The 57,671-nt window shown below is 29.9% G+C and carries 53 protein-coding genes and 1 other RNA gene (2 of these 54 running past the window's edge); 16 read left to right on the top strand and 38 right to left on the bottom strand.

What is annotated here, in order from left to right:
* The 3 genes in view from dnaA to EGM88_RS00740 are tightly spaced (at most 10 nt apart) and all read left to right on the top strand, a layout consistent with a single transcriptional unit that may run on beyond the window.
* Positions 1-118, top strand: partial view of a chromosomal replication initiator protein DnaA gene (dnaA, locus tag EGM88_RS00750; protein WP_123895968.1) — the final stretch only. 1,310 nt of this gene lie to the left of the window's left edge; the window shows 118 of its 1,428 coding nt (coding positions 1,311-1,428); its start codon lies beyond the left edge, outside the window; its stop codon occupies positions 116-118.
* A 10-nt stretch (positions 119-128) separates the two neighbouring features.
* A complete protein-coding gene (locus EGM88_RS00745; RefSeq protein WP_123895967.1) occupies positions 129-593 on the top strand; it encodes a low molecular weight protein-tyrosine-phosphatase in 465 nt (154 codons plus the stop codon).
* Positions 580-1,296 carry an SAM-dependent methyltransferase gene (locus tag EGM88_RS00740; protein ID WP_123895966.1) on the top strand — a complete coding sequence of 239 codons (717 nt, stop codon included), beginning with the start codon at positions 580-582 and terminating at the stop codon, positions 1,294-1,296. The genes EGM88_RS00745 and EGM88_RS00740 overlap by 14 nt, the downstream gene beginning before the upstream one ends.
* A 72-nt stretch (positions 1,297-1,368) precedes the next feature.
* Here EGM88_RS00740 and EGM88_RS00735 read toward each other — a convergent pair whose 3' ends face one another.
* The 5 genes from EGM88_RS00735 to dapF form a co-directional block, all read right to left on the bottom strand.
* Positions 1,369-1,998 carry a peptidoglycan-binding protein LysM gene (locus EGM88_RS00735; protein WP_123895965.1) on the bottom strand — a complete coding sequence of 210 codons (630 nt, stop codon included), beginning with the start codon at positions 1,996-1,998 and terminating at the stop codon, positions 1,369-1,371.
* A 104-nt stretch (positions 1,999-2,102) separates the two neighbouring features.
* Positions 2,103-3,035 carry a DUF2279 domain-containing protein gene (locus EGM88_RS00730; protein WP_123895964.1) on the bottom strand — a complete coding sequence of 311 codons (933 nt, stop codon included), beginning with the start codon at positions 3,033-3,035 and terminating at the stop codon, positions 2,103-2,105.
* 122 nt (positions 3,036-3,157) lie between these two features.
* Positions 3,158-4,192, bottom strand: coding sequence for an endolytic transglycosylase MltG (mltG, locus tag EGM88_RS00725; RefSeq protein WP_123895963.1), 1,035 nt, complete (start codon positions 4,190-4,192; stop codon positions 3,158-3,160).
* Positions 4,189-4,713, bottom strand: a complete 525-nt coding sequence (locus EGM88_RS00720; protein ID WP_123895962.1) for a GNAT family N-acetyltransferase — start codon at positions 4,711-4,713, stop codon at positions 4,189-4,191. Before EGM88_RS00720 ends, mltG begins: the two co-directional genes overlap by 4 nt.
* On the bottom strand, positions 4,714-5,502 hold the full coding sequence (gene dapF, locus EGM88_RS00715) for a diaminopimelate epimerase (protein ID WP_123895961.1): 789 nt from the start codon (positions 5,500-5,502) through the stop codon (positions 4,714-4,716).
* Positions 5,503-5,651: 149 nt separating this feature from the next.
* On the opposite strand from dapF, the gene EGM88_RS00710 reads away from it, so the two are divergent.
* The 5 genes from EGM88_RS00710 to EGM88_RS00690 all read left to right on the top strand — a co-directional run bounded on the left by EGM88_RS00710 (position 5,652) and on the right by EGM88_RS00690 (position 13,574).
* Entirely contained in the window at positions 5,652-7,094 is a 1,443-nt protein-coding gene (locus tag EGM88_RS00710; protein ID WP_123895960.1) for a S1C family serine protease, read from the top strand.
* 484 nt (positions 7,095-7,578) lie between these two features.
* On the top strand, positions 7,579-8,403 hold the full coding sequence (locus tag EGM88_RS00705) for a PepSY-like domain-containing protein (protein WP_123895959.1): 825 nt from the start codon (positions 7,579-7,581) through the stop codon (positions 8,401-8,403).
* Between the two features lie 143 nt (positions 8,404-8,546).
* On the top strand, positions 8,547-9,992 hold the full coding sequence (locus EGM88_RS00700) for a glyceraldehyde-3-phosphate dehydrogenase (protein ID WP_123895958.1): 1,446 nt from the start codon (positions 8,547-8,549) through the stop codon (positions 9,990-9,992).
* 112 nt (positions 9,993-10,104) lie between these two features.
* Entirely contained in the window at positions 10,105-10,533 is a 429-nt protein-coding gene (locus EGM88_RS00695; protein ID WP_123895957.1) for a GNAT family N-acetyltransferase, read from the top strand.
* Positions 10,534-10,742: 209 nt separating this feature from the next.
* The gene (locus tag EGM88_RS00690) at positions 10,743-13,574 is read left to right on the top strand and encodes a S9 family peptidase (RefSeq protein ID WP_123895956.1); all 2,832 of its coding nucleotides are present in this window, start codon (positions 10,743-10,745) and stop codon (positions 13,572-13,574) included.
* A gap of 97 nt (positions 13,575-13,671) precedes the next feature.
* On the opposite strand, the gene EGM88_RS00685 is transcribed toward EGM88_RS00690, so the two are convergent.
* From EGM88_RS00685 to EGM88_RS00655, 7 genes are all read right to left on the bottom strand, one after another.
* The gene (locus EGM88_RS00685) at positions 13,672-14,673 is read right to left on the bottom strand and encodes a formimidoylglutamase (RefSeq protein WP_123895955.1); all 1,002 of its coding nucleotides are present in this window, start codon (positions 14,671-14,673) and stop codon (positions 13,672-13,674) included.
* 181 nt (positions 14,674-14,854) lie between these two features.
* Complete coding sequence (locus EGM88_RS00680) at positions 14,855-16,306, bottom strand: aminoacyl-histidine dipeptidase (RefSeq protein ID WP_123895954.1); 1,452 nt, start codon at positions 16,304-16,306, stop codon at positions 14,855-14,857.
* A 75-nt stretch (positions 16,307-16,381) separates the two neighbouring features.
* Positions 16,382-17,014, bottom strand: a complete 633-nt coding sequence (locus EGM88_RS00675; protein WP_123895953.1) for an NAD(P)H-dependent oxidoreductase — start codon at positions 17,012-17,014, stop codon at positions 16,382-16,384.
* A gap of 68 nt (positions 17,015-17,082) precedes the next feature.
* A complete protein-coding gene (locus EGM88_RS00670) occupies positions 17,083-18,906 on the bottom strand; it encodes an ABC transporter ATP-binding protein (protein ID WP_123895952.1) in 1,824 nt (607 codons plus the stop codon).
* On the bottom strand, positions 18,906-20,627 hold the full coding sequence (locus EGM88_RS00665) for a phospho-sugar mutase (RefSeq protein ID WP_123895951.1): 1,722 nt from the start codon (positions 20,625-20,627) through the stop codon (positions 18,906-18,908). The genes EGM88_RS00670 and EGM88_RS00665 overlap by 1 nt, the downstream gene beginning before the upstream one ends.
* 209 nt (positions 20,628-20,836) lie before the next feature.
* Entirely contained in the window at positions 20,837-21,793 is a 957-nt protein-coding gene (locus tag EGM88_RS00660) for a glycosyltransferase family 2 protein (protein WP_123895950.1), read from the bottom strand.
* Between the two features lie 22 nt (positions 21,794-21,815).
* Positions 21,816-22,334 carry a DUF4199 domain-containing protein gene (locus EGM88_RS00655; RefSeq protein ID WP_123895949.1) on the bottom strand — a complete coding sequence of 173 codons (519 nt, stop codon included), beginning with the start codon at positions 22,332-22,334 and terminating at the stop codon, positions 21,816-21,818.
* 122 nt (positions 22,335-22,456) lie between these two features.
* Between EGM88_RS00655 and ffs the strand changes: the two genes are divergently transcribed.
* From ffs to fsa, 3 genes are all read left to right on the top strand, one after another.
* Positions 22,457-22,555, top strand: an RNA gene (ffs, locus tag EGM88_RS00650) — signal recognition particle sRNA small type.
* 101 nt (positions 22,556-22,656) lie between these two features.
* Complete coding sequence (locus EGM88_RS00645; protein ID WP_123895948.1) at positions 22,657-23,460, top strand: SDR family oxidoreductase; 804 nt, start codon at positions 22,657-22,659, stop codon at positions 23,458-23,460.
* Positions 23,461-23,670: 210 nt separating this feature from the next.
* Complete coding sequence (gene fsa / locus EGM88_RS00640) at positions 23,671-24,324, top strand: fructose-6-phosphate aldolase (RefSeq protein WP_123895947.1); 654 nt, start codon at positions 23,671-23,673, stop codon at positions 24,322-24,324.
* Positions 24,325-24,398: 74 nt separating this feature from the next.
* Here the strand turns inward: fsa and EGM88_RS00635 are convergent, their stop codons facing one another.
* The 10 genes from EGM88_RS00635 to EGM88_RS00590 form a co-directional block, all read right to left on the bottom strand.
* Positions 24,399-25,526: a lactonase family protein gene (locus EGM88_RS00635; protein WP_123895946.1), complete on the bottom strand. Its 1,128-nt coding sequence runs from the start codon at positions 25,524-25,526 to the stop codon at positions 24,399-24,401.
* A 53-nt stretch (positions 25,527-25,579) separates the two neighbouring features.
* Positions 25,580-26,038 carry a DUF1569 domain-containing protein gene (locus EGM88_RS00630; RefSeq protein ID WP_123895945.1) on the bottom strand — a complete coding sequence of 153 codons (459 nt, stop codon included), beginning with the start codon at positions 26,036-26,038 and terminating at the stop codon, positions 25,580-25,582.
* A 13-nt stretch (positions 26,039-26,051) separates the two neighbouring features.
* Positions 26,052-26,525 carry a hypothetical protein gene (locus tag EGM88_RS00625; protein WP_123895944.1) on the bottom strand — a complete coding sequence of 158 codons (474 nt, stop codon included), beginning with the start codon at positions 26,523-26,525 and terminating at the stop codon, positions 26,052-26,054.
* Between the two features lie 125 nt (positions 26,526-26,650).
* Positions 26,651-28,216, bottom strand: coding sequence for a M28 family metallopeptidase (locus EGM88_RS00620; protein WP_123895943.1), 1,566 nt, complete (start codon positions 28,214-28,216; stop codon positions 26,651-26,653).
* Positions 28,217-28,306: 90 nt separating this feature from the next.
* Complete coding sequence (locus EGM88_RS00615; protein ID WP_123895942.1) at positions 28,307-30,076, bottom strand: DUF2207 domain-containing protein; 1,770 nt, start codon at positions 30,074-30,076, stop codon at positions 28,307-28,309.
* 34 nt (positions 30,077-30,110) lie between these two features.
* Complete coding sequence (locus tag EGM88_RS00610; protein ID WP_123895941.1) at positions 30,111-30,671, bottom strand: LemA family protein; 561 nt, start codon at positions 30,669-30,671, stop codon at positions 30,111-30,113.
* A gap of 291 nt (positions 30,672-30,962) precedes the next feature.
* On the bottom strand, positions 30,963-32,951 hold the full coding sequence (uvrB, locus tag EGM88_RS00605) for an excinuclease ABC subunit UvrB (RefSeq protein WP_123895940.1): 1,989 nt from the start codon (positions 32,949-32,951) through the stop codon (positions 30,963-30,965).
* Between the two features lie 683 nt (positions 32,952-33,634).
* Positions 33,635-34,510 (bottom strand): ABC transporter permease, encoded by an 876-nt coding sequence (locus tag EGM88_RS00600; protein WP_123895939.1) that lies wholly within the window; start codon positions 34,508-34,510, stop codon positions 33,635-33,637.
* A gap of 19 nt (positions 34,511-34,529) precedes the next feature.
* Entirely contained in the window at positions 34,530-35,429 is a 900-nt protein-coding gene (locus tag EGM88_RS00595; protein WP_123895938.1) for an ABC transporter ATP-binding protein, read from the bottom strand.
* Between the two features lie 196 nt (positions 35,430-35,625).
* Positions 35,626-36,135 (bottom strand): IS1096 element passenger TnpR family protein, encoded by a 510-nt coding sequence (locus EGM88_RS00590; protein WP_123895937.1) that lies wholly within the window; start codon positions 36,133-36,135, stop codon positions 35,626-35,628.
* 113 nt (positions 36,136-36,248) lie between these two features.
* Between EGM88_RS00590 and EGM88_RS00585 the strand changes: the two genes are divergently transcribed.
* Both EGM88_RS00585 and EGM88_RS00580 read left to right on the top strand, forming a co-directional pair.
* Positions 36,249-36,665, top strand: a complete 417-nt coding sequence (locus EGM88_RS00585; protein ID WP_203229410.1) for a hotdog fold thioesterase — start codon at positions 36,249-36,251, stop codon at positions 36,663-36,665.
* Between the two features lie 38 nt (positions 36,666-36,703).
* Positions 36,704-37,786, top strand: coding sequence for a chorismate-binding protein (locus tag EGM88_RS00580; RefSeq protein WP_123895936.1), 1,083 nt, complete (start codon positions 36,704-36,706; stop codon positions 37,784-37,786).
* A gap of 49 nt (positions 37,787-37,835) precedes the next feature.
* Here the strand turns inward: EGM88_RS00580 and rnk are convergent, their stop codons facing one another.
* The 7 genes from rnk to EGM88_RS00545 form a co-directional block, all read right to left on the bottom strand.
* Positions 37,836-38,246 (bottom strand): nucleoside diphosphate kinase regulator, encoded by a 411-nt coding sequence (gene rnk, locus EGM88_RS00575; protein WP_123895935.1) that lies wholly within the window; start codon positions 38,244-38,246, stop codon positions 37,836-37,838.
* A 73-nt stretch (positions 38,247-38,319) separates the two neighbouring features.
* Positions 38,320-40,602, bottom strand: a complete 2,283-nt coding sequence (locus tag EGM88_RS00570; RefSeq protein WP_123895934.1) for a TonB-dependent receptor — start codon at positions 40,600-40,602, stop codon at positions 38,320-38,322.
* Positions 40,603-40,645: 43 nt separating this feature from the next.
* Positions 40,646-40,972, bottom strand: a complete 327-nt coding sequence (locus EGM88_RS00565) for a hypothetical protein (protein WP_123895933.1) — start codon at positions 40,970-40,972, stop codon at positions 40,646-40,648.
* A 211-nt stretch (positions 40,973-41,183) separates the two neighbouring features.
* Positions 41,184-42,071, bottom strand: a complete 888-nt coding sequence (locus tag EGM88_RS00560) for a DUF808 domain-containing protein (RefSeq protein WP_123895932.1) — start codon at positions 42,069-42,071, stop codon at positions 41,184-41,186.
* A 37-nt stretch (positions 42,072-42,108) separates the two neighbouring features.
* On the bottom strand, positions 42,109-42,492 hold the full coding sequence (locus EGM88_RS00555; RefSeq protein WP_123895931.1) for a DNA topoisomerase IV: 384 nt from the start codon (positions 42,490-42,492) through the stop codon (positions 42,109-42,111).
* Positions 42,492-43,835 carry an adenylosuccinate lyase gene (gene purB, locus EGM88_RS00550; protein WP_123895930.1) on the bottom strand — a complete coding sequence of 448 codons (1,344 nt, stop codon included), beginning with the start codon at positions 43,833-43,835 and terminating at the stop codon, positions 42,492-42,494. The genes EGM88_RS00555 and purB overlap by 1 nt, the downstream gene beginning before the upstream one ends.
* Before the next feature lie 66 nt (positions 43,836-43,901).
* The gene (locus tag EGM88_RS00545) at positions 43,902-44,498 is read right to left on the bottom strand and encodes a hypothetical protein (protein WP_123895929.1); all 597 of its coding nucleotides are present in this window, start codon (positions 44,496-44,498) and stop codon (positions 43,902-43,904) included.
* 217 nt (positions 44,499-44,715) lie between these two features.
* Between EGM88_RS00545 and EGM88_RS00540 the strand changes: the two genes are divergently transcribed.
* A complete protein-coding gene (locus tag EGM88_RS00540) occupies positions 44,716-45,435 on the top strand; it encodes a toxin-antitoxin system YwqK family antitoxin (protein ID WP_123895928.1) in 720 nt (239 codons plus the stop codon).
* A gap of 61 nt (positions 45,436-45,496) precedes the next feature.
* On the opposite strand, the gene EGM88_RS00535 is transcribed toward EGM88_RS00540, so the two are convergent.
* Positions 45,497-46,477, bottom strand: a complete 981-nt coding sequence (locus tag EGM88_RS00535; protein ID WP_123895927.1) for a fasciclin domain-containing protein — start codon at positions 46,475-46,477, stop codon at positions 45,497-45,499.
* Positions 46,478-46,666: 189 nt separating this feature from the next.
* On the opposite strand from EGM88_RS00535, the gene mnmA reads away from it, so the two are divergent.
* Entirely contained in the window at positions 46,667-47,854 is a 1,188-nt protein-coding gene (gene mnmA / locus EGM88_RS00530; protein ID WP_123895926.1) for a tRNA 2-thiouridine(34) synthase MnmA, read from the top strand.
* 10 nt (positions 47,855-47,864) lie between these two features.
* On the top strand, positions 47,865-48,824 hold the full coding sequence (locus tag EGM88_RS00525) for an NAD(P)H-dependent flavin oxidoreductase (protein ID WP_123895925.1): 960 nt from the start codon (positions 47,865-47,867) through the stop codon (positions 48,822-48,824).
* 46 nt (positions 48,825-48,870) lie between these two features.
* Here EGM88_RS00525 and EGM88_RS00520 read toward each other — a convergent pair whose 3' ends face one another.
* The 8 genes from EGM88_RS00520 to EGM88_RS00485 all read right to left on the bottom strand — a co-directional run.
* On the bottom strand, positions 48,871-49,833 hold the full coding sequence (locus tag EGM88_RS00520; protein WP_123895924.1) for a lytic transglycosylase domain-containing protein: 963 nt from the start codon (positions 49,831-49,833) through the stop codon (positions 48,871-48,873).
* 156 nt (positions 49,834-49,989) lie between these two features.
* The gene (gene rfbC / locus EGM88_RS00515; RefSeq protein WP_123895923.1) at positions 49,990-50,529 is read right to left on the bottom strand and encodes a dTDP-4-dehydrorhamnose 3,5-epimerase; all 540 of its coding nucleotides are present in this window, start codon (positions 50,527-50,529) and stop codon (positions 49,990-49,992) included.
* A gap of 13 nt (positions 50,530-50,542) precedes the next feature.
* Positions 50,543-51,208, bottom strand: a complete 666-nt coding sequence (locus EGM88_RS00510; protein WP_123895922.1) for an alpha/beta hydrolase — start codon at positions 51,206-51,208, stop codon at positions 50,543-50,545.
* Positions 51,196-52,527: a tRNA (N(6)-L-threonylcarbamoyladenosine(37)-C(2))-methylthiotransferase MtaB gene (gene mtaB, locus EGM88_RS00505; protein WP_394336871.1), complete on the bottom strand. Its 1,332-nt coding sequence runs from the start codon at positions 52,525-52,527 to the stop codon at positions 51,196-51,198. Before mtaB ends, EGM88_RS00510 begins: the two co-directional genes overlap by 13 nt.
* A gap of 118 nt (positions 52,528-52,645) precedes the next feature.
* Positions 52,646-53,734 carry a glycoside hydrolase family 16 protein gene (locus tag EGM88_RS00500; protein WP_123895920.1) on the bottom strand — a complete coding sequence of 363 codons (1,089 nt, stop codon included), beginning with the start codon at positions 53,732-53,734 and terminating at the stop codon, positions 52,646-52,648.
* Entirely contained in the window at positions 53,731-55,464 is a 1,734-nt protein-coding gene (locus tag EGM88_RS00495) for a cellulase family glycosylhydrolase (RefSeq protein WP_123895919.1), read from the bottom strand. Before EGM88_RS00495 ends, EGM88_RS00500 begins: the two co-directional genes overlap by 4 nt.
* 17 nt (positions 55,465-55,481) lie before the next feature.
* Positions 55,482-56,951: a glycoside hydrolase family 30 protein gene (locus tag EGM88_RS00490; protein ID WP_238988331.1), complete on the bottom strand. Its 1,470-nt coding sequence runs from the start codon at positions 56,949-56,951 to the stop codon at positions 55,482-55,484.
* 18 nt (positions 56,952-56,969) lie between these two features.
* A protein-coding gene (locus tag EGM88_RS00485; RefSeq protein ID WP_123895918.1) for a glycoside hydrolase family 30 protein crosses the window boundary here: on the bottom strand, positions 56,970-57,671 show its end. It continues 804 nt past the right edge of the window; 702 of the gene's 1,506 nt are visible here — the last part of the coding sequence; its start codon lies beyond the right edge, outside the window — the gene reads right to left on this strand; it ends in the stop codon at positions 56,970-56,972.

The following is a 57,671-nucleotide window of genomic DNA, read 5'->3' as shown; positions in this document are numbered from 1 at the left end:
AGGAAGTAGAGACCATGCCACAGTGTTGCATGCTTGTAAAACTGTTGATAATCTAACCGAAACAGATAAGCAGTTTAGAAAATATGTTGATGACATAACTAAGAAGTTGTCTTTTTAACTTGTAAGAAATGAAACGTATATTAATGGTATGTCTCGGCAATATTTGCCGTTCACCATTGGCTGAAGGTATATTAAAATCTAAAGTTGATTCTCAGAAGTATTTTATAGACTCTGCAGGTACAGGAGGTTACCATATTGGTAAATTGCCAGATAGTCGTTCTATTGCTGTTGCTAAAAAATATAACATAGATATTACAGATCAACGTTGTAGGCAATTTGAACAGTCTGACTTTGATAACTTTGATATGATATATGTTATGGATTCTTTTAACATGCAAGATGTGCTAAGTTTAGCAAGAAATAAGGAGGATAGGGCTAAAGTTAAGCTAATTTTAAATGAAATATTTCCTGGTGAAAATGTTGATGTTCCAGATCCATATCATGACTCAGAACGTGGTTTTGAAAATGTTTATAAAATGCTAGATAAAGCATGCAATGTAATTGTTGAAAGACTTGAAAATGGTGAATACTAAAGGGAAATTGTATTTAATACCTACTACTTTGGGTGATAATGAGCCACTTGAGGTTCTGCCGATGTCAGTCAAAAAAATAATTGAACGTACCAATCATTACATTGTTGAAAATGAAAAATCTGCAAGAAGGTTTATAAAAAAAATTACACCTAGAAAATCACAACCTAATTTAACTCTTTATCTGTTAGATAAATTTACAGATGAGATGGAAATTCAGAATTATTTAGATGTTTGTGAAGAAGGAGTGGATGTTGGTTTGCTTTCAGAAGCAGGTGTACCTGCTGTGGCAGATCCTGGTGCGTCTATTGTAAAATTAGCTCATCATAAGAATATTAAGGTTGTTCCATTGGTGGGGCCATCTTCTATTATTATGGCGTTAATGGCTTCAGGTTTAAATGGGCAAAACTTTGCCTTTAATGGTTATTTACCTATTGATAAGGCAGAACGTAAAAAAAGTATAAAGCAATTAGAAAAATTGTCGTTTACTAAAAATCAATCTCAAATTTTTATAGAAACCCCTTATAGAAATGAAAAAATGATTGAAGATTTGTTGCAAGTATTGTCCAATGAGACAAGATTATGTATTGCAGCTGATATTACACTTGCAACGGAATTTATTAAAACGATGTCTGTGCATGACTGGAAAAAACAAAAAATTAGTTTACATAAAAAGCCAGCAATATTTATTTTGCATAAATTTTAGTTAGATGTTATATAAAAAAATCCTCAGTATAATTACTGAGGATTTTTTTTGTAGGTTACTATCAATTTGATGTTATAACACAGGGTGTCTGTTTGCTTCAATAAAAGAAGTGTCGTATCCAGCAAATTTCTTAATGTAATATTCTATATTAGTTCCATAAGCATCTTCGAATGATACTTGGCCGTAGCTTCGTAAATATGTTTTTACATTACCAGCTCCAGCTAAGTGAGCTGCAGCTAAAATACCAGACTCTGTAATTTTAATTCCATTAATTCTCTTTCCGACAAATCTTTTTATGTCTCTTTGTAAAATCCATTTGTTTACAGAGCATAATGCTAAAAAAGCATTTTCTTGTAATTCAGGATTTTTAAGAAACTCAGCGGTATCGTAAATCTTAAATCTTTTTAGGGTACCTTTGCCAAATTGATATTTGCCTAAGTATCCTAAAGTATTAATTCTATTGTATTTACCTTGAGATTCTTTAAAAGCTAATGCTTCTTTAAAACCAATAAAAGATTTACCGGTACTAGGTGTGTCAAAAAAAAGATCGGGTTCAACTTCTTGCGGGACAGATGCAAAATAATCAGCACTAGGTACATTGTATTTTGCTTGTTTAGCGTCAATTTTATAAGTTTTGGTAAAACTATAGATAGCAAAAATTGATACTATTAATACTAAAATTTTATTTATTTTCTTTTTCATTGTTTATGCATTAAAAGGGGTTAAACGCATTCTCAATTAAGTCGGCAAAGATACGGCAAATATTTTAAAAACAAGAACAGTGTAAGTAGTTAAAAACCAGTGTATTAAAAATACAGTAAATGAAACTTAGTACTGCGTTTAGTGCTAATTTCAAGGGTTGGAGCAGGGATTTTAATAAAATTGATTGTGGAAAATAGCGTTTGTAACAACTTTGAATTTGTATTAATTTTTGATAAATCAACATCTAAACTTAAATACAACTGTCTATGGCGTTGTGGAGGGTTTGTTATATTATTCTCAATAAAATAATTAGTATTGCTTGAGATCATTCCTTCAGCTCCATAACCAATAGCAACATTTAACCATCTAGGGAAATTACTTTCTTTGTTAAAAGACCAAATATTGCCAGATAACCAATAGGTTTGGCCATTATAATCTTTTAACGTTTGTTCTAAAAAATTTTCACCCAATAATTCAGGTCGTTGATTTGCATATTTGGTAGTATGAAATGAATATTTCATTAAAATGCGTTGTTCATCCCACAATAGTTCTTGTCCTATTAATAAGCCTGTTCCTGTAGCATTTGCTAAAATATCAGAAGGTGAAAATCCCCATTCTTTAGAATAACCGTCAAAAATTTCCACAATACTTAAAAAGCCAAATCCTAGAGTTGCACCATACAATAATTTATTTTTTTTAGTTTCTCCAGCCCAATCTAAAGCATTCATCCCTGTTTTTCCAATATAGTAAGCAGACATGGCATGACCTACCTTGTCCATTTGTAACCAATCATTACTATCATTTATTGTATGAAAAGACGAAGAATCGTAATTGGCATACCATAGCTGATGTATTCCAATTAAGGTTAAACTTGCAGTGGCGGCTTCGGTAATATAAATAGTGTTTCTACGCTTGGTGTTTAAACGATCAGATTTTTCCCAAAAAGAAACAGATTGTTGTTGAGCTATGGACGAAAAAGTAAACAACACTATTATAGAAGTAACTATTGTATGTTTAAATAGGTTTGTTATAAACATTTGAAGGTCAGTTGTTTTAAGTGTTTACTTTTGATTTATTTAAATCTTATACCGCTGAGTTTTATTTAAATATACCTATTATTTAAACTACAAACATAATAGTATACTTATGCATTTAAAGTTTATCTATTTACACCTTGTCTGTTAAGCCATTGCTGGTATATTCTAGCATTTGCATTGTGTTGAGCCAAGGTTCTGGCAAATTTATGAGACCCAATATCAGTAGTACTTGCACACATGTAATAGTATTCATGCTTTTTATAATTTAGTACAGCATCAATTGATGAAATATCTGGCATGGCAATTGGTGCTGGGGGTAAGCCTGTATATTTATATGTGTTGTAAGGTGAATCAATTAAAAGATCAGCATTTAAAACACGTTTTACCTCATAGTCTTGACCATGCTTTTGCTTTAAAGAAAAAATCACTGTTGGGTCTGCTTGTAAAGCCCATCCATCTTTTAATCTATTTAAGTAAAGTCCAGCAACAATTGGTCTTTCACTAACCTTTGATGTTTCTTTTTGTACGATTGATGCTAATGTAATAACATCATTCTTAGTCAAATTTAATTTCTTAGCTTTTGAAACTCGGTCTTCATTCCAAAATCTATCATATTCTTTTAACATTCTATCTCTAAAACGCTCTGCAGAAGTGTTCCAATAAAATTCATAAGAATTGGGAATAAAAATACCTAATACAGTAGCTTTAGTTAAATTGTTTTTTGTTAGAAATTCTTGATCTGTTAATGCCGTTAAAATTTGAATTGAATCAGGTTCTAGTTGGTTGGCTATTCTACCAGCCAATTTTTCAAGAGTGTCTTGGTTGTTAAAAGTTAGTGTTAATGGAGTCTGTTTTCCACTTCTAAGTAAATCAATTAAGGCATTATTACTCATGCCTGCTTTAAGTACATATTTACCTGATTTTATAACATTAGGATAATTTTTTTTCTTGGCTACCCAAATAAAACTATCAAAATTATCTACAACAGGTTCTATAATTTCTTTTACTTGATTAAAAGAAGCATTTGTAGGAATATAAACAGCTACATTTTCTTTAACATTTGCATTGTAAATTTTTCCGTAGAATTTATAAATTACTAGAGCTCCAATAATTAGAGCTACAGCAATTATGGATAGTATAATTTTTTTTATGCTCATACATTTATTAATTGAAACAAACCTTCGTCTTTGTATTTACCTTCAATAAAAATCCAATCTTTTTTTACGCCCACTTCAATAAAGTTATGTTTTTTAAAAAGGTTAAGGCTTTTTTCGTTGTCCATGGTTATGTTGGCAAACAATTGGTGAATATTTAAATGCCTAAAACTATATTCGATAAGCAATTTTAATGCTTCTGATCCATAGCCTTTTTGTTGCTCACCTTCAATAAGAAGAATTCCTACACCGGCACGCTTATGTTTTGGGTTGTAATCAAATAAATCTATTAAACCAATTGGTTTTTGACTTTTGCTCTCAGCAATTACTAATCTGAGCTGTTTTGCTTCATATATATCTAAATGAGCATTTTCTAAATAGAGTCTCAATACATGTTTAGAATAAGGAGTTTCTGTACTGCTTACTTCCCAAAAAGACAGATCATTTTCTACAGCATATAAAAATTCTAGATCTTCAGGTTCTAAAGCTCTTAGATAAACGTTATTTCCAGTTAATGCTTGCATTTATGCTTCAGTTTGAATTTCTCCTTTGAATACCTTTGTTGCTTTTCCTTTTAAAAACACATTTTTGTAAATATTATTATCATAATCGAAATAAACTTCTAAAGTGCCTCCTAATGTTTTAAGAAAAGCATTGGTTTTATCAGTTTTGTTAGCTTTATGTGCAGCAATAGCAACTGCGGTAACCCCAGTGCCACAACTTAAGGTTTCATTTTCTACTCCACGTTCGTAAGTACGAACTTTAAAAGTGTTGTCATCTTTTTGTTCAACAAAATTTACATTAGTACCTTCTTCAAAATATGGACTACCATATCTAATATTTTTACCATTGGTATAAACATCAAAGCTATCTATATTATCAACAAAAGCAATGTGGTGAGGAGATCCAGTATTTAAAAATAAATGAGTATTGAACTTTTGAACTTCAGTTACATTTTTCATTTTTAAACTCACTATATCTTTATCAATTTTAGCTTCATGTAACCCGTCAACGGCATCAAAAGTTGTATGAGTGTCAATAATTTTTAATTGTTTTGCAAAAGCAACAATACATCTACCTCCATTTCCACACATACTCCCTTCATTTCCATCGGCATTATAATAAATCATCGTAAAATCCTGCAAATTTGACAGTTCTAGAAGTATTAATCCATCAGCACCTATGCCAAATTTTCTGTCGCATAGTTTTGCTATTAATTTGGTATTGTTTTTGGGAAATGTTTGATTGCGATTGTCAATCATAATAAAATCGTTTCCCGTTCCTTGATATTTGTAAAATGAAATTTTATTCATGCCGCAAATGTAATCAATTTTATGATTTCTATACCTTGTTAATAAGCAGTTAAGTTGAGGTTAAAGTATAGTTAAAATAAAGCATTGTATGAAATAAGGTATTAATTTTGAGTGTTAAAGAGAAAATAATTTATAAAAAATAATTAGAAATGAAGAAAATTATAAGTTTAGTTTTTGCCTCTATTTTAGGTGGAGCCATTGCCTTAGGAACTTATGTTTATATTTTAGGTGATGCAGAAATTGTTGAAGGATTAGAAGTATCAAATCAACCGAAAGCGGTTCAAGCAAATTTTCGAATACCGAGTTCTACTTATGCTGCAGAAGTAACTGATTTTACCAAAGCTGCAGAAGAGACTGTGCATGCTGTGGTACATGTTAAAAATGTTGCAGTATCTAGAACTAATCCCATAATAGAATTTTTTTATGGTCCGGATGCAGGAGGTAGTGGAGGAAAAACTACAATAGGAACTGGTTCGGGGGTTATTATCTCTCCTGATGGTTATATTATAACTAATAATCATGTAATAAAAGGAGCAAAAGAAATAGAAATTACATTAAATAATCAAAAATCATATCCTGCAAAGGTAATTGGAGCTCATCCAAATTCTGACATTGCTTTAGTAAAAATAGATGCAACTGATTTACCTTTTGTTTCTTTTGCTAATTCTGATAATGTAAAAGTAGGAGAATGGGTGTTGGCAGTAGGTAATCCTTTTAATTTAACATCTACGGTTACCGCAGGGATAGTTAGTGCAAAAGCTAGAAATATTAATATTTCTGGGGGTAAAATGATTGAATCATTTATCCAAACGGATGCGGCTGTAAATCCTGGGAATAGTGGAGGAGCCTTGGTAAATGTAAGAGGAGAGTTGGTTGGTATAAATACAGCAATTACCTCTCAAACAGGTTCGTTTGTAGGTTATTCATTTGCTGTACCATCTAACATAGCTAAGAAAGTAGTTGAAGATTTAATAGAGTATGGTGATGTGCGTACTGCATATTTAGGAATACAAGCAGTACCTCTAAATGGAGAAATAGCCAAGGAATTAGATGTTAACCGTACGCAAGGAGTTTTAGTAAGTGGCTTGCTGGAAAACGGAGGGGCTAAAAAAGCTGGTATAAAAGAAAATGATATTATCATTCAAATGGATCAAATAGCTATTAATAAATATGCAGATTTACAAGGGTTTTTAAGTTCTAAAAGACCAGGAGATGTAGTAGCAGTAACTGTTTTAAGAGATAATAAAGAAAAGAAAATTGATGTAAAATTAGGAAATCAGTTTGGAAAAGAATCTATTGGTAAATTAGATTTTAGTAAAAATTTATTAGGAGATTTAGAGAAAATATCTAAAAAAGCAGCTTCAAAATATCGTTTAAATTATGGTGTTCAATTTAAAAGTGTTAAGAATCCTTTATTTAAAAGAAACGATATTAAAGAAGGTAATATTATTTTATCTGTAGCTGAAACTAAGGTTTATGAAGTGCAAGAAGTTGAAGATCTTTTACGAGCAAATAAAGGAGGGGAAGTAATAATTCAAATATTAAATAGTGAAGGTTATGTTGAGTATTTTAAAATTGACATTCCAGATTAGTATTATATTCCTGCTAAATAAAAAAAATCCTTCAAAGTTTTTGAGGGATTTTTTTTTGTTGATATAGTCTATTTTATTGAAATTCAATAGGGTATTCTTTTTGTTAAATTTTAATTATAATATTTAACATTTTCTTTAACATTTTCAGTTTTATAATTGCCAATATTTAGTATTCTTTTGCGTTTTTACATCAGTTCAGTAACTAAATGAATATACCCTGTTTGGTATAAATTAAGATAAAAACACTGAAAAAAACTTATATTTTATAGAGTTTTAAGGTTTTTAGATTTTATTCACTGATGCTATAACAACTAACCTTTACCTTAATTAAGTTCTGATTTTATTTCGGATGGACCACATTTTTTTTCTTGATATTAAAGTGATTCAACTTTAATTTTGAGAGGGAATGTTTTGCATTGTTTTAAATATCAGAATCTATACAACCAAGTATTTTAATATTAATAATTATAAATTCTAACGAAAAATGAAAAACTTTAAATTTTTAAGTCTTATTGTTGCGGCATCAATTATTTTTACATTTACACAATGTTCTGATGATGATGATAATTCATCTAGTAATCTTCCTGAAAATGCAGAAACTTTTTTAGCTAGTACATATCCTAACGCTACATACGAAGTAAAAACACGTAAAGGGCCAGATGGAAGTGAAGAAATCTATGTAGAACTTAATAATGGAGCTAAAATTAGTTTCACCAAAACTGGTAATATCGTTTATGTTGGTGGAAAAATAGATATTGTTCCAGAAAGTGTTATTACTGATAAAGTTAAGGCTTATGTTACAGAAAATTATCCTACAGCTTCAATTGTAGAATGGGAACTTGATGATAATGAACAAGAAGTAGAACTTTCTAATAATATAGAATTGGTTTTTGATTTAGATGGTAACTTTTTATATAGTGACAATGATAGCGACGACGAGAATGAAGAGACTCTTACTTATGCTGAATTACTAGAGAATATTAAATCTTTTATTGAAACTCATTTTTCTGATGTTTCTGTTAAAGAAATAACTAAAGAGACTAATGGAAGTTATGTAAAATATGAAATAGAAATGTTTAATGATATTGAAATGGATTTTGATGCTAATGGAGAATTAACAAGTATTGAGGTTGATGCAGGTATTCCTACAGCTATTATTTCAGAGAACATTTCTTCTTATGTTAGTGAAAATTATCCTGATGCTACAATTGTAGAATGGGATTTAGATCGACGTAAACAAGAGATAGAATTAGATAATGATGTTGAGTTGGTATTTGATTTAGACGGAAATTTCTTATATAAAGATTAATTTATTAATTGTTTAAAAATGAAAATCCTTCAACACCATGTTGAAGGATTTTTTTTGCACTAAATTTTTTACCAAACGTTTGAAGTATTACTTTTGCTTTTAATATAACAAATTCTAATTCAAAAGAATATAAAACTAAAATTATGTCTCTAGACCAAACGTATGAATCGGAATTAGCTTTTCAAGCGGATAGAAGAAGAGCTGCCGTTGAATTTATAAAAATTATAAGTGATCTTTGGTATGATAAAGCAATAGAACTGATACTTTTTAGAAATCAACTAATTAATAGAAATGTAAGTGAAATTTTAAATTTAATTGAATATGCCAGTGAATTTGTGCAAAAACCAATTTCTATTTTTGATGCTGTTGAAATATCTAGAGCCATAAAAGAAGTAGATTTACCACCAGCAAAACTTGATATCGGAAAATTAACTTATGAATTTCATTTAGCGGATGATGAAGAAAATGTTGTTAATTTTGTAAAAGACAAATTGAAAGGTGCTGATAAAACAAATGGAATTGAGCCTAAAGATGTAGTCTTATATGGATTTGGAAGAATTGGAAGATTGTTAGCTCGTGAATTAATGGTTAGAACAGGTAAGGGCAAACAAATGAGATTACGAGCTATTGTAACTCGTGGTGAAATAACAGAAACTATACTTGAAAAAAGAGCTTCGCTACTGAGAAATGATTCTGTACATGGTAACTTTCCAGGAACGGTAAAAGCGGATATAGAAAATAATGCACTTATTATTAATGGCACAACTGTATCAATGATTTCAGCAAATAATCCAGAGGATATTGATTATACTAAATATAATATAAATAATGCTTTAATTATTGATAATACAGGAGCTTATAGAGATAAAGAATCTCTCAGTAGACATTTATTAAGTAAAGGAGCAGATAAGGTTTTATTAACCGCACCAGGGAAAGGTGTACCTAATATAGTACATGGTGTAAATCATTTTGATTTTGATCCAGATAAAGTTTCTATTTTTTCTGCAGCCTCATGTACTACCAATGCAATTACGCCTGTTTTAAAGGTAATTGAAGATAGTTTTGGTATCGTTAGTGGACATTTAGAAACTATCCATGCTTATACTAATGACCAAAATTTAGTTGATAATATGCATAAGAAATATCGAAGAGGTAGAGCAGCTGCATTAAATATGGTAATTACTGAGACTGGAGCAGGAAGTGCAGTTGCTAAGGCATTGCCATCTTTAGAGGGTAAATTAACTTCAAATGCAATAAGGGTACCTGTACCAAATGGTTCTTTGGCCATTTTAAATTTGAAATTAGACAACTCTACAAGTAAGTCTAGTCTCAATTCAGTAATGAAAAAGTACGCCTTAGAAGGTGATTTGGTAGAACAAATTCAGTACTCTTTAAGTAATGAATTGGTTTCTTCTGACATTGTTGGTTCTTCAGCTCCAGCTATATTTGATAGTAATGCAACCATTGTTGCAGATGAAGGTAATAATGCCATAATATATGTATGGTACGATAATGAATATGGATACAGTCAACAAGTAATCAGACTGGCAAAACATATTTCTAAAGTTAGAAGATATACCTACTATTAATTTTTAAAACTTAAGATATAAGAGGGAGGAGGTGATAATAATTTTTTGCCAAGTAAAATTTCCATATCTTTAAATTTACTTAATGTAATTATAATACTACTAACATAACGTCATGAAAATTTCTCTTCTAAAACCTTCAGAGGTTAATGATAATTTAGCAAAACAAGTTAAAGATTTATTCAGTTTGTTAAATTCAGAAATAAAACAAAAAGATCTTAAAGAACTTTTTAATCCTAAAAACGACATTGTTTTTGCTTATTGTATGGATGAGGAAAAATTGGCTGGTATGGCATTAATGTGTACTTATACCGTTGTTTCTGGATATAAAGGTTGGGTTGAAGATGTTGTGGTTCATCACGATTATAGAGGTCAAGGTTTGGGAAGAAAATTGATGAATAAATTATTAGAAGAGGGAAAAAGAAAAGGACTTTCAGAAATTTTACTTTTCAGTAATGATAAACGTAAAGTTGCTATTAATCTTTATAAAAGTCTTGCTTTTCAACAAAAGCATAGTGGATTGTATATTCTTAAAATGGATTAAAAAGCTAAACATTTCTTATTTGTTATATCGTTTTAATAAATAATGTTAATCGTTGAAAAACATATTTTATAGGGTTAGATTATTTAATTTTGAATAAACATCAATAAGTTTTGTAATAAATATATTTATAAATGCTTACAATTGTAAAATCTTTACTTCGTAGATTTAGTTAAAATTGTATATTTATGCTTTAATTAACCCCAATTATTATGTTAAAAAAAATTATTTTAATAGTACTTCTATTCAGTTTTACATTCAGTTACACTCAGCAAAAAAGAAGCCTCACTCATGATGATTATGATTTGTGGAAAAATATAGGAAGCCCGCAAATTACAGATAATGGTCAGTTGGTTGTTACAACTGTTTCAACGGCCACTGGTAGAGGAGATGGTTACCTAAGTATTTATAATTCTAAAACGGGTAAAACAATAAAATTCCATAATGGACAGAGAGCCCAAATATCTAATGATAATAATTACATCGTCTTCTTTCAAAAACCTGATTATGAGCTTGTAAGGTTTGAAAAGAAGAAGAAGTTGAAAAAAGATGAAATGTCTAAAAATAAGCTTTTTATTTATGACGTAAGATTAAATAGAATTGTTGATAGCGTATTAAGAGTAAAAAGTTTTGATATTCCTAAAAAATATGATAATTGGTTGATTATTGAAAAGTTTAAAGATTTAAAACCAAAAAAAGATACAACCGAGACTAAAAAAGATAGTATTAAAGAACCAAAAGAAAAGAAGAAAGGTGCTAAAAAGAAGAAAAATCCTGCTTTAGAATCAGATTATGCATTGGTTTACAATCTGAAAAATAGAATTTCTGATACTATTTTTCATATTAAATCCTTTCAATTAGCAGAGGAAGCCCAAGCCTTGTTTTTTACTAAAACAAAACCAAAGAAAAAAGGAGACTTAGGTGTTTTTAAATACGATTTCGAAAATGGAGCAGAAAAAGTTATTGATACCGGAAGATATGCTTATGACCGATTGGCAATTGACAAAAAAGGAACTCGTCTTGCATATTTGTCAGCTAAAGATTCTGTGAGTAAAGATTCTCTAAAATACGAGTTGTTTTATGTGGTTAATAATGCTAAAAAGCAAGTTACAGATACTTTAGGTAAAGGATTATTGAAAGGTTGGGAGCTAAGTGCAGCTCAAACCCCATATTTTTCAAAAAACTCTAAACGACTTTATTTTTATTCTAAACCAGAAGTAAAGTTTAATATTGATACTACATTATTAAAAGAAGAAATTCCAGAAGTTGATGTTTGGAATTATAAAGATAAATTAATTCAACCAGAACAAAAGTCTAAGTTAAAAGCGTTAAAAGATAAAGCCTATTTATCTTTCTTAGATTTGGAAAATGATAAAATAATTCAGTTGCATGATGAATCTTTAGAGAATGTTATGCTAGATCAAGATAGAGAACAAAAATATATTTTGGGCTCTACATCTAGTCCTTATGATGTTTCACGTTCATGGGATTATCCATGGTTGTCTGATTATTATATTATTAATACAGAAACTGGAGAAAAAGAATTAGCTCTTAAAGGTGCAGTCAGACGCCCTACATTATCTCCTGATGGTAATTATGCAGTTTATTTTGATAGTAAAAGTCAACATTGGTGGGCTTTAAACTTAACTAATAATCAGAAAAATAATTTAACAGAAGGATTAGGAGTGCCTTTTTATGATGTTGAAGATGATCATCCTGCGGCTCCTGGCTCTTATGGCTTTGGAGGTTTTGATAAAGAAGGTTTTGCTTTGTTAAATGATCAATTTGATATTTGGAAAGTAGATTTATCTGGAGTTAAAAAACCAATAAATATTACTAAAGACGGACGTACTAAAAATATTGAATATAGAGCCTTGAGGTTGGATTACGAAAAGCGTAATGAAGTTACCTACTATAAAAACATGTGGCTTATTGATGCTTTTGATAAAACAAACAAAACAAATACACTGTACGGACTTAATCCTAAAAACTATAGAAAAAAGATTATTTTAAATGCTGGTAATATGATTTTAGGCGGGTTTGTAAAGGCCAAAGAAAAGGATATACTTTTGTATGAAAAAGAAGATTTTCAAACTTTTCCAGATTTGTATTATTTTGATGGAAGAAAGTCTAAAAAAATTACAGATGCTAATCCTCAACAAAAAGATTTTTTATGGGGAACTTCAGAAAAATTTAGCTGGACTGCATATGATGGAACAAAATTGGATGGTATAATTTATAAACCTGAAAATTTTGATGCTACTAAAAAGTATCCTATGATTAGTTATTTCTATGAAAAACGTAGTGATAATTTAAATAGTTATCACATGCCAAGACCTAGTGCATCAACTGTAAATATGAGTTATTTGGTAAGTAATGGATATGTTGTTTTTGTTCCAGATATTGTATATAAAGACGGAAAACCAGGAGAAAGTGCTTACAACTGTATTGTTTCTGGTGTTGAAGCTGTTGAAAAGTTAGGCTATGTAGATAGTGATAATATGGCTATTCAAGGCCAAAGTTGGGGAGGTTATCAAGTAGCATATTTAGTAACTAAAACTAATAAATTTAAGGCAGCTATGGCTGGAGCACCTGTTGCTAATATGACATCTGCTTATGGAGGAATTCGTTGGCAAAGTGGATTAAGTAGAGCTTTTCAGTATGAAAAAACTCAAAGTAGAATAGGAAAAAACTTATGGGATGGCTTTGATTTGTATATTGAAAATTCTCCATTATTTGGCATACCTAATATTGAAACTCCATTGCTAATTATGCATAATGATGCTGATGGGGCAGTTCCTTATTATCAAGGTATAGAAATGTTTATGGGTATGAGACGATTGAATAAACCTGTATGGTTGCTTGTTTATAATGATGAGGCTCATAATTTAAGAAAACAAAAAAACAGACAAGATCTTTCTATTAGAATGATGCAATTTTTTGATCATTATTTAAAAGGAGCTCCGGCTCCAAAATGGATGACCCAAGGTGTATCACAAGTAAGAAAAGGAAAAGATTTTGGTTATGAGTTAGAAAAATTATAAATTTTAACCTATACTTTTAAATTCAGAGTGTTAGAGTCCAATCTTTGACACTCTGAATTTTTATATATATAAATATAATTTACTTAAAAGTTAAGTATTAATTTTCTAATACGCCTTTACAGAAAGACTGAACTAAATAAGATAATAATTTACCAACAAGCGGATTCTTAAAACCATCTGTTCTTTCAGCTATGGCTTCTGTTAAATGAAGATAGCAAACTTGTTTTTCTTTACCACAAGTATAGAGATAATTTAAAGTCTGTAGTGTTGAAATTCCCACTGGTGTCCATGCACTACTCAAGGTGTTTTGCAGAGAATCTAAGTCTAATTCAACACCAAACTTATTGTCTTTTACAAATGTTAATGCTCTGCATTGTGCTTCTTCCCAAGTTTCTTTATTTCTTAAAAATACATCTTCAAAAAAGATTGGTAAAAAATCAGGATTTCTTGATAATTCTTCAATTATATTTTGACTATTGTAAGCTTCATGTAGGCCTAAAATGGCATATTTTTTTAAATATTTTGCATTATAAGCATATCTAAAACCATTACCACTATGTCTTCCTTCAACTATTCTAAAATCGGAATGAGCGTCTAAATTTATAGTGTTTATTGGAGCGTTTAAGGCTATAGAACATCCTTTTAGGATTGGAAATGCATTGTTATGGCCGCCTCCAATAACAATAGGTATTTTACCGTGCTTTACAATGTGTTGTATTACAGGGAATACCAAATTATCTAATTTTTCGGTCAAATTTCTTAATGTATTGATGTCTGCATTTAGGCTTTTTTTCATTAAATGTTCAGTACCAATGTGACCTAATAAAAGGAATTCATTTCCGTCTAAATTTGCTGTGTTTTGAGTATTTACAAATGCTTTTAAAAAAGTATTAAAAGTACTCGAAGCTCCGCCGATACCTTTATTGGCTTTTATTCCAATATCTTCAGGAATGCCTAAAATGACAAATTTGCCATTAAAATGAGTTAAGTTACTATCTTTTGAAATTAGTAATTTTTCTCCTAATTTTTTTTCGCTATTTCTAAAAGAAATTAAACTATTAATTTCTTCAGTTTTAAAATATTGAATTTGTAAATTCATAAGGTATAATTCATCTTTTAAAAGATTAAAATACACAATTGTCCATAATAATCATTAACAAATAAGCATAATATTGAAATTAGTACTGCAAGTTGTTAAAATGTAATCCTTAACTTTGAGTACTATTGTTTATAACAACTGATTTTTAGTATGATATGAATTTAATAGTGTTCTCTATATTTTAACCTTTTACAGGTATTCTTTTTAAGATTTCCAGTACAAATTTCCAATATTTTTGGGTGGAACTGATACTTGCTTTTTCATCAGGAGAATGTGCCCCTTTTATAGTTGGACCAAAGGAAATCATATCCATTTCAGGATAATTTTTACCTAAAATACCACATTCCAATCCTGCATGGCAAGCCATAACATTTGGTTTTTTACCAAATAAATCTTGATATGTTTTATCTAATACTTTTAGAATATCAGATTCAGGATTAGGTTTCCATCCAGGATAAGTACCTGATGTTTTAACAGAATAATGAGCGAGTTCAAAAACAGATGAAATTGTATTTACTAAATTATATTTACCAGATTCTACCGAGCTTCGGGTTAAACATAATATTTTAATTTCACCATTTTTTACCAATACACGAGCTACATTGTTTGAGGTTTCTACTAAATCATCAATATCAGGACTCATTCTAAAAACTCCATTGTGAATGGCATAAATAACTTTTAATAACGTATTTTGATCTTGTTTTGAGAGTATATTTGAAGGTTTTTCACAGTTTTTAAATGTGATTTCAATATCTTTTTCAATAGATTTAAACTCTTCAGTTATGGCTTTAGAAATGGTATTAAATTGAGTTGAAAACTCCTCTTTATTATTTGTAACAATAATGGCATTGCTTTCTCTTGGTATAGCATTTCGTAGTCCACCACCATCAACTTCTGCAATAGATGCTACTTTTTTTATTTCAGTAAGTATTCTATTCATAAGTTTGTTAGCATTACCAAAACCTTTATGAATATCCATACCAGAATGTCCACCTTGTAATCCTTTTACGGTAATTTTAAAAGCTTCTACATTGTCTGGTGTTTTTACTGGATTATATGATTTAGAAGCTGTGATATCAATTCCACCTGCACAACCTACGCCAATTTCTTCATCGTCTTCTGTATCTAAGTTTAATAGTATTTCACCATTTAACCATCCAGCTTCTAATCCCATTGCACCTGTCATACCGGTTTCTTCGTCAATTGTAAAAAGAGCTTCTATAGAAGGGTGTTCTATATCGTTACTTTCTAAAATACTCATAATAGTAGCTACACCAAGTCCATTGTCAGCACCTAAAGTTGTTCCTTTGGCTTTGACCCAATCTCCATCAATTGTCATAGCTATACCTTGTGTGTCAAAATCGAAATTGGTATCATTGTTTTTTTGATGTACCATATCTAAATGAGATTGTAGCACTATGGTTTTTCTATTTTCCATTCCTTTTGTAGCAGGCTTGGTTATAATTACATTACCAACTTTATCTACTTTGGTAGGTAAGTCTAATTTTTTACCAAAATCAACCATAAATTGAATAACTCTCTCTTCTTTTTTTGATGCTCTAGGCACTGCATTTAAGTCTGCAAAATTATTCCATAAAGCTTTTGGTTCTAAATTTCTTATTTCTGTATTCATTATTGTGTTGTTTAAGAAGTTCTTTTTTTATTGCGTAGTATTTTAGGGTACTGTACTTTTAGTAAAGCAATTTTACTACATCTTTATTACTGTGTCTTCCATTGGTTTTCTTACTTTTTTTAGGGTACTCATAAAATCATCATCAGCTCTATATCCTATTGGTAAAATTAAAACAGATTTTAAATTCTGTTTTTTCAATTCTAAAATTTCGTCAAATTTTTGAGCATTGAATCCTTCCATTGGGCAAGCATCTATTCTTTCTAATGCACAAACAGTCATTAAATTTCCTAAAGCAATATAGGCTTGATTAATAGCAGATTCTTGTTTCTCAATGGTAGATTTATTAGCAAAAATATCTTTTAGTTGTTTTCTGTATTTACCTAATATTTCTTCAGATGTACCTCTAATTTTTTTCTCTAGATCAAAATAATTATCAATTTTTTCTTGAGTAAAATAATCTTCTATGCAAATAATCAAAACATGTGAGGCTGTACTTATTTGCTGTTGATTGAATGAATATGTCATCAGTTGGTGTTGCAACTCTTTATCTTGTAGAATTAGCATCTTTATGGGTTGTAAACCAAAGGATGTAGCCGTTAAATTGAAAGCTTCTGATAAAACTTCTATTTTAGCATTGGATACTTTTTTGGTTCTGTCAAATTTTTTACAGGCATATCGCCATTTTAGGCTTTCAATAATTGTATTCAATGTTTTTTAATTTAGGTTTTAGACTGACAATTTAGGCTTTAATACATATACTTTTTTTACTTTTAAGGTTAGCCTAGTGATTGCATTTGTACTAGCTTTTTATAGGTGCCATTTTTAGCTAACAATTCATGGTGTTTACCTTGTTCTATAATTTCACCTTTTTGAAGTACAACAATAGCATCAGCTTTTTGAATGGTTGATAAGCGATGGGCAATAACTAATGATGTTCTGTTTTTCATCATGTTTTCCAAAGCTATTTGAACCATTCTTTCTGATTCTGTATCTAATGCAGAAGTAGCTTCATCCAATACCATTATTGGAGGATTTTTAAGTACAGCTCTAGCAATACTTAAACGTTGTTTTTGACCACCAGATAATTTTCCGCCTGCATCACCTATATTTGTTTCAATGCCTAAAGGTAATTCCTTAACAAACTCCCAAGCATTGGCAACTTTTAAGGCTTCAATTATTTCCTCTTCAGAGGCATTTTCAGCTCCTAAAAGCATATTATTTTTTATGGTATCATTAAATAAAATGGCATCTTGAGTTACAATTCCTAATTGTGCTCGGAGTGATTTTTTTGTTAAGTCTTTTATATCGATATTATCAATTGTAATACGACCTGAATTAACATCATAAAATCGAGTAATTAAATTTGCTAATGTAGATTTTCCACTACCTGACTGTCCAACAAGGGCTATAGTTTTTCCTTTTGGAATTGTTAATGAGAAATCTTTTAAAACGAACTCATTTTCATATTTAAATGAAATATTCTCAAATTTAATTTCAGAATTAAATCCATCTTTGTCAATAGCATCTACTTTGTCTTTTAATGGATTTTCTGTTTCAATAATTTCTAATATACGTTCAGCGGCTGCATTACCTTTTTTAACTCCATAGCTTGCTTTTGAAATTGCCTTTGCTGGTGTTAAAATTTGATACGCTAACCCCATATATGTTATAAAAAGTTCAGGTTGAAGGGTTTTTTCAACCAAAACCATTTGTCCTCCATACCATAATAAAATACCAATAACTGTAATGCCTAAAAATTCGCTAGTTGGTGATGCTAAATTTTGTCTGTTTAATAAACTATTTGAAAATTTATAAAACCTAGAAGTAGAGGCTCTAAATTTTGTACCAAATATTTTTTCAGCATTAAACCCTTTTATGATTTTTAAACCACCAAGAGTTTCTTCTAAAATGGATAGAAAATACCCTTGTTCTTTTTGAACCTTATCAGATTTTCTTTTTAAAGATTTTCCAATTAATGATATTAAAAATCCTGAAACGGGTAAGAAAATAAACACAAATATGGTCAATTTTGCACTTATTAAAACCATAGTTATTATGGTAAAAATAATGGTAAGAGGTTCTCTGACTATTAATTCTAAAATAGATAAAAAAGAGTGTTGTATTTCCAATACATCAGAAGTTATTCTTGCTATGGTATCTCCTTTTCGCTTTTCTGAATAAAAAGATATAGGTAAATCAATCGTTTTATCATAAAGTACATTCCTTAAATCTTTAAGTACTCCATTGCGTAAAAAGGTAATAAAATACATTGCCAAATAGCTAAAAAAGTTTTTAAGAAAAAACATAATTATAACTAAACCTACCATGTATATAAGTGCATCACCTTCTCCTTCTTGAGATTTTAATGTCACAAAATAGTTCAAGTAATTTTCTGCGTATTCCTTAATGTTAACTGATGTAGACCAGTCTGGTTTGGTGGTAATAGGTTCTGTTTCTCCAAATAGAACAGAAAGCATTGGAAAAAGAGATACCATTGCTAATGTCCCAAACAGAGCATAGAATATGTTTGCTATAATATTACCAATTGCATATAACTTATAAGGTTTTGCAAAGCGTATAATTTTTCTAAAATACTCCATTAATTCAATTTCATCTCTTTGATAATTCTGTCAATTTTTTGAGTGAGTAGTTTCTCAACTTTAACAGAATTTTCAATTTTTTCTAAAGGCATATTTACACTAAAATAGAATTTAATTTTTGGTTCTGTTCCACTAGGTCTAGCAGCAACTCTTGTACCATCTTCGGTTTGATAGATAAGTACATTAGATTTTGGTAAATCGATTGTACTTTTTTCTCCAGTTATTAAATTTGTACGTTCAGAAGATTGGTAGTCAAATACATACGCTACAGGAGATCCGTCAATAGTTTTAAGAGGGTTTTTACGTAAATCAACCATCATTTGACTTATTTGTTGAGCTCCATCCATACCTTTTTTGGTTAATGAAATTAAATGCTCTTTGTAGTAACCATGTTTAGCAAAAATATTTAATAACTCTTTATAGATTGAAGAATTGTTATTTTTCATATGAGCTGCAATTTCACATGCCAATAGGGTAGCTGTTACAGCATCTTTATCACGAATAAAATCGCCTACCATATAACCAAAGCTTTCTTCACCACCGCCTATAAATTCTTGAACACCTTCTACATCTCTAATTAATTTCGCAATCCATTTAAATCCTGTTAAACAGGTTTTAGACTCAACATTATAACTTTGAGCAATATCATGTATTAAATTTGTAGATACAATAGTAGTTGCAACAAATTGATTTCCATTAAGTTTTCCGTTTTCGTGCCATTGTTTTATTAAATAGTCAGTCATTATGGCCATGGTTTGATTTCCATTTAGCAAGGTCAATTTACCTTCTAAATTTCTAACGGCAATTCCTAATCTATCTGAATCAGGATCTGTACCAATTACAATATCTGCTCCTATTTTTTCAGCAAGGTCAGTTGCCATTTTTAATGCTGCAGGTTCTTCAGGATTTGGAGACGCTACAGTTGGAAAATCTCCATCAGGTTTCTTTTGTTCTTTTACAATATGAACATCTTTAAAACCAGCCATTTTTAAAACTTTTGGAACTGACATTATAGAAGTGCCATGTAACGATGTAAATACTATTTTTAACTTATTACGGCCAGGAGTATTAAACGTTCCATTAGCTAAAGAGGCTTTATGGAAGGCTTCATCAACTTCTTTACCAATTATTGTTAATAAATTTTCGTTTGCTTCAAATTTTATCTTATCGAAATTAACCGCTGCAACTTCATCAATTATTTTTTTATCATGTGGAGGTACAATTTGTCCACCGTCATTCCAATATACTTTATACCCATTATATTCTGGTGGATTATGAGAAGCTGTTAAGACAATACCGGCATCACATTTTAAATGTCTAACGGCAAAAGAAAGTTCAGGTGTTGTTCTTAAATCGTCAAATAAAAGAGCTTTAATACCATTTGCAGTAAGTACATCTGCAACTATTTTAGCTAGAGTATTGCTATTATGACGGCAGTCAAACGCAATAGCTACACTTAAATCTTTAGTTGGAAAATTTTGTTGTAAATAATTAGCTAAACCTTGAGTTGCTCGACCTAGGGTATATTTATTAATACGATTAGTTCCAACTCCCATGATTCCACGCATACCACCTGTACCGAATTCTAAATCTTTATAAAAACTTTCAGTTAAGTTTTGAATATCATTATCAATTAATTGTTGTACTTCTTTCTGTGTATTAGTATCAAAAGGTGCATCTACCCATTGTTTGGCCTTTTCTAGTATTTCTTGACTGCTCATAAAATATATTTTTAAACAAAGATAATGATTTATTGAATGATTAAAAGATTTAGGATTTAAAAATCAATATAGAAAAAGAGCTCTGATTAGGTAGGTGAGATATGGTAAGAGTTTACAAAATACTAGTAATAGATAGTGTTTATTACATTGATTGCAATAATTTTTTAATCAATAGGTATAAATAACACTAAAAATAACTTGACGATTGTTTAGTTATTATTTTGTCCAACTTCCATACTAATTTTATACCTAGCATCATTTCGTTTAGATCGGAGAATAAGCTCACCTAAAAATCCAGCTAAGAATAATTGAGTACCAATAATCATTGCAACAATCGAAGCGTAAAATTGAGGTCTGTCAGTGAGTAATCTTCCAACAGGATTAAAAAATAATTTATCAATGCCTAAATAAAGAGCAAAACAGAATCCAATAAAAAACATGAAGCTTCCTAAAAAACCAAATAAATGCATTGGGCGTTTTGCAAATTTTGACAAAAACCAAATGGTAATTAAATCTAGAAATCCATTGATAAACCGATCCATTCCAAATTTTGTGGTTCCATATTTTCTAGCTTGATGTTGTACTACTTTTTCATCAATTTTTTGAAAACCTTCATTTTTAGCTAAAACAGGAATATAGCGATGCATTTCTCCGTAGACATCAATACTTTTAATCACTTCTTTTTTATATGCTTTAAGGCCACAATTAAAGTCGTGAAGTTTTAAGCCTGAAGTTTTTCTAGCAGCGGCATTAAATAATTTAGAAGGTAAATTTTTTCTAATTTTAGAATCGTAACGTTTCTTTTTCCAACCAGAAACTAAATCTAAGTCATTTTCAGTTATCTGTTTATATAATTCAGGTATTTCATCAGGACTATCTTGTAAATCAGCATCCATAGTAATTACTACTTTACCTTTTGCAATTTTAAACCCAGCATTTAAAGCTTGAGATTTGCCATAATTCTGTTGAAACCGTAGCCCTTTTACTGAGGTATTTTTTTTTGACAATTGTTCAATTACCTGCCAAGAATTATCGGTGCTACCATCGTCAATAAAGATAATTTCGTAACTAAATTGATTGGCTTGCATAACTTTTACAATCCAATCGTGTAATTCGTTTAATGATTCATCTTCGTTAAGTAGTGGAATTACTACTGAAATGTTCATAGTTTAATGAAAGTTTTTAATTTTATTCTTCTTTCTTTTGCATTACTAATGAGGCAATTAAAGAAACTATAAAACCCATAAAAATACTAAATACCAAAGTTACTCCAATAGTATAGGGATAAAAATATTTTCTAGTATTTTCTCCAAAAGTGTCAATCATTTCTTCTGGCATATTTGGATTTTCTAAGAGCTTTTGTCTTTGAATTTCTACTATATTTTCAACAAAATCAGGTTCAATAAATTTGGCAAACACAAAAATGTAGATGGCAGAAACAATTGCAGATATTAAAGCAATACCTACGCCAGTTTTAAGTCCTTGAGCTATAGTCAAAAATCCTCCATTTTGTTTTTTATACTCTTTAATACCTAATATTATTGCTGCTATCATAGCAATAATATTAATTACATTTATAGACCAATGAGGTTTGTATATATCACCAAATGCGTAATTAATTACATTAGTTAAAATTCCAAAAAAACCTAATAGTAAACCGTAGTTTATCATTATATTTTTTTTGCTTGGTTTATTTTGATTTTCCATGGTTAGTTTATTTTAAAAGGTTGAGCAAATATAAATATTTAAGAGTTAGTATCTTATTTTTTTAAGATTAAAATTTTAGTAAAAAACCTTGCAAACTCATAAAATGATTGTATTTTTGCCGTGGGTAAGTCCTACACAACCAGCTCCCTTTGAATCCTCCAGGGCAGGAATGCAGCAAAGGTATTAGGTCGTAGCGGTGTGATGTAGATCGCTTACCCTTTTTTATTTAATTTTATTAAAGATAAAAAGGGCTTCATAAATTTAGAATTTCAAAAAATACCTCACTTATTTATTTCTTACATTTGCGATTTAATAGAAAAGTATGTCAAAAATCGTTTTAGTTACCGGAGCTTCATCGGGTATAGGTAAAAGTATTGCAGAAAATTTATGTCAAAAGGGAATGGTGGTTTATGGTACAAGCCGTACTCCTAAAAAAGAAGAAATAAATGGTGTTAAAATGTTGCCATTGAATGTGCTTGAAGTTGATACCATAAAAACTGCTATGGCTACAATTTTAAAAAATGAAGGTAGGCTAGATGTACTTATTAATAATGCAGGAATGGGTATTACTGGTCCAATTGAAGACACTCCTACAGATGAAATACGTCGTGTTTTTAATACAAATTTATTTGGTCCTATAGATGTAATGAAAGCAGTTTTACCCCAAATGCGTCAACAGAAATCTGGTTTAATTATTAATGTAACTTCTATTGCTGGATATATGGGATTGCCTTTTCGCGGAATTTATTCTGCAAGTAAAGGAGCGTTGGAAGTTGTAACAGAAGCTACACGTATGGAAGTGAAGCAATTTGGAATAACTATTACCAATGTAGCTCCAGGTGATTTTGCTACAAATATAGCTGCAGGTAGATATCATACTCCTGTTTTTGAAAATTCAGCCTACAAAGAAAAATATGCTGAAAATTTAGCCTTAATGGATACACATGTCGATAATGGATTAAATCCTCAAGTTATGGCAAATGCTGTATATAAGATTATTCAAAAAAATAACCCTAAAATCCATTATAAAGTGGGTGGTTTTCTTGAAAAATTTTCAATTGTATTAAAAAGAGTTCTTCCTGATACTTGGTATGAAAAGTTGTTGATGAATCATTATAAACTATAGATTTAAACACCTTTTTAAGGTTTTTAATAGTAACCTGATATTATTTCACTTTTAATGCTATCCGTCAACAGATGAATTAAGTTTTTATATTTATTTTTTAGATATAGATCTAAGTCTTAGTAATATGTTAATAAGTTAACCGTTATCATAATAAGCAAATTTTAAGGAAGCATTATATTTGTTTACTTAAACTAATAAAGAGAATAAATAATGAAATTTTTTATAGATACTGCAAATTTAGACCAAATAAAAGAAGCTCAAGATTTAGGTGTTTTAGATGGTGTAACTACCAATCCATCTCTAATGGCTAAAGAGGGAATTACTGGACATGAAAATATTATCAATCATTACAAAGCTATTTGCGATATTGTTGATGGTGATGTAAGTGCAGAAGTTATTTCTACTGATTTTGAAGGAATGATAAAAGAAGGAGAGGCACTTGCTAAATTGCATCCTCAAATTGTGGTAAAAGTTCCAATGATAAAAGAAGGTGTTAAAGCAATAAAATATTTTTCTGATAAAGGTATTAAAACAAATTGTACATTAGTTTTTTCAGCAGGCCAAGCATTATTGGCAGCAAAAGCTGGTGCTACATACGTGTCTCCTTTTATTGGACGTTTAGATGATATTTCTACTGATGGCCTTGGTTTAATTCAAGAAATTAGATTAATTTATGATAATTACGGTTTTGAAACACAAATATTAGCAGCATCTATTAGACATACTATGCATATAATGGATTGTGCTAAAATTGGTGCTGATGTTATGACTGGGCCACTTAGTGCTATTGATGGATTATTAAATCATCCGTTAACAGATATTGGATTGGCTAAATTTTTAGCTGATTTTAAGAAAGGAAATTAGATGATAATATGAAAATGAAATTGAAAAAGTAAAATAATGTCCCGCCAATAGGCGGGATTTTTATTTTAATGAGTTCAGAACAAAATGCACACAGGGGAGGGGACCTTAATTTCTTCTATAAAAGTCAAAAGTCCTGTTGCAGTATCTCTTTTAAACGATACAATATTTTCTGAACGTTGATTGGCAACAAGTAAAAAATTATTATCTGGAGATAGAGCAAAATTTCTTGGCCAGTCGCCTTTTACAGAGGTAAATCCAATAGATTTTAAAGCACCAGATTCTTGATTAATTTTAAAGATAGCAATACTGTTATGTCCTCGATTAGAACCATATAAAAACTTCCCATCATTAGAAATATGAATATCTGCACAAAAGCTTTCTCCTTTAAAACCATCTGGTAAGGTTGAAAATGTACTGTCAATTTTGTAATTTTTATCTTTATCCTTTTTTATTAATGTTATTGTACTGTTTAACTCATTAATTATATACATCCAATTTTGTTTAGGATGAAAAGCTATATGTCTTGGCCCTGGATTTGGACCAGATATTTTTAATGTTGAAGGTTCATTTACTTCTATCTTGTTGTTTGTATTATTGATAGTAGAAAACCAAATTTCATTAGTGCCTAAATCAGCAGAGATAAACGTGTTATTTTCAGAAAAGTACGCAGAATGAGCATGAGCATTCATATTTTCTTTACCATGGTTACTACTATTGTGCTCTTGAGTGTCTAATAGTTCAGACAAATGTCCTGATGTGTTTATTTTTAATAATCCAATATTTCCACTAGAATAATTTGCAGTTAGTACATAGCCTTTATCATTTACAGCAATAAAACAAGGGTGAGCACCTCCAGAAGATTGTTGACTTATTAAAACTAAACTATCTCCTAAAATTTTATAAGACTCTACAGTGCCCATACCATTAACAGAGTTAAGTTCGTTAACTGCTAATAGAATTTTGCCATCAGCTGATTTAGTTAAAAATGAGGGGTTTTTACTTTTTGCAGCCAATCCAATTTTATTAATGTTACCATCTTCTGAAAGAGAATAAGTATAAATACCTTCACTTTTAGTGTCTGTATAAGTACCTACAAAAAATGAAATGTTGTTTTTCGTTTCGGGTAATTTGTCGTTCGTATTTTCTTTTTTGTTTGTACAACTAATAAGAATTAGTATGATAAGAATATGATATGTTTTCATAAAGTAAAATAAGGTTAAGTATTGTCGCTAAATTTATTAATAAATATTCTCTTTTAGTTTTTTACTATGTCTTTAATTATTTTTATATGGTGATTGGTATGAATTTCTAAAAATCGGATGGTCTTTTTTAAGTGTAATTTTCCTAAAATATGATGATTAAAATAATTTTTTAAGGGCAATTGTTCAACAGTTTTCAACAATAATTTTACCTCTTTTAATTGTATTTTTAAATCTTTAATTTTTATGTTTTCAGGAGGAAGTACTTGTTTTGGAGATTTTGCTTTTCCCCTAGGAATTGAACCTTTTAAAAAAATTACAAACCGCCACTTATTAAATTTCCATTTATATTCAGAAGCATTAGATGAAATTAAAGAACTACAAACCTTAGTAATAACTTTTAAACAATGATCTATATGCCAAGATACATTGTTAGATGAAATGGAAGCTGCTAGTTTGTCTGAATTATCAAATGACTTTTCTAAAAACGATAATTCTTTTTGAAGTAAGGGCATATTTTTTTGTTTTTTAAACTAAACCTTCTAATTCTAGCGTATAATCGTATTGTAAATCTTCGTGTAAATTACCAATTACTTTTTTAATTATTAGTATTTGTCTATCATAAATATTTAACAAACTTGTATTTCTTTCTATTGGAGGGTTTAAATTTTTTAGTTGTTTACAGAAATGTAATAACAGTTCAACCTCAGTTTCTTTCTTTTTTGAGTAGCGAATATATTTTTTTATTATTCTTAAAATTTTCCGAACACTTTTTTTTATATAAAAATAACTTGAGGTATTTATTTGGCTAAATAAAAGAGAAGCTTCATTTTGTACATTTGAAATAAAAGTATCTTCGTCTGAAGCCTCAAACAATAGATAGGTTAATAATTCTTTATTTTCTTTTTTAAACTTAGATAATGTTAAACAGAGGTTTAAAAGTTCATCACTAGATTTATATTTTAATTCTCTTTTAAGTTCAGTAACGGTTGCTGTTTTCATTTTTTCAATCTATAAGTTTCAAATTTACTCTAATTTAAAGCATAAAAAAAACCTTGTTACAACAACAAGGTTTTTAAGCGGTTTTTTATGCACAAGTTTTAAGAGTGTGCTATTAAATCAGAGAATTATTCTGTTGCTTTATCAACAACAATACGTTTATCTCGGTTAGCTAATTCCCATGCGGTATGAAAAATAAGACGAGATCTATTTTCTAATAAATCGTATTCAATTTTATCAGGGGTATCAGTATGTTGATGATAATCATCATGAGTTCCATTAAAGTAAAAAATTACAGGAATGTTGTTTTTAGCAAAATTATAATGATCAGAACGGTAATAAAATCTATTAGGATCATTTTCGTCATTATATTTATAATCTAGTTCTATGTTTGTGTATTTTTTATTTACTTCTTCAGAAATATTGTGTAGCTCTGTGCTAAGCTTGTCACTTCCAATTAAATAAACATAGTTTCTGTCACCTTCTGTTCTTTTTGGATCTGTACGGCCAATCATATCAATATTTAAATTGGCAACTGTATTTTCTAATGGAAAAACAGGGGCCATATCAGTATAATATCTAGAACCTAATAATCCTTTTTCTTCGCCTGTTACATGAAGAAAAACTACAGATCTTTTTGGTGCATGGCCTTCTTTTTCAGCAATTTTAAATGCTTCAGCAATTTCAAGTATAGAAACGGTACCAGAACCATCATCGTCGGCACCATTATAAATTTTTCCGTCAGTAATACCAACGTGATCTAAATGTGCAGAAATTATAATATATTCTTCTGGTTTTTCAGAACCTTTAATATAAGCAACAACGTTTTCAGAAAAAATATCCTCTTTATTAGTTTTATAATCTAAGGTTACAGGAACTTTTATTGCTGCAGCTTTATCATTAGTTGAAATATCGCTAATTAGAGCTTCAGCTAATCCTGTATTTATAAGTATAAAATGAACTTCATCGGGTGTTTCTTTAGTTTCATTTTCTTTAAGAGCTAATCTTGCTCTACTATGTCCAAAACGTTGAGCCATTCTACTGTAAACATCAGGATTGTAATATAGAATTCCTTTAGCTCCTTTCTTTAAGGCAACCTCTCTTTTAGAACGAATTTCTTCTCTGAAATTTGACCATTTTCCAGTACTTTTTTCAGTTCCAGAAATAATATAATTACCAGATTTATCTTTAGGCTCACCGTTTTTATATAAAACAATTTTATCTTTCACATCAATTCCATCATAGCTTGAATATTTTTCATCTTCAATTCCATAACCAACATAAACAATTTCATCAGACACTAAAGTTCCATTGCTTCCAGAAAAAGAGATAAAATCGCTTACAGATTTATATTCTTTATTATTTACTTTTAAGTTAACAACAGGAGAACCAGTTTTTTCTAAAGGTACTTCTTGAAAGTATTGGTTGTTAGGTAAAGCACTAGGAATATTTAAATCTACATAATGCTTTTTTAGAAATTCAACGGCTTTTTTTTGTCCAGGCTCGCCAGTGTCACGGCCTTCGTATTCGTCAGAAGCATAGATATACAGAGCTTCTTTTAATTCTTTAGCAGTAATTGTTTTGGCATAATCTGCTACAGTTTTAACAGGTTTTTCTACCGTAGTAGTTGTTTTTTTTGAACTACAGCTTACTAGCAAAAGTGTAACTGCAATAAGAGAAAATAGTTTTTTCATTGATTTTTAATTGAGTTATTAGTTGAATTGGTATTAATTAAGTTACGATAATACGAAAAAAATTATAATTATTAAAGATGGCTTTATCTTTTACCAACTACCACCGCCGCCGCCGCCAAATCCTCCACCAGAAAATCCACCCCCAGAAGAAGAACCACTTCCACTACTAGAAGGTGCACTAACCATTGTAGATTTTACGTTGGACATTACTCCAGAAAAGGATTTAGAGAAATTATTCATAGAAAGGCTTTGACCTGTAGATGAACTATACCAATTAGGAGGAGATAAATTTAAAGCATCAAATTTTTTTGCCCAGCTGTTAAACAAACCAAATGCTAAAGCATATCCCATTGTAGTTTCAAAATAGCTAGGATCTTCTTTTAATAACATTTTTAATTTATTTTCTTCAGCTATTTTTATAAATTGCTTAAAGCCTTTTAATTCAGAGAGTACCTTATTTCCTTTTGCATTTTTCTTAATCATAAAGGTATTCATAAAAATTAAAAAAACACTAGTAACTACTATCGCTATAGTTGCTATGGGGCCCCAAAAAATTAAACCAAGAATACCTAAGGGAAAAGCCATAAGAATGAGAACAAGATAAGTATAGTTTCTAATTTTTTTAGATTTAGCTTCGTAATAAGGTTGAGCTTTTTTTCTTAAAATACTCCGAGCACTATTCATGGTTGTATAAAAAGAATCTTCTAAGCTACTAACCAATATCTCATTTGGTTTTAGTACAGCTTCTTCTTGACCAAATATTTTATTTATTAAATTTGATGTTTTACCTCTACTACTGAGTTGATATCCAGCATTATCAAAAAGCCCATTAAATATTTTTTTTTCATAAGCTGTAGCTGTTTCTGGCAAAGGTTTTAATTTAATTAATTTCGTATCTGATGAACCAAATAAACCACTTTTAGGAATTTCTTCTATTCTTAGATATCCATTAGCTCCCCAATAAGGTAAAAGTGATATGATGTCAGAACTATCATCTCTATCATTGATTAAGAATCCTGCCATAGCAGGGTCAATATTGTCAGGAGAGTAATAACTTATAGTGGTTACCACATCTTTATCTTTACCATATTTTTTCCAAACACTGTAAAATCCACCAATAAGTGCTATTACTATAGATAACCAACCATAATTATTCCAAAAAGGCCAAAGTGGTTTCACTTCTTTTACAGAATTTTTTGGCAGATTTAGTAATACGGTAACACTTTGACCTGGATATGAGATGAAATTCTCTTTACTTTTACCAGAAATAACATGGTTGGCATACGATAATTCAAATTGATCGCTTGGAGATGTTAAACCTGTATTACCGGAATACACAAAGTAACTATTATCATTTAAGATTATGTTTTCTGGAAGATGAATGTTAAAATCAATATTGTGAAAATCGGCAGACCATCCATCGGGTTTTATATTCCAATAAAAGTTAATATGATTTTCTTCAAATAGAAAAGCATTATGTACACGATATTTTATTTGATAGTGTTGAGGACCAATAACGGTTTTATTTTTATCACCAATTTTTATATTTAAAGATTTACTTAATTTTTGCTCAAAATCAAATGGTTTTTCAAACTTATGGTTTGGAACATCAATATTGCTAATTTTTATTTTTCTATTTTCTTCAGTTCCTTGAGAAGTTAATAGGTTGTAATCGGTAATAATTGTTCTGTAAATTCCGTGTTTGTGAATTTCAAAATTTAAATCATAGTTTTCTACTACATCAAAATAGCCTTCTTTATTTATGTAAATATCTACAGAATAATTGTTTACCGTAAAATCTTGGGCAATGCTTAAAGAAGTGAAAAAAACGATAAAAAGTATTGAGAAGATTTTCTTCATAAAGATTTTATTACATTAAAAAATAGATAAATTTTCAAGAAAAATCTACTTTAACATTCTCTCTACTAGCCTCATCTGCTTCAAAATAGTCAAAATGTTGATAGTTAAATATTCCTGCAAATAAAACACCAGGAAAACTTTCTCCATAAGTGTTGTTTTCCCTTACTGTGCCATTGTAATAGCGGCGACTTCTTTCAAGATTTTCTTCTATGGTGTTTAATTTTTCTTGTAAATCTAAATAATTAGCATTGGCTTTTAAGTCAGGATAAGCTTCACTTAGAGCAAAAATACTGCGTAAGGTTTGTTGCAATTGGTTTTCAGCTTTTATTTTAGCATTAATGTCTTCTGATGGAGTAGACATTGCTGCATTACGGGCATTTATTACATCTTCTAAAGTTGATTTTTCATGTTTTGCATATCCTTTTACAGTTTCTACCAAGTTGGGAATTAAATCATAACGACGTTTTAGAGCGACGTCAATATTACTCCAGCCGTCTTTTACTACATTTTTATTTTTTACAAAACGATTAAAAACATTAATAAGAAAAACGGCAAGCAAAATAACAATTGCGATTACTATAATTGTTGGAGTCATGATTATTTTTTTAGAATTTGAATTTAAAAATGGTTACTAATTTAAAATTATTTATCAATAAACAACTTATTTTGTGTAAAATTTACCGTATTAATTGTATGATTTTACATGTAACTGTTAATTGTTAGTGTATTTAAGTTTAGTGTTATTAAATTTTATTTGTCTGGCTTAATAAGCTATAAGTGTAATGTTTTTATAGTGAGAATCAATATGTAGTTTAATTTATTAAAGCTATAGAGAATTAGTTATAGTAAAAGACTTAGAATTACTACAATTCATTGAAGTTTAATTTTACAATTGCTCTTTCAATGCTTTTATTTGATCTCTTAATTGAGCAGCAACTAGAAAATCTAAAGCTTTAGCTGCTTCTTCCATCTTTTTTTGACAGTCTCTAATGCGTTTTTCAATTTCTGGTTTTGGTATGTATTCTAAATCTTCTTCGGCTGCTTTTGTTGCTGCGGCATCATAATGGAAAGAACTGATATTGTTTTTACTTAAACTATCGTCTAAGCTCTTTTTTATTTGTGTTGGTGTAATGTTATGTTTAGTGTTATAAGCTATTTGCTTTGTACGTCTTCTATTTGTTTCATCAATAGTTAATTGCATGCTTTTGGTAATTTTATCGGCATACATTATTGCCTTACCATTAACATTTCTTGCGGCTCTACCTACGGTTTGAGTTAAAGACCTATGACTTCTTAAAAAACCTTCTTTATCGGCATCTAAAATAGCAACTAAAGATACTTCGGGTAAATCCAATCCTTCTCGTAATAAGTTAACTCCTACTAAAACATCAAATAGTCCTTTACGTAAATGTTGCATAATTTCTACACGTTCTAATGTGTCAACATCACTATGTATGTAGCGACAACGGATATGTATTCGGCTCAGGTATTTAGTCAATTCTTCAGCCATTCGCTTGGTTAATGTTGTCACTAATGTTCGTTCGTCTTTTTCTACACGTAACTGAATTTCTTCAATTAAATCATCAATTTGATTTAAACTGGGTCTAATTTCAATTTCGGGGTCTAACAAACCAGTAGGACGAATAACTTGTTCTACAAAAACGCCTTCAGTTTTTTGAAGTTCGTAATCTGCCGGAGTAGCACTTACATAAATAACTTGATTTTGAATGGCTTCAAATTCCTCAAATTTTAAAGGTCGGTTATCCATGGCAGCGGGCAATCTGAAACCATATTCAACTAAATTTTCTTTTCTAGAACGATCACCACCATACATTGCATGTGTTTGAGGAATGGTAACATGACTTTCATCGACAACCATTAAATAATCATCAGGAAAATAATCTAATAAACAGAAAGGTCTTGTTCCTGGTTGTCTTCCATCAAGATAACGAGAATAATTTTCAATTCCACTACAGTAGCCAAGCTCTCTAATCATTTCAAGATCAAATTCGGTTCTTTCTTTTAAGCGTTTAGCTTCTAGAGGTTTTCCAATTTCTTTAAAATAATTGACTTGTTTTACCATATCTTCTTGAATTTGATGAATGGCATTTTGCAATACATCAGGAGAGGTAACAAATAAATTGGCTGGATAAATAGTCAATTGATCAAACTTTTCTATAACTTGATTGTTAACAATATCAAAACTTTCTATTTCTTCAATTTCATCACCAAAAAAATGAACACGATATCCATAATCACCATAAGAAGGAAAAATTGTTATGGTATCACCTTTTACTTTAAAAGTTCCACTTTTAACTTCAAATTCAGTTCTTGAATATAAGCTTGTAACAAGTTGGTGTAAAAATTTAGTTCGAGCAATTTTCTGATCAACTTCTATCTGAATAACATTCTTTTTAAATTCAATGGGGTTTCCAATACCATATAAGCAAGAAACAGAAGCCACAACCAAAACGTCTCTACGACCAGATAGTAGAGAAGACGTTGTACTTAATCTCAGACGTTCAATATCATCATTAATTGATAAATCTTTTTCAATATACAATCCACTAGATGGAATATAAGCTTCTGGCTGATAATAATCGTAATATGAAACGAAATATTCAACAGCATTATTCGGAAAAAAATGCTTAAATTCAGTATATAGTTGAGCTGCCAACGTTTTGTTGTGAGCCAATATTAAAGTAGGTCGTTGAATATTTTCAACAACATTAGCAATAGTAAACGTTTTACCCGAACCAGTAACACCTAAAAGTGTTTGATACTTTTCATTAGCCTTAATAGACTTTGTAAGTTGTCGGATTGCTTCTGGTTGATCTCCAGTAGGTTTAAATTCAGATTTAAGTTCAAATTGCATTTCACAAAAATAACGAACTTAATGATATCATTAGAAAAATTGTCAGGTTTTTAAATCTTAAAAAGATTTAACAATATCTTAAATTTGTTTAATAGTAAATTAACATATAGATAATTATTCTGCCTTAAATTTGTCAATATATTATTTGAGTTAGTTAGTTAAATAATGAGTATTGTTTCTAAAGCAATGCTCATTTTTTTTGACTAATTTTAGTTTAACTAATTAAATAAGTAATTGGTATGTAAAAAATAAGTTTTTTTTGATTTAGCCTTTTACACTGTAATAAATTTAAACTTAACAATAATTAACAATATCTTAAATTTGTTTAATAGTAAATTAACATATGGATAATTTTTATACCTTAAATTTGCAAATATATTATTTGAGTTAGTTAGTTAAATAGTGGGTGTTGTTTCTAAAGCAATGCCCATTTTTTTTTGGCCTCTATTTTGTAATTGCAATAGGTGATAGGCTTTATATATATTATTTTTTTTAATACAACTCTTAAACTTAACAATAATTAACATTGATATAAAAATGTTTAATATGAAATTAACATTAAAATAAGGGGGCTTCTCTAAATTTGTAATGTATAATTTGAGTTAGTTTGTTAGTTAGTAAAAAGGGTGTTGATTTAGAAACAACACCCTTTTTTTATACTAATTACTGTTATAATTTATTTTTTATAAATCTCTTTTTTTTAATAGAGCATAAGATGCATAAATAAATATAAAAATCCAGGCAGAAGCTATAGCAATTTGATACCAGTGTACTGAAAAATCTTGCGAAAAATTTTCACCAATTTGCTTTCCTACACTTTGTACTGCATTAAGCCTAGTAAAAGGTTGTTTAATCAAATTGGACATTGATTCTAAAGGGAAAAATTGCATAATGTCATTTACACTTATAGTAGATAAATCTGAATTTACTTGATTGTTTGTATCCAAATTATCTGAATTAAATTTCCAAAATAGAAATCCTTTAAAGATACTTTCAACAAAAAGCCAAACTAAAATACCACCAACGGCAAAAGCTGATCGTTTTACTAGAATCCCCATAAATAGACCAAATGAAAAGAATGCGGTTAGTTTTATAAAAAATGCCAATAAGTATTCTAAATCAGAGAAAATGATACTTAGCTCATTATAATCAGAATAGATTAATCCTAAAATTAAAGAGACTACAAAAACAAATAATGTTGAAATAGCAGCAAAAACCAGTACAGTATAAAATTTTGATAAGATAAATTCTTTTTTACTGAGTCCATCAATTAAATTTTGTTTTAAAGTTTTGTTGCTATATTCATTAGCCATCATTGATACAATTACCAACAATAAAAAGAATTTAAATATAGAGGCCATATAAGTATTAAAATGCCAGATATAAGGAAAATTAAAAATTCCTTGTTCTGCTAAATGAAATTTAATAGGGCCAATATCAAATTTTATTGCTGCAATTAAAGCTATTGAAGTTAATAAAACAAAGTAAATTAGTGTTAGTACTCTGCTTGCTCTATTGTGTTTTAATTTATGAAATTCTATATTTAAAAGTCGTAACATTATGTTGGAATCTTGTCAGTTAATTATTGTTGGTGAGTGTCAAAAATTGTTGTTCTAAACTAGGCATTCGTTTTACTAAATGAGATAAAACAATACCGTTTTTAAATAAATAGTTATTTATTTCAGTCGCAGACAATTCGTTTTCTAATGTGGCAATAAACTTATCATCTTCTTGTTTAATGTCAGATATAGAAGGGTGTTTTTCTAGAGCTGATACAAGAAGTTTAGCATCAGAATCAACGTTTAATTCAAAATAACCATTAGTAGCTGTTATACCATTAACAGGACCGGCGTATAATTTTATACCATTTCGAATTACAACAACATGGGTGCAAACTTTTTCAACTTCGTCTAATAAATGAGATGCTAATAAAATGGTAGTACCTGTACTGGCAATTTCTTTAATAATTTTTCTTATTTCATGAATTCCTTGAGGATCTAAGCCATTGGTAGGTTCATCAAGAATTAAAATTTCAGGGTCATTAAGTAGGGCAGAAGCAATAGCAAGACGTTGTTTCATCCCTAATGAATAGGTTTTGAATTTACTATCTTTTCGTTCAAAAAGATTGACCAATTTTAATTTTTCGTCAATTTTATTATAGGGAACGTCTTTTATTTTACATATGAGTTTTAAATTTTGAACCGCAGTCATGTATGGATAAAAATTTGGGCGTTCAATAATAGCTCCTACTCGTTTTAAGGCTTCGTGGGTTGAGATAGAGCCGTCAAACCAACTAAAACTACCAGAAGTTTTATTGACAACATTTAGTATAATACCTAAAGTAGTAGATTTTCCACTGCCATTAGGACCTAAAATTCCATAAACATTACCTTTTTCAATATCAAAAGATAAGTTATTAACAGCGTGTACACTTCCAAATTTTTTATCTAAATTTTTAAGGGATAAAATGGTTTCCAAGATTGTTATTGTTTGATTAAGTTTGATTCTAAAAAGTTAGACGACAGAAATTTAATTTTGTAACAAAAAAAATTCTTCAATACTTAATATAAATACAATATCTTAGGTATTTGTCCAGTTTTAGTGAAGTATAACTAATACTCGTTTTGAGTAGTATATTTAGATTTAGTTGTTTTAATATAAGTTGAATAAGAATTTAATTCATTAACTCATCAAAGTTGTCAAAATCAAAGTCGTCAAAGTTTTCAAGAGTATTGTAGTCATCATCATTATCTGAAGCATCTTCGCTGACAAATTGTTTGTCTGGAGCCTCTGTTGGCACTAATCCTACAGAAAGTAATAAACTTGGCAATTCAATTTGATGTGTATCTTCTTCAACACTAATTAACTCTACAAAGAAGGTCCACATAGAAAAGAAATCATACACATAAATAAGTTTATTTTTCTCTTCAGTTAAAATATCTCTAAGAATAAAACCTTGCATTGAAATATTAGCTTCAGATTCTGTCATATCAAATAACGGAATTTCCTCGCCTTGATTCCAGTCTTCGTCAGTAAGGTAAAAAGCAGCCATTTCTGACCCGTCAAAACCAAATGCATTGGTAATGGCGTTGTGTAAATCTTCAAGAGAATCGTTAAAATCTATTGCGATATCTCTAATTACGTCTTCTTCCGTGTCTAATATTAATCTAATTTTATAAATCATACCTCATTTTATTCTGCTGTAAATTTAGGTATTTACGACAAATAATAAAGAATAGAAATGGACTTTTTCTTTTATTAGCTTTTCATTACTTTTACCGCTTATTGATTATTTTTATGGAAAAAGAAACTTTATTAGAAAAACTAAACAATAGTACTAAAAATACCTTAATGGAAACTTTAGATATTGTTTATACTGACATTGATACCGATTATTTGGTTGCTACAATGCCTGTAAATAGTAAAGTGCATCAACCAGCAGGTTTATTGCATGGCGGAGCTTCGGTTGCTTTGGCTGAAAGCGTTGGTAGTACAGCTGCACATTTTTCCATAGATATAGAAAAACAAGAAATTCGAGGTTTAGAAATTACGGCTAACCATATTAGAGGTATTAGAGAAGGTTTGGTAAAAGCCATTGCAAAGCCTATTCATAAAGGTCGTACTACACAGTTGTGGGAAGTTAGAATAGTAGATGAGCAAGAAAAACTCATTTCTATCTGTAAATTAACTGTTATTGTATTGGCTAAGAAATAGTTATTTCTAAAATTTGAATATATAGTATAGTAGCTCTAATGAATGATGTAGATTTTTATAAGAAAATAAAGAAGGTTTATGCTAATAAATTACCTTTTGTAGTATATAGCAAACCTGACAGTGCAGAGGTTAAGTTAATTGTTCAAAAAAATGATAAAATACATTATACCGAAGATTATAAAGAGTCAGGATTTGTATTTGCTCCATTTGAAAATGACAAATTACCCATTTTATTTCCGATATCAGAATCCATAAGTTATACCAATAGTTTTTCTGCATATGGTAAAGAAATAACTAGGAATAAACCTGATACCATTTTTAATTCTTCTACTTCTTCAAAAAATAAACACGTAGCTTTAGTTGAAAAAGGGATTAAATTTCTTGAAAATAATAACTATAAAAAAGTGGTACTTTCTCGAAAAGAAATTATAAAATATGAAGAATTTGAGTTGGTACAAATTTACAGGAAATTGCTTAAAAGCTATTCCAATGCATTTGTGTATAGTTGGTATCATCCTAAAGTCGGATTGTGGTTAGGAGCATCTCCTGAGGTTTTATTAGAGGCTGATAAAAATTCATTTAGAACTATGGCGTTAGCTTCTACACAAGTTTACGATGTTAAGAAATATGGAGAATTTAAGTCTTTAAAAGATGTCAATATTCATTGGGGAGCTAAAGAAGTGGCGGAGCAACAACATGTTACTGATTATATTATTGAACAGCTTAATGTTCATGTTAAGGTAAGTAAACCATATACTACAAAGGCAGGAAATTTACTGCACATACGCACTGATATATCTGGAAAATTGACTGAACAACTTACCTTAAAAAAAATTGTAAATTTATTACATCCTACACCAGCGGTTTGTGGAGTGCCAAAAGAGAAAGCTAAAGAATTTATTGTTCAAAATGAAAATTATAGTCGTCAATTTTATACTGGTTTTTTAGGAGAATTAAATCTTAACAATAAATCAGCATTATTTGTGAATTTACGATGTATGCAATTTGTAGATAATACTTTAGAGATTTATATAGGAGGTGGCATTACTGTAGATAGTAATCCGGTAAGTGAATGGGAAGAAACGGTTAATAAAAGTAAGGTGATGATGAAGGTGTTGTAAAACACATATCTATCGTCATCACCTTACTGATTTACTTTTTAGTTAATTGTTATAGGTTATAATCACCAGCTGCTTCGGGCTGATATACAATTTCATCGATTCTAATCTTTGTTAATCCAGACGGAACAACCCATTCAATTTCATCGTTAACTTGATACCCTATTAAAGCTATAGCTATTGGAGAAAAAATAGAAACTTTTTGTTCTTTAAAATTTGCTTGGTTAGGGTATACAATTTGAAATTGAGTTTTGTTATTATTATTTAAAAAACTCAATTTTACTATAGAGTTCATAGTAACTACATTAGCAGGTACTTTTTCGGGTTTTACAATCTTAGCAGATTCTAATTCTTCTAATAGTTTAGCAGCGTCATTGCTGTTAATGGACCGGTGTTGTTTGGCATCACTTATCCATCTTTTTATCCTTGTATAATCAAGTTCGTTTATAATTAATTTGCTCATTTTTATTAAAAATTAAAAACATTAAAGATACTAAAATTTAGTATATTACTTTAAAAAATGTAATAATTTGCTATTAATTTATATCAAACTTTAATCCCATCATGGCAGTTCTTCCGATGTTGTAAATTCCATTACTTTTTAAACGTGATAAGTGTGAGATATATTCCTTATCTAAGGCATTATTTATACTAAAACTTAAATTAAACTTAGTATTGCTGATGTTAAAATCTCCGCCAATACCTACATTTAATAATTGATAACCATTAGTTTTGGTTTCAAAAAGACCAACGTTATTTTGGGAAAATATACTTTCTAATTTTAGGGAAGCATAACCATTTTTTAGCCATTTATTTATATTAAATTCTCCTCGTAGTGTATTATTAAATTGATGGGCCGGAATTAGTGGTAAATAATCTCCATTGTTTTGTTTACCAATAACCATTTCAAAACTACTTTCTAGATGTAACCAATCTAAAGGATGGGGGTGATAATGAAAACCAACTTCACCACCATATAATTTGGAATTATCTTGTACATACGTATAAACATCAACATTATCAATCATAGTTCCTGTTGGAGATAAGAATATATAATTATCTATTAAATTATAAAATCCATTTGCAAATATTTCAATATGTTTATTGTGGTATTCTAAGGCTAAATCTAATTGATAATTTTGTTCGTTTGTTAATTCAGAATTTCCTTGTTCAAAACGGTTGGTACCATGATGTACGCCGTTGGAAGTTAGCTCTGCTAAGTTTGGAGCTCTAAAACCTGTTGCTAAATTTAAGCGTGTTTCAATATTGTTAAACAATGTAGTTTTATAACCTAAAGAAGCAGTAAAACTATTAAATGATTTATCAATAGGTTCGAATGCGTGTTCATGTTCTCCATCATGCTCAACAAGATGATTTTCAGTAGTAATATTTCGGGTGTCAAAACGAATTCCTCCTTGTAAAAAATGATTTTCCCATTTAGTATTTATGGTAGTAAAAATACCAAAATCATTAACAGTTGCATCTGGTATTAATAGTTCTTCACCATAATTAGTGTTGTTTTGGGTCAACCCTTGTATACCTACTATACTTTCAAATTTTCCAATAGTAGGTAAATGATATTGTACATCGTAAGTAAAAGTTTTAAGTTTCATTTGTAAAGATGGGTCTGCATGTTCTTCTTCCTCTTTATGTTCTTCTTCTTCATGGTCATGGTCATGTTCTTCTTCTTCGTGATGATGTTCTTCAAATTCTCTTCGGTTATTGGCAATGTATCCAAAATGGAAATCAATATTAGAGTCATTGAAATAAATATGGTTGTGGGAGCTAACAATATAATTATCAATTTTTTGATAAGGATTTTGAGGAATAAAATTTGTACTTTGATTGCCAATTTCATCTGTTAATCCGACGGTTAATGTATTTACATTGAATCTGTTATCTGAAGTGAAATTCTTAAAGTCAAATCCTAATGCTGCTTTAGCGTCAAATTCATAAAAACGAGAATTTGTTACTCTGTCTCCATTCGGTATTTTATAATCACGATGGGTATTGTAGGCCATAGAAGTAATAAATTTTACATTTTCGGCAGATGATTTTAATGTGATTGAAGTATTGCTACCAAGTGTATTGGTAAAATATTTTTGATTGACAATAGCTTTAGTAGTGTTTTCATTGGCATATTTTTCAGGGTTAAAATAGAGCACACCTCCTAGAGCATCAGATCCATATAATAATGAAGCAGGGCCTTTAATTACTTCAACACTTTCAACACCACTATCATTTAGGCCTAAACCATGTTCACTTCCAAATTGTTGATTTTCTAATCGCACGCCTTGAGCATAAACTAGAACTCGATTACCGCTAAGTCCTCTAATTACAGGTTTTCCTATACCAGAACCAGTTGAAATCTGTGATACTCCAGAGATATTAGAGATGCCTTGAACTAAAGAAAGTGCACCTGTTTGCTGAAGTTGTTGTACTGTTTTTCTATCTACTTTCATTACATTCTCACTTTGTAATCTGTGAAAAGGAGTAGAAAGTATAATTTCATCCATTTTAAAAACTGATTCTTCTAATGTGATGTCTAAAACGGTTTCTTTTTCTGAAATGTCTAAAGTTTTTGACTGAGAAATATAACCAAAATATCCAAAAACAATTTTCACCTTTCCTTTAGGTAAGTTTTTAAAAATATAGTTACCATCAATATTGGTTACAGTACCTTTATGTAGTCCTGGAGCATAGATGTCTGCTCCAACTAATGGTTCACCATCTTTACCAGTTATAGTACCCGAAAGGGTGTGCTGAGCATGTAATAACAAACTACTGCATGCGAATAGAATTGAAAGAATTAATTTCATTATATCAGATTTATTGTTAAATTAAAATATTGGAATTTTGGCTTTAAACAATAAAATAGGGTGGAGCTCTTGAAGATTTTGAACTAGGATATAAATAAAAATAATTTCGGCAATAATCTTTTAATAAATAAGAATAAAAATCAGGTTTAAAAATTGAAAAGTCGTTATTAAGATTAAAACTATAGTAAGAAATTTTTAAATGATAAAAATGACAGTCAATTTCTTTTTTGTGAAAGTGTTTTTCAATTTTAGAAGTACAATGTGTATGCTCATGCTTTTCTAAAGCATGCAAAGCTTGTATAGTAAAAGGTAAAAGAACAATTAATACAATAATTGTAGAAAAAATACTATGTAAGACTTTCTTCTTCATTTGGGCAAATATATTAAAACTTTCTTGATGACCTATGTTAAAGATTTATTACCGGAATATTGGTGAAAAATGCTGAATGTTGAATAAGTTAAAAACTATAAAAAGAAAAGAGTACTAAAGAGTTGTTAATTATTTTTAAACTTCAATTATTTGATTTTAAGCTTTTATTTTAGGTGTACTTAAGTGTATTGAATATTGATGTATTGTGGTTTTAATTTTTAATTTTTTTCAGAATCAATTTGGTTAAACTAACAACTAAAAAAGTTATAAAGCCTATGATAAGACCGAAAATAAATTCTTTTACCACTGCAGGTATATTAGAAAGAATGTCTTCAGATATATGATGAAAAAAATCAACATAGTGAACAAATATCCCTCCTGCTACAAGTAAGAGAGCAATGGTTCCTATGATGCCTAATGCTCTAATAATTTGTGGTAGGGCTTTAATCAATAAAGTGCCTAAATAAAAGGAGAAATTCTTTTTGTTTTTACTAAGTTTTACAAACTTATATCCAATATCATCCATTCTTACAATAAGTGCAACAATACCATATACACCAATAGTGGCTATAAAAGCTACAAATGACACTACCATTATTCGAGTTAATAATGGTTGTTCGAGAACAGTGCCTAAAGCTATAATTACTATTTCAATAGATAGAATAAAATCTGTTAAAATAGCAGCTTTTACTTTTGACTTTTCTTGAATTAAAATTTCTTCTTCAGTTTTAGCCTTTTTTTCTTCAGTGTGTATAGGATGCTCATGAGGCACAAAGAATTCATATATTTTTTCAGCTCCTTCGTAGGCTAAATAAACACCTCCAAGAATTAAAATAAGTGTAATCATCCAAGGTAAATAAGCACTTAACAAAAAAGCTATGGGTAAAATAATTAACTTATTTAAAAAAGAACCTTTGGTAATGGCCCACAATACAGGAATTTCTCTCGAAGACATAAACCCTGAAGCTTTTTCAGCATTAACAGCTAAATCGTCACCTAAAATACCAGCAGTTTTTTTTGTTGCTACTTTACCCATTACAGCGACATCATCCATTAGTGCTGCAATATCATCTAATAATGCAAAAAAACCTGTAGCCATAGAATTTATTTTAATTCAAAAATTATTGATTTTTTTATTATTGTGAGAAGTTCTCTGTGTCACTAATCTTAATTGCAGTACCTTTTTGTTTAAAGTTAGAACCTTTATAATGAGCTAAAAAAGAATAAGAATTTTCTTTGATTTTAGCAATTTTTACTATAAAAGGAGTACTATCCAATTGAGTTTTTGGATTTAGTTTTGTCAATTCATATTCAAAATTGGAAGTCCATTTAATTACAAAAGTATCTTTTACTTTATTATAAAGTTCTATTTGAATAGTGTCATTTCTGTAGGCAATAGAAGTGACATCAGAATCGTCTAAATGTGTTTTAAAAGTTCCAGTTCTAAATTGATTAATATTCCCTGGCTTAGTACAGCTAAAAAAGAATAAACAACATAAAATGACAAGAAAAAGTCTCATTATATTCCAGTATAATTTGATGGTGTAATAGCTTTTAGTTCGGTTTTAATAGTCTCATCAATATCTAAACTATTGATAAAATCAGCCATAGTTTTTTTATTGATGGTGACATTAGTTCTTGTTAATCCTTTTAAAGCTTCATAAGGATTTGGATAATTTTCGCGTCTTAAAATAGTTTGAATCGCTTCAGCGACAACAGCCCAATTATCTTCTAAATCTTGTTCAAATTTTTCTTTGTTTAAGAGTAATTTATTCAATCCTTTTAAAGTTGATGCAAATCCAATTAGGGTATGAGCAAAGGGAACACCGATATTACGCAGTACAGTAGAGTCTGTTAAGTCTCTTTGTAATCTAGAGATTGGTAATTTAGCGGATAAATGCTCAAAAATTGCATTGGCAATACCTAAATTACCTTCTGAGTTTTCAAAATCTATAGGGTTAACTTTGTGAGGCATGGCAGAAGAACCCACTTCACCTGCTTTTATTTTTTGCTTAAAGTAATTCATAGAAATATAAGTCCAAATATCTCTGTCTAGATCTATAAGTATTGTATTTATACGTTTTAATGCATCAAAAATACCAGCAATATGGTCGTAATGTTCTATTTGAGTCGTAGGAAAAGAGTGGTGAAGTCCCAATATTTTTTCTACAAAATTGGTTCCAAATTTTTTCCAATCTACATTAGGGTAAGCAACTTTATGGGCATTGTAATTACCTGTAGCTCCTCCAAATTTTGCGGCATAAGGAATCTTTTGCAATTGACTTACCTGTTGTTCAATTCGTTCTACAAAAACAAATATTTCTTTTCCTAACCGAGTGGGGGAAGCTGGTTGCCCATGAGTACGAGCTAACATAGATATGTTTTTCCATTCATCAGCTAAACCTCTTAATTTTTCTATTAATTTAGCAAGTTCAGGATAATAAACCTCATCAAAGGCATTATTTATAGACAGCGGAATAGCTGTGTTGTTAATATCTTGAGAAGTTAGCCCAAAGTGAATAAATTCTTTGAATTGTTTTAAATCTATATCGTCAAATTTTTCTTTTATAAAATACTCAACTGCTTTTACATCATGATTAGTGACTTTTTCAATGTCCTTTATTTTTAAAGCGTCTTCTGACGAGAAGTTGATATAAATATCACGTAAATCGGAGTATTTATTTTTATTAAAACCTTTAAGTTGAGGTAATGGAATTTCAGTTAAAGCAATAAAATATTCTATTTCTACCTTTACTCTATATTTTATAAGAGCTTCTTCAGAAAAGAAAGAAGCTAAGTTTTCAGTTTTATTACGATATCTACCATCAATAGGTGATATGGCGTTTAATTCGTTCAGTTTCATTTTGGTCTAAATTAGACCGTAAAAATAAATGAAAACCTAAGAACATAAAAGTAATTAATAAGATTTCTAAGCCATACTTGTTTTTTCAATCAATTCTAGTACTTTTTTTGCTTTTGAGGCATAGTTAGCACTTTCATTTGAAATGTTTTTCTCAATTATTAATTTCATTTCATAATGTATCCAACTAATTTTTTTTCCAATGTAGTATAAGGCATCCATTGCATTAGTTTTAATGCTTGATTTATAATCTTTTAATAACCAATCAAATGAAGTTTCAATAATTTCTGACAACTGTTCATGTGTCATTATTAATTTAATAGGAGAATCAAATTTTGAAGTATATTCTTGTGCTATTAAATTACATATTTTAGATATTGATTTGATTGCGTTTTCATCTTTAATTCTGGAAATATTTTTTGTGAAGTAAGATAAATTATAAGCAATTAAATCTAAACGTTGTTCAACAACTAACTCTAAAGTAGCAATAGCTTTTAATGAAATATCATTGTCATAATCAAACGCAATCTCAACTAGTGACTCGAATAAAGATTGATCTGTAAGAATAACTTTTGATAATTTTTTTAGACTTTCTCTATTGGTATTTGGTATTGTATTTAATTCTTTTATTAAAGAATACTTGTTCATATTTTTGACTGCGTTCATATACTAAGTTAAGAATTTGAGAAATCAACTTAATCTCCTTATTTTGACTTATTTTAACAGAAAAAAGTGTAAATTATTATAAATATTAACTTTTTTTTATTATGTGAAATATATCAATTATAGGATAGGCTATAATTTATCATTGATTTTGGCGTTTAATTATTGATAAAAATAAATTTGGAATATTATTTGTATCAAACAAAAAAATCAAGTTAATATGAAAAAAAATAAAATACCCTATATTTTTTTAATAGTGGCAATTTTAAGTTCGCATTTTTCCTTTTCTCAAGGCGATATTAATCAATTGGATGAGAACGGAGAACGTCATGGCGTATGGAGAAAATATTATAGCAATAAAAGAATTCGCTATCAAGGTACTTTTAATCATGGTAAAGAAATAGGTACTTTTAAATATTATTCAGCAGCTCAATCAGATTTTCCCATTGTAATAAAAGAATTTAAAGAAAACTCAGATATTGCAGAGGTTAGTTTTTACAATGATAATGGATTGTTACAAAGTAAAGGTAAAATGCAAGGAAAAAATAGAGTAGGAAAATGGCTTTATTATCATGAAGATGGCAAAACTGTTATGTCAGAAGAAAATTATGTCGATGGTAAGTTAGATGGAGATTATAAAACGTTTTATGAATCTGGTAAACCAACTGAAATTGGTTACTATAAAAATGGAAAGCTTGATAGTGTATATAGAAAGTATTCAATAAAGGGGCATTTATATCAACATCTTAATTATAAAAATGGGTTGCTAAACGGTAAAGCAGTTTATTATAATAGAAAGACAGGAGAATTAACTACTAAAGGTGAGTTTAAAGATGACAAGAAAGTTGGTCTTTGGGAAAACTATGTTGATGGAGAATTGATAAGTACTGAACAACCAAATAAAAAGAAGAAACGCCCTGTAAAAGATAAGATGAATTAGGTTCATAAAATAAAAAGGTTTGACCAAACGGTCAAACCTTTTAAAAACCAATCAACCAAACTTATTTTAAAAGAGGTAAAATTACCTTGTCAATTACGTGTATAACACCGTTAGCAGCTTGTACATCTACGGCAACAATTGAGCTTACTCTATCGTTAGCATCTGTAAGCGTAGCACCACCGGTAACATTAGCTGTTATATCACCACCTAAAGTATTTATCGTCATATTATCAGTTAATGCACTTGATAATACATTTGCTTCAGCTACCACATGATGCTGTAAAGTTGCGGTTAATGTTTCACCATCAATATCATCCAAACCATCAACTTCTAATTCATCTAATAAACTTACAAAGGCATCATTTGTTGGTGCGAAAACAGTAAACGGAGCAGGTGATGTTCCATTTGAAGTAGACAAAATTGATACAAAATCAGGCTGGTCAGCTCTCGTTAAAGCCGCAACCAGTATAGAAAAATTTGGATCGGCGGTAGCAAATGTTACTACATTAGGCAAACCAATAACATTATCAACTAAATGTACTACGCCGTTTTCTAAAATATTATCAGCGTTTGTTACTACAGAAGAGCCATTAATAGTTACACCGCCATCAGTATTAATATACATACTCATTGCTGCCGAACCAGGTGTTGCAGTTGATAAGTTTTTAATATACCCAGTGCTTAAATCTGTAGATTTAACAGCACCACTTACCACGTGATTTAGCAAAATCTGAGATAATATATCAGAAGGAACAGCATCTATATTCGAAAAGCCATTAGAGGAAAGAAAGGAGGTAAATGCAGCATCATTTGGAGCAAAAACTGTAAATGGGCCTGCACCATCAAGTACAGTAGATAAATTACCATCAGCTTTAGTTAAAGCTTCTAGTAGGAGACTATAGTCAGCTTCATTAGCTTTAACAAAATCTGTAATTGTTGTAATTTCTGGTTGTTTTGGATCGTCATCATCATCACATGAAATAAATGTGAAAGAGAAGAATATAATTAATAATCCTGTGACTAATTTTACTTGTTTTTTCATTGTTTTTGTTTTAAAGTTTCCACAAAGGTAATGATAATTAATTAAATTGTTTAACTTTTTTACAAAAAAGTTAAACAAAATTATATTTCAACTTATTTTTACATTGAATTTTATCTATTTAAGAAGCCATTTAATTGTGTTTTTTATCTGCAAAGCTATGCTTACCTTTGTGGCAAATTATAAAGAATAATGAAAAGAGTAGTAGTAGGGCTTTCTGGAGGTGTAGATTCTAGTGTGGCAGCATATTTATTGAAGGAGCAAGGGTATGATGTTATTGGGTTATTTATGAAAAATTGGCATGATGATTCTGTAACTATATCTAATGAATGTCCATGGTTAGAAGATAGCAATGATGCTATGTTGGTGGCTGAAAAGCTTGGAATCCCGTTTCAAGTAGTTGATTTAAGTAAGGAATATAAAGAGCGAATTGTTGATTATATGTTCAGAGAATATGAGTTAGGTAGAACTCCCAACCCAGATGTTCTTTGTAACAGAGAAATTAAATTTGATGTTTTTTTAAAAGTAGCCTTAGAGTTAGGTGCTGATTTTGTGGCTACAGGTCATTATTGTCGTAAAGGTATTATAACTAAGGATAATAAGGAAATATATCAATTGCTAGCAGGTAAGGATGTAAATAAAGATCAATCTTATTTTTTATGTCAATTATCTCAGAAACAATTAGCTACAACACTTTTCCCTATAGGAGAATTGACTAAACCTGAAGTTAGACAAATTGCTTCCGATTTAGATTTAATTACGGCAGAAAAAAAAGATTCTCAAGGTTTATGTTTTATAGGTAAAGTACGTCTGCCAGAATTTTTACAACAAAAACTTCAACCAAAAGAAGGGGTAATAGTTAAAATAGATAATGATTCAGATGTGTATCATAAGCCTATCGTAACCTATGATTCAAAAATTGAAGAGTTGTCTGAAGGAGCCAAAAAATATATTTACAATAAAAATGATGGTAAAGTAGTAGGTAAACATCAAGGAGCTCATTATTTTACAAAAGGACAACGTAAAGGATTGGCTGTTGGTGGTACAGTTGAGCCGCTTTACGTGATTGAAACGGATGTTGATAATAATGTTATTTATACAGGAGAAGGTAAAAACCATAAAGGCCTTTATAGAAAAGTATTGTTTGTGAAAAACGAAGAAATTCATTATGTCCGTGAAGATTTGGTATTGTCAGAAGGAGAGCAAATGTCAGTAAAAGCTAGAATAAGATATAGACAAACGTTGGAAAATGCAACCATATATAAAGTTAAAGATGGAATGTATGTTGAGTTTGAAAATAAACAATCAGCCATTACTGAAGGACAATTTGTTGCATGGTATCAAAATGATGAGTTGTTAGGTTCTGGTGTAATTTCTTAAATAAAGTTTGATGTTAAGAAAGAATAAAATAACAGAATTATTTAATATTAAATATCCATTAGTTCAAGCAGGAATGATTTGGGCGAGTGGTTGGAAATTAGCTTCTGCGGTTAGTAATGCTGGAGGTTTAGGAATTATAGGAGCAGGCTCAATGTATCCTGAGGTATTAAAAGAGCACATTCAAAAATGTAAAAGTGCTACGAAATATCCTTTCGGGGTTAACATTCCCATGTTATATCCTAATATTGATAAATTACTTCAAATTATTATTGATGAGAAAGTAAAGATTATTTTTACATCTGCAGGAAATCCTAAAACTTATACATCATTTTTAAAAGAACATGGAATAACAGTTGTACATGTAGTGAGCTCTGTCAAATTTGCTTTAAAAGCACAAGAAGCTGGTGTAGATGCTGTTGTAGCTGAAGGCTTTGAAGCTGGAGGCCATAATGGACGTGATGAAACAACAACATTTACGCTGATTCCAATGGTAAAGGAAAAAATTGCTATTCCGTTAATAGCTGCTGGGGGAATTGCAACAGGTAGAGGGATGTTAGCAGCTCTAGTTTTAGGGGCTGACGGTGTTCAAATTGGAAGTCGATTTGTAGCGAGTGAAGAAGCTTCTTCACACCCTAGATTTAAACAAAAGATTGTAGAATCCAAAGAAGGTGACACTCAATTAACGCTTAAAGAATTAGCTCCTGTAAGGTTGTTAAAGAATAAATTCTATAATGATATTCAAGCCTTGTACAAGAAAACTCCAACTATTGAAGAATTAAAAAAATTGTTAGGTAGGGCAAGAGCTAAGAAAGGAATGTTTGAGGGTGATTTAGAAGAGGGAGAATTGGAAATAGGTCAAGTAGCAGGCTTAATTCATGAAATAAAACCTGCAGCAAAAATTGTAGAAGAGATTATAACCGATTTTGATAACAGTCGAAATCAACTGGCATCAAACCTCTTCACTTTTTAAAACAAATAGATTAATATTGTTGTTTTTAATTTTAGACATTGCTATTCTATTTAGGAATGTCAATAAAATAAACCTTTCTAGATTTATTGTTTAGCTTGTTTTCACGCAACCAAGGGTTTAAAAGTTTTAATTCTCGGTAAGTAGTATTATGTTCTTTTGCAAATTGAGCAATATTTGCAATAGGAGTATCTACTTTTACCGTAGTGTATTCAGGATACGTATATAAATCAGATTCATCAAACTGGAATCCATACTTTTTAGGGTTGCTTAATATGTATTTCGCAGCTAAAATTCTAGGTAAATAACGTTCGGTATTTGGACCAGAAAGTAAATCATAATAACTATCTACCATTTGTTCTCTTAAATACTTACTAATATTACCTTTTCCTGAATGATATGCCGCAGCGGCTAATGTCCATGTTCCAAAAGTTTCTTTTGCGTCTAATAAATAGGAACAAGCAGCACGAGTTGTTTTTTCTAGATGATAACGTTCATCTACATTACTGTTTACTTCTAAACCATTTTCTCTTGCGGTAGCACTTAATTGTTGCCAAAAGCCTTTTGCTCCTGCAGGAGAAGTTACATTCATTAGATTACTTTCAATTACTGCAATATATTTAAAATCATCAGGTACTCCTTTTTCTTTTAATATAGGTTCTATTATAGGAAAGTATTTGTGAGCACGTTTTATCCACAGTAAACCATTCGATTGCCAGTAAGTATTTACCAAAAATTCTCTATCAACATCTTCCCAAATATGAGGTTTTTCAATTGGTACTCTTTCTCCAGCAAACTCTAAGTTTTCAGGAATTTTTATGGCTTTAATGCTATATGTAGAACTTGTAAATTTATCATTTACATCATTATCATTAGTTTTGGTTTTTACAGATGAAGAAGATGTAAAACCTGCTTCTTGTATATTTGTATTGTCTTGTTGTACAGCATTAATTAAAATTCCACTTAAAAAAATCAAACTTAATATTGCTAGAATTCGTAATGGCTTATTCATAATACGTTAGGGTTAATGTGATGTAAATATTCTCTTTTAGATAAAATTTACTCGTTTTTTTTCATTCTTCTTTAAATTATATTAACTAAAAGAAGGTTTCTTAATCGTTCAAAAAATTACTTATTTGCTTAAAGGTAAAAGATTACACCATTTAAGTTAAAAAGGAGTAACAAAATTACTAAATTTTTCTGCAATTTTATCTTTTTCGGAAATAATAGGGTTCTTTATTTGCCAGTCAATATTTAAGGTAGCATCATTCCATAAAATTGCCCTTTCAGAATCTTTATTGTAATAATCTGAACATTTATAACTGAAGATTGTATTGTCTTCAAGCACAGCAAAACCATGTGCAAAACCTTTTGGAACATAAAGTTGTATTTTGTTTTCAGCAGAAAGAATGTGCTTAAAATGTTGTCCATAAGTAGGCGATTGCTTTCTTAAATCAACCACTACATCTAAAACACTTCCTGTTAATACTCTTACTAACTTTGCTTGAGCATATGGTGGATTTTGAAAGTGTAGCCCTCTTAGAACTCCTTTATGAGACAAAGATTCATTATCTTGTACAAACTCATCTTCAACTAAGTTTATAAGGCTTTTTTTATTGTAACTTTCTAAAAAGTAACCTCTTTTGTCAACAAATACATTTGGGGTAATTATTAATAAATTTTTAATAAAGGTTGTTTCAATTTTCATGAGGAGAAAGATACTAAATTACTTCGGTTAATAATTTGGAAATTGGTCTAGCTTTGTTTAAAATCATAATATGTGTACCGCCCTTTATAACTGCACAATCTTTTACATATTTTATTGGAAAAACACCATCATTATCACCATGAATATGTATTATATTAGGTAATGGTTTGTCTTGATGCCAATTTAGAACATTATGAATGGCCCATGGAAGGTAATTCTCATCACGCATAGAGAGGTATTTTTTATAAAGTTCAACACGTTTTTTTATAGAATTACCGAAAGTATATTTTGCTAAATTATCAATATTTGATAATGCTTTTGTAGGTAATAATTTATAAATTTTTGTAGCTTTTGCTAATTTAAATTTTTTAGGGAGTTCATTCCTAGATTTTACACTTGAAATGATAATTGTTTTTTTTGTTGAAATTAATTTACTCATTTCTTGTACCACAACACCACCAAAAGAAACACCTACTAAAACAGGATTGTTACTGTCAATTCGGTCACACATCCTTTTTGCATAATGCTCAATGCTTTCATTTTTACTTTCGGGAACTAACCAATTTAAATGGTGAATTTCAAATTGATCTTCGGGCAGCTTTAAATATTCAAAAATATCAGGACTGGCTGCTAAACCAGGTACAAAATAGAGTTGTTTTTTTTTTGTTATGCTACACATTCAGACTGTTTTAAAAAATCAAATCTAACTAAACCATCTTTGTCAATATCGGTCAATTTTATATGGTGTAGGGTATTTACTAATTCTGGATTCCAAGGTGTTTTTACTTTTACATAATTTTCTGTAAATCCATGAATATAACCTTCTTTATTTTCATTTTCAAATAATACAGTTAAATTATTACCTAATTGACTTTCGTAAAAGGCTCTTCTTTTTTTAACAGAGAGACCTCTTAACATTTTACTACGTTTATAACGTATGTTCTTTGGTACAGCTCCTTTCATTAAAATAGCTTCAGTATTTGGACGTTCAGAATAGGTGAAAACATGCAAATAAGAAATATCAAGTTCATTAAGATAGTTGTAAGTTTCTAAAAAATGTTCATCAGTTTCACCAGGAAAACCTACAATAACATCAACACCAATACAGGCATTAGGCATTATTTCTTTTATTTTTTTAACACGATCGGTGTATGTTTTACGTAGGTAACGACGTTTCATTTTTTTTAGAAGATCATCGCTTCCACTTTGTAAAGGAATATGAAAGTGAGGCACAAAACTATTCGAATTAGCTACAAAATCTATAGTTTGATCTTTTAATAAATTAGGTTCAATAGAAGAGATTCTTAAACGATGAATACCTTTTACATTATCTAAAGCTTCTACGAGTTCAAAAAAAGTATGTTCGTGTTTTTTGTTACCAAATTCGCCTTTACCATAATCACCTATATTTACTCCTGTAAGTACAATTTCTTTAATTCCTCGTTCAGAAATTTCTTTTGCATTTTGTAATACATTTTGCAAGGTGTCACTCCTAGAAATACCTCGTGCTAAGGGTATTGTACAATAAGTACATTTATAGTCACAACCATCTTGAACTTTTAAAAAAGCTCTGGTTCTGTCTCCAATAGAGTAAGAGCCTTCATAAAAGTTGGCATCAGAAATTTCACAAGAATGGACTTCTCCTTTGTCATTTTTTGATAAATCGTTAATGTAGTCTGTTACTTTAAATTTTTCGGTAGCTCCTAATACTAAGTCAACTCCATCAACTTGTGCTAACTCTTCAGGTTTTAATTGTGCATAACATCCAATTGCAATTAAAAATGCGTGTTGGTTTTGTTTTAAAGCGGATTTAACAATAGTTTTAAAACGCTTGTCAGCATTATCGGTTACTGAACAGGTATTTATTACGTAAATATCAGCCTTTTCATTAAAACCTACTCGTGTAAAACCCTTATCTTGGAAACTTCTTGCTATTGTTGAGGTTTCAGAAAAATTTAATTTACATCCTAATGTATAAAAGGCGACTTTTTGTTGCATAAAAATACCATTAATTTAATTGGTTGCAAAAGTACAAAAAGTTTAATAGTATGGTTGTATTATAAACAGAAAACTAAAGGCCTATTTTATGTTAAAATAAAAATACTGTTTGTTTAATCTACTGGTATACACGAATATAGTCAATTTCCATAGTGGCGGTTTCAAAATTTGGGTCTATTGTTCCTCCTAAATTACCACCAACAGCAACGTTTAATATTATAAATTGATCTTTATAAAAAGGCCAAGTTTGATCGTTTTTTGGAGATGGATTATAAGTATAGTATGGCTCATCATCTAATAAAAATGTAATACTCTCTTCTGTCCAAATAATTGAATAGATATGAAATTCTGTAGTTTCATTAGTAATTGGGTTTGATTTGTAATTAACGGTATTTCCATAACTAGAGCTGGTGTGTATAGCACTTGACATATGCCCTGGATTATTACCAACATATTCCATAATGTCTATTTCACCACAAGCTGGCCAACCAACATTGTCAATGTTAGCTCCTAGCATCCAAATTGCAGGCCATAATCCCCCTCCGGCCGGTAGTTTAGCACGAACATCAACTCTTCCATAAGTAAAGTCAAATTTTCCTTGTGTTAAGAGTCTAGCTGAAGTATATTCGAAACCTTCATAAGCTTCTTTTTTAGCTGTAATTTTTAAAAGACCATCTTCTACTTTAGCATTTTCTAATCTATTGGTGTAATATTCAGATTCATTATTGCCCCAGCCATTATCTCCATTTCCGATGTTGTATCCCCAATTTGATGAGTTAGGTGCTCCATCTTGATCAAACTCGTCTTGCCAAACCAATTCTAACTCTTCATTTACATATACTGTTATTAAATAGTTAGTACTTGTAAAACCGTTAGCATTATAAGCTGAAACAATTATAGGATAATTAGTTGTTCCCTTTTTTGTAAATGTATAGCTAAATGTATTTTGAGTTAAATTTAAGGTTTCGTTATTAATTAAAACTTTGTAAGAAGTAGCATTAGTTGCTGTAATGGTGAAGTTAACCATTCCGCTACCGTCACCATTAGGATTTTCGTTGTTAGCTCCTATTATTTCACCAATTATGGAAAGATTAGAAGGTTTATTATTATCAATTTCATTACCGTCACTGCTACTACACGAGACAAATAACAATAGAGTTGTTGTTAGTAATAAAAAATTTGAGTGTATAAATTTTTTTAATTTCATAGTGTAAATTCTAAATAATTAAAGAGAAAACCACCTTTATCGAAAACTATTCTGATAGAGTGTGTACCTTCTTCTAATTTAATTTTGGGCAATAGTACCGTACTGTAATTATTTTTTGTTGAGGCTAAGGTAGCCTTTTCAGATTCTAATTTTCCGTCAATTATTAAATGTACTTCTGAATTTGTGTTACATTTATACCTTACTTTTGGTTGGTATAGGCCTGTTTTTTTGACATTCACTGTAAATGATAACCATTCACCGTCTTGAATATCAAAAACCTCATATCCATTTGAAATTTCGTCATCACAACGTTGAATATCAACACCGTCATTTCTCATTTTCTTTCCTTTGTTCCACGAGCCTTGTTTGCCTGTACTTACTCTATAATTGATATAATCTAAATCGTTATAGGCATAACCATTTGTTCCTAAATCATATTCTGAAGCATAAATCAATCCTGGAATATTATGATTTTTATAAGGTTTTGTGTCGTTTGTGTTTACTTGTCGAAACATAGCATCAATTACATCAGGTTTTATGGTGAGGTTTTCCATTTTATAATTTTCAGCTAGTTGCATTAAAGCTTTAAAAGCAAATGCTTTAGGTGGTTTTTGACCACCATCTTTCCAATATTTTTTTATAATTTCATAATCAGGGTTTTTGGTAACCGAAGTTACACCTGCAATATTATCTACTTTTTTCATTGGCCAAAATGCCCATCCAATAGAATTACTTTCCATTAAATTAATTGCCTCTTTAAACCATACATTAGAATTTTCTCCGCTTTCACCAAGCCAAATAGGGATGTTATATTGAGCTCTGTAATCTAGCATTTGTTGAATAGATTCAAGGGTATTAAAATTCCAATATTTATGAAAACTGAGTACCATATTATCGTCCCAAACTGGCAAAATTCCATTGTAATTATTTCCCCAACAATTTCCTTCAATAAAAATTATATGATTTTTGTCTACTTCTCTTATTGCTTTGGTAACATCTATCATTAATTCTCGTAAGGGAGCGTTTGAGGTTTCGTCACATCCATTTTTATTTTCTCCAGTAAAATTCCAATTGGGTTCGTTAATTATATCGTATCCTCCAATCCATTGCTCGTCTTTATAACGATCTGCTAATTTTCGCCATAAGGCAATCATCTTTTTTTTATTTGCTTCGCTTTCCCATAAGGACGGTTTAGTTTCGTCATAGTCTGAAATATTAGCATCTTTTCCTTGTCCTCCAGGAGCAGCATGTAGGTCTAAAATAAGATAGAGCTCATTTTCTTTACACCATTTTAGTAAATTATCTGTCATTTGAAATCCTTTTTCAATCCAAGTGATTTCGTCATTTTTTTCATCTTCAATTGGTGGAGTGTACAAATTATAATGCATAGGTAGCCTTACAGAATTGAATCCCCAAGCGGCCAAAGAGTCAATATCTCTTTTAGTAACTCCATTTTTTAAGTAAGCATCATAAAATATTTCTGTGTTTTCAGTCCCTATAAGATCTTCTATTTTTTGTCTAATAACATGTTGTGGACCTGCAAAATCTCCAGTTTGTAACATATATCCTTCTTGAACCATCCACCCTCCAAGTCCTAATCCTCGAAGCAAAATTTTATTCCCATCTCTGTCAACAATGTGCTGTCCATCAGTATGCAAAAAGTTTTGAGATTGAGAAAAATTAAATAGTCCTAAAAACAAACAAAAGATTAAAAACTTTATAGAACTCATAAGATTATATTTTATAATTACTTCCATGTGTAGGTTCCAACAGATCCAGCATCTAAAGCTGTTATAATCCATTCATCATTTATTTTAATATTAAATATTTGGTTTGTATTGCCGTCGTTTTCAACTATTAATACCTTTTTACCATCTGGCGTTTTAAAAGCTACATTTTGTAAATCACCTGATATAGAGCTACCAATGCGAGTTGAACCTTGAGGAACAAATTTAGAGGCATGAGCAACAATATAATAGCCTACGTTTCGGGTAATATTTTCACTAGAACTTATTGTTAGAGCTCCTTTACAAGTAGTACAACCTCCATCGGTATGAGGTCCAAAAGAAATATTATTTGCAAGATTCCATTCCAATGCTGTTTTACTCCAATTTCTCATAGAACCAATAATTACATTTTTTAAGTGCCATTTTAAATCGCCTTCAAAATCTCCAGTAGAAGCTGTATATTGCTCAGTAAAATATACATTTTTATCAGGATGAGCATTATGGAAAGTTGTTAAAGCACTAATATCTCCAGCGTACAAATGAAAAGCAGCACCATCTATAAATGATTTTGCATCAGCATCATTGAGTACTGTAATTGGATATTCAGGATTATCACAATTATGGTCATATGCAACTATTTTTGTGTTGATATTGGCAGCTTTAAAAGCAGGACCTAAATAGTTTTTTATAAAATTAGTTTGCTCAGTTGCTGTCATTAATAGACTGGGTACATTACCTGGGTGAAGTGGTTCATTTTGAGGTGTAATAGCATCTATAGTAATGCCTTCTGCTTTCATTTCTTGAATGTATTTAACAAAGTAGTTGGCATACGTTTCATAATATTGTGTTTGTAAACTTCCACCTTTAAAGCTATTGTTATCTTTCATCCAAACCGGAGGAGACCAAGGGGTTGCCATTATTTTAATAGACGGATTAATTTTTAAAATTTCTTTTAAAAGTGAGATAACACCGCTTTTATCTGCATTTAAATCAAAATGTTCTAAATTTAAATCTGTTTGCCCATTTTCTAAATCGTTATAAGTATAAGGTTCTGGATCTAAATCAGAAGCCCCTATACTTAATCTTAAATAATTTATAGTGATATCATCATCTCCATTTCCAAAAAGTTCTTGTAATAAATCAGCTTTAGTTTGAGGTGATAGCTCATTTATAACCATGGCACTTCCTCCAGTTAAAGTAAATCCAAACCCATCAACAGTTTGAAATGTTTCAGCTTCTTTAATTTCTATAGTTGGATAATTATTAGGTCTAGTACCAAAGCTTAAAACTATATCTTGTTTTTTTAATAGTACAGATTGATCTCCTTTTGTTAACCAAAAATCTACATCATTGGTGACTTCAGGTATTTGGGGGGTATTAATATCATCTTTATCGCCAGAAGAAGAGCAATTAACAAGCATAGCAGCCAGCAAAAGAAGCATTAGATTACGTATAGCTAAAATTGAATGATTTAATTGAAAATGAATCATTTTTCTATAATTTTATATTTAATAGACCAATGTTTGAATTGAGCGAGCAGGAATCTCTACTACAGTTTTTTCTGAACCTACAAAAAAGTTATATGTAAGAGCGTTATCACTTTTATTCATTACTACGGTAACCATTTTTCCATCTTCATTTAAAAAAGAGGTGCTTAATAAAACACTTCGGCTTACAGAAGTGCTAACTCTTTTAGCATTTGGACGAATAAATTTAGAGAAATGACCGATGTAATAATAAGAAGGGGTGTAAACGAGTTCTCCAGTGGTTGTATCAGCATGTACAGGAGCAAAGCAGAAATTACCAACATGATTTGGGCCACCAGTTTGATCAAGTAAAATATTCCAATCAGTCCAACCTACTGTACCACTATTAAAGTCGTTTATCATTGAATTTCCATAGCGTTCTGCATTTGGCCAATATTGATACTTATCGGGGTCAAATTTTTCATTACAACCTTCTGTGAATAATAATTTTTTATCAGGAAAAGCTTCGTTAACAGCTTTTAAGTTGTCAAACATAGGGTCGCCACCCGTCCATGTCTCATACCAATGAAAGCCTGTACCCCAAACATATTTAGCAGCTTCAGGATCTGAAAGAATAACATTAGCACGTTGAGTTATTAAATCTCTATTATGATCCCAAATCACTATATTTTTGTCACCTAGGCCTTCTTTTTCCATAGTAGGGCCAAGGTAATTTTTTAAAAA

The sequence above is a fragment of the Aureibaculum marinum genome (genome assembly GCF_003813905.1).
Lineage (GTDB): Bacteria > Bacteroidota > Bacteroidia > Flavobacteriales > Flavobacteriaceae > Aureibaculum > Aureibaculum marinum.
The sequence above is the reverse complement of the archived record's forward strand: the minus strand, read 5'-3'. Positions and strand labels throughout refer to the sequence as shown.

Excerpts from the sequence above, each read along its gene's own strand:
- EGM88_RS00585 (WP_203229410.1), top strand. The coding sequence starts at position 36,249 with ATGGAAAAAGAAACTTTATTAGAAAAACTAAACAATAGTACTAAAAAT.
- EGM88_RS00565 (WP_123895933.1), bottom strand. The coding sequence starts at position 40,972 with ATGAAGAAGAAAGTCTTACATAGTATTTTTTCTACAATTATTGTATTA.
- EGM88_RS00520 (WP_123895924.1), bottom strand. The coding sequence starts at position 49,833 with ATGAATAAGCCATTACGAATTCTAGCAATATTAAGTTTGATTTTTTTA.
- EGM88_RS00710 (WP_123895960.1), top strand. The coding sequence starts at position 5,652 with ATGAAGAAAATTATAAGTTTAGTTTTTGCCTCTATTTTAGGTGGAGCC.
- EGM88_RS00655 (WP_123895949.1), bottom strand. The coding sequence starts at position 22,334 with ATGGAAAATCAAAATAAACCAAGCAAAAAAAATATAATGATAAACTAC.
- EGM88_RS00665 (WP_123895951.1), bottom strand. The coding sequence starts at position 20,627 with ATGAGCAGTCAAGAAATACTAGAAAAGGCCAAACAATGGGTAGATGCA.
- EGM88_RS00680 (WP_123895954.1), bottom strand. The coding sequence starts at position 16,306 with ATGAATACAGAAATAAGAAATTTAGAACCAAAAGCTTTATGGAATAAT.
- EGM88_RS00685 (WP_123895955.1), bottom strand. The coding sequence starts at position 14,673 with ATGAATTTACAAATTCAATATTTTAAAACTGAAGAAATTAATAGTTTA.
- EGM88_RS00560 (WP_123895932.1), bottom strand. The coding sequence starts at position 42,071 with ATGGCTACAGGTTTTTTTGCATTATTAGATGATATTGCAGCACTAATG.
- rnk (WP_123895935.1), bottom strand. The coding sequence starts at position 38,246 with ATGAGCAAATTAATTATAAACGAACTTGATTATACAAGGATAAAAAGA.
- EGM88_RS00740 (WP_123895966.1), top strand. The coding sequence starts at position 580 with ATGGTGAATACTAAAGGGAAATTGTATTTAATACCTACTACTTTGGGT.
- EGM88_RS00495 (WP_123895919.1), bottom strand. The coding sequence starts at position 55,464 with ATGAGTTCTATAAAGTTTTTAATCTTTTGTTTGTTTTTAGGACTATTT.
- EGM88_RS00730 (WP_123895964.1), bottom strand. The coding sequence starts at position 3,035 with ATGTTTATAACAAACCTATTTAAACATACAATAGTTACTTCTATAATA.
- fsa (WP_123895947.1), top strand. The coding sequence starts at position 23,671 with ATGAAATTTTTTATAGATACTGCAAATTTAGACCAAATAAAAGAAGCT.
- EGM88_RS00610 (WP_123895941.1), bottom strand. The coding sequence starts at position 30,671 with ATGACTCCAACAATTATAGTAATCGCAATTGTTATTTTGCTTGCCGTT.
- EGM88_RS00535 (WP_123895927.1), bottom strand. The coding sequence starts at position 46,477 with ATGAAAAAACAAGTAAAATTAGTCACAGGATTATTAATTATATTCTTC.
- EGM88_RS00670 (WP_123895952.1), bottom strand. The coding sequence starts at position 18,906 with ATGGAGTATTTTAGAAAAATTATACGCTTTGCAAAACCTTATAAGTTA.
- EGM88_RS00630 (WP_123895945.1), bottom strand. The coding sequence starts at position 26,038 with ATGCCCTTACTTCAAAAAGAATTATCGTTTTTAGAAAAGTCATTTGAT.
- EGM88_RS00510 (WP_123895922.1), bottom strand. The coding sequence starts at position 51,208 with ATGTGTAGCATAACAAAAAAAAAACAACTCTATTTTGTACCTGGTTTA.
- EGM88_RS00500 (WP_123895920.1), bottom strand. The coding sequence starts at position 53,734 with ATGAAATTAAAAAAATTTATACACTCAAATTTTTTATTACTAACAACA.
- EGM88_RS00615 (WP_123895942.1), bottom strand. The coding sequence starts at position 30,076 with ATGAAGAAAATCTTCTCAATACTTTTTATCGTTTTTTTCACTTCTTTA.
- EGM88_RS00555 (WP_123895931.1), bottom strand. The coding sequence starts at position 42,492 with ATGAGACTTTTTCTTGTCATTTTATGTTGTTTATTCTTTTTTAGCTGT.
- EGM88_RS00700 (WP_123895958.1), top strand. The coding sequence starts at position 8,547 with ATGTCTCTAGACCAAACGTATGAATCGGAATTAGCTTTTCAAGCGGAT.
- EGM88_RS00620 (WP_123895943.1), bottom strand. The coding sequence starts at position 28,216 with ATGAAAAAACTATTTTCTCTTATTGCAGTTACACTTTTGCTAGTAAGC.
- mnmA (WP_123895926.1), top strand. The coding sequence starts at position 46,667 with ATGAAAAGAGTAGTAGTAGGGCTTTCTGGAGGTGTAGATTCTAGTGTG.
- rfbC (WP_123895923.1), bottom strand. The coding sequence starts at position 50,529 with ATGAAAATTGAAACAACCTTTATTAAAAATTTATTAATAATTACCCCA.
- purB (WP_123895930.1), bottom strand. The coding sequence starts at position 43,835 with ATGAAACTGAACGAATTAAACGCCATATCACCTATTGATGGTAGATAT.
- EGM88_RS00600 (WP_123895939.1), bottom strand. The coding sequence starts at position 34,510 with ATGTTACGACTTTTAAATATAGAATTTCATAAATTAAAACACAATAGA.
- uvrB (WP_123895940.1), bottom strand. The coding sequence starts at position 32,951 with ATGCAATTTGAACTTAAATCTGAATTTAAACCTACTGGAGATCAACCA.
- EGM88_RS00570 (WP_123895934.1), bottom strand. The coding sequence starts at position 40,602 with ATGAAATTAATTCTTTCAATTCTATTCGCATGCAGTAGTTTGTTATTA.
- EGM88_RS00745 (WP_123895967.1), top strand. The coding sequence starts at position 129 with ATGAAACGTATATTAATGGTATGTCTCGGCAATATTTGCCGTTCACCA.
- EGM88_RS00525 (WP_123895925.1), top strand. The coding sequence starts at position 47,865 with ATGTTAAGAAAGAATAAAATAACAGAATTATTTAATATTAAATATCCA.
- EGM88_RS00545 (WP_123895929.1), bottom strand. The coding sequence starts at position 44,498 with ATGAACGCAGTCAAAAATATGAACAAGTATTCTTTAATAAAAGAATTA.
- EGM88_RS00695 (WP_123895957.1), top strand. The coding sequence starts at position 10,105 with ATGAAAATTTCTCTTCTAAAACCTTCAGAGGTTAATGATAATTTAGCA.
- EGM88_RS00735 (WP_123895965.1), bottom strand. The coding sequence starts at position 1,998 with ATGAAAAAGAAAATAAATAAAATTTTAGTATTAATAGTATCAATTTTT.
- EGM88_RS00590 (WP_123895937.1), bottom strand. The coding sequence starts at position 36,135 with ATGATTTATAAAATTAGATTAATATTAGACACGGAAGAAGACGTAATT.
- dapF (WP_123895961.1), bottom strand. The coding sequence starts at position 5,502 with ATGAATAAAATTTCATTTTACAAATATCAAGGAACGGGAAACGATTTT.
- EGM88_RS00645 (WP_123895948.1), top strand. The coding sequence starts at position 22,657 with ATGTCAAAAATCGTTTTAGTTACCGGAGCTTCATCGGGTATAGGTAAA.
- mtaB (WP_394336871.1), bottom strand. The coding sequence starts at position 52,527 with ATGCAACAAAAAGTCGCCTTTTATACATTAGGATGTAAATTAAATTTT.
- EGM88_RS00540 (WP_123895928.1), top strand. The coding sequence starts at position 44,716 with ATGAAAAAAAATAAAATACCCTATATTTTTTTAATAGTGGCAATTTTA.
- EGM88_RS00705 (WP_123895959.1), top strand. The coding sequence starts at position 7,579 with ATGAAAAACTTTAAATTTTTAAGTCTTATTGTTGCGGCATCAATTATT.
- EGM88_RS00625 (WP_123895944.1), bottom strand. The coding sequence starts at position 26,525 with ATGAAAACAGCAACCGTTACTGAACTTAAAAGAGAATTAAAATATAAA.
- EGM88_RS00660 (WP_123895950.1), bottom strand. The coding sequence starts at position 21,793 with ATGAACATTTCAGTAGTAATTCCACTACTTAACGAAGATGAATCATTA.
- mltG (WP_123895963.1), bottom strand. The coding sequence starts at position 4,192 with ATGAGCATAAAAAAAATTATACTATCCATAATTGCTGTAGCTCTAATT.
- EGM88_RS00720 (WP_123895962.1), bottom strand. The coding sequence starts at position 4,713 with ATGCAAGCATTAACTGGAAATAACGTTTATCTAAGAGCTTTAGAACCT.
- EGM88_RS00490 (WP_238988331.1), bottom strand. The coding sequence starts at position 56,951 with ATGATTCATTTTCAATTAAATCATTCAATTTTAGCTATACGTAATCTA.
- EGM88_RS00690 (WP_123895956.1), top strand. The coding sequence starts at position 10,743 with ATGTTAAAAAAAATTATTTTAATAGTACTTCTATTCAGTTTTACATTC.
- EGM88_RS00635 (WP_123895946.1), bottom strand. The coding sequence starts at position 25,526 with ATGAAAACATATCATATTCTTATCATACTAATTCTTATTAGTTGTACA.
- EGM88_RS00580 (WP_123895936.1), top strand. The coding sequence starts at position 36,704 with ATGAATGATGTAGATTTTTATAAGAAAATAAAGAAGGTTTATGCTAAT.